This is a genomic window from Streptomyces sp. NPDC051555, from assembly GCF_044454405.1.
Taxonomy (GTDB): domain Bacteria; phylum Actinomycetota; class Actinomycetes; order Streptomycetales; family Streptomycetaceae; genus Streptomyces.
In genome coordinates this window covers 302,176-358,937 of record NZ_JBITDP010000007.1, presented here as the reverse complement: position 1 = coordinate 358,937, position 56,762 = coordinate 302,176, and the positions used below count along the sequence as shown (strand labels likewise).

Genomic DNA, 56,762 nt, shown 5'->3' with positions numbered 1-56,762 from the left:
GCTCACCGTCTTCGGGCTGCTGGTGGTCACCGCCACCCCCGTCAACGCCATCCCGCAGCGGTTGCGCCGACTGGGGATCCGGCTCGGCGTGATCGCGCCCAACGAGTACGACCGGGCGTACGCCGAGCAGGAGGGCGAGCGCCACGACCCCGAGCGCTGGCGGGCCAACGGGCAGGGCGCCGCCGCACCGGACCCGGCCACCCCCGCGGGCTCGGCGGAGGAGGAGGCGCTCGCCGCCCGGCGGCGCCGGCCACGGCGCGCGCCGGGACGCCCCGCCATGGACCGCGAGATGGACGCGGTGGACGTCGCCGCAGCCGCGGCGGCGGCCCTGGACGGGGCGGTGTACGGCGGCATGCCGCCCTCCCCGCTGGTCGCCGACCTGACCCACGGGGTCACGCCCGCGCAGGAGGGCGCCGAGGTCACCGCGCCGGTGCCGACCGCGCGGGAGGAGCGCGGCGAGCGGCGGGCCGCGGCGCCGGCGGCCCCGTCCAGCCCGACCACCTCGTCGCTCCCGCCCGCCCCCGCGGCCCCGCCCGCCCCTGCCGCCCCGCCGGTCCCGGTGGCGGCCGGCCCGGTCGGCGTGCCCGATCTGACCAAGACGCCGCCGCAGACCCAGGCGCTGCCGCCGCGCGCCGAGCAGCTCCAGCTGCGCGGGGACATCACGTACTCGCTGCCCTCGCTCGACCTGCTGGAGCGCGGTGGCCCCGGCAAGACCCGCAGCGCCGCGAACGACGCGGTGGTCGCCTCGCTGAGCAACGTCTTCATGGAGTTCAAGGTCGACGCGAAGGTCACCGGCTTCACCCGGGGGCCGACGGTGACCCGCTACGAGGTGGAGCTGGGCCCGGCGGTCAAGGTCGAGCGGATCACGGCGCTGGCCAAGAACATCGCCTACGCCGTGGCCTCGCCCGACGTGCGGATCATCAGCCCGATCCCGGGCAAGTCGGCGGTCGGCATCGAGATCCCGAACACCGACCGCGAGATGGTCAACCTCGGCGACGTCCTGCGCCTGGCGGACGCGGCGGAGGACGACCACCCGATGCTCGTCGCGCTCGGCAAGGACGTCGAGGGCGGCTACGTCATGGCCAACCTCGCGAAGATGCCGCACGTGCTGGTCGCCGGCGCCACCGGCTCCGGAAAGTCCTCCTGCATCAACTGCCTGATCACCTCGGTGATGGTGCGGGCGACCCCCGAGGACGTCCGGATGGTGCTGGTCGACCCCAAGCGGGTCGAGCTGACGGCCTACGAGGGCATCCCGCACCTGATCACGCCGATCATCACCAACCCGAAGCGGGCCGCCGAGGCCCTCCAGTGGGTCGTGCGCGAGATGGACCTGCGCTACGACGACCTGGCCGCCTTCGGCTACCGGCACATCGACGACTTCAACAAGGCCATTCGCGACGGCAAGATCAAACTGCCGCCGGGCAGCGAGCGGGAGCTGAGCCCCTACCCGTACCTGCTGGTGATCGTCGACGAGCTCGCCGACCTGATGATGGTCGCCCCGCGCGACGTGGAGGACTCGATCGTCCGCATCACCCAGCTGGCCCGCGCGGCCGGTATCCACCTGGTGCTGGCGACCCAGCGCCCGTCGGTGGACGTGGTGACCGGCCTGATCAAGGCGAACGTGCCCTCGCGGCTCGCCTTCGCGACCTCCTCGCTCGCGGACAGCCGGGTCATCCTCGATCAGCCCGGTGCCGAGAAGCTCATCGGAAAGGGTGACGGACTGTTCCTGCCGATGGGGGCGAACAAGCCCACCCGGCTCCAGGGCGCCTTCGTCACCGAGGAGGAGATCCAGGGGATCGTCCAGCACTGCAAGGACCAGATGGCGCCCGTCTTCCGGGAGGACGTCACGGTCGGGCAGAAGCAGAAGAAGGAGATCGACGAGGAGATCGGCGACGACCTCGACCTGCTGTGCCAGGCCGCCGAACTGGTCGTCACCACGCAGTTCGGCTCCACCTCGATGCTCCAGCGCAAGCTCCGGGTCGGCTTCGCCAAGGCCGGGCGGTTGATGGACCTCATGGAATCGCGCGGCATCGTCGGGCCCAGCGAGGGCTCCAAGGCGCGCGACGTGATGCTCAAAGCGGACGAGTTGGACGGGGTCCTCGCGGTCATCCGGGGCGAGACCGGACCGTGACCCGGTCGTAAAGAATCCTGGAGCAACCGTTTCCCTTGGTCGCTCGTCAAGTTGAGGAAAGGGGTGGCGCCGCGCGCCTCCGGGCCGTGGATCCGCACGGACGCGGCACGGGAGCACCGATGCCATTCGGATGGCGTACGGAGGTCACCCTCCGGTTGCTCCACCCTTTCGTCACCCCCCTAGACTGGACATCCAGCAGGTGGCTACACGCTCGAAAGGCGCCCCCGTGTCCATCGGCAACTCCAAGTCCCCCGAAGATGACCGGCCTTCGACCGACGACGTGATCGTCGAGCGGCCCGCCGCCGGTCCGTCCATCGGGACGGCCCTCCAGCAGGCCCGGATCGCCGCCGGGCTCACCGTCGACGAGGTCAGTTCCACCACCCGCGTGCGCATCCCGATCGTGCACGCGATCGAGCAGGACGACTTCACGCGCTGCGGCGGCGACGTCTACGCCCGCGGCCACATCCGTACCCTCGCCCGCGCCGTGCACCTCGATCCCGAACCCTTGGTCGAGAGCTACGACGCCGCCCACGGGGGTCGCCCGGCGCCGACCCCCGCCGCCCCGATGTTCGAGGCCGAACGGATCCGTCCCGAGCGGCAGCGGCCCAACTGGACCGCCGCCATGGTCGCGGCGATCGTCGCCGTGATCGGATTCGTCGGCTTCACCGCCCTCAAGGGCGGCGACGACGACACCAAGCGGCCGGTGGCGGAAGGTTCCGCCTCCCCGCAGCCCGCACCCAAGCAGCCCGGCGCCAAGCCGGCCAAACCGGCCGCGCCCCAGCAGACCCCGCAGGCACCCAAGCCCGAGCCCTCGGACAGCGCCATCGCGGCCGCCCCGAAGGACCTGGTCACGGTCGTCCTGACGGCCAGCACCGGCGAGAGCTGGATCTCCGCGAAGGACCACAGTGGTCGCCTGCTCTTCGACGGAACCCTCCAGCCGGGTGACACCAAGACCTTCACCGACAAGCAGTCCATCGATCTCGTGCTCGGCGACGCCGGGGCCGTCCAGCTGTTCGTGAACGGCAAGGAGATCAAGGGCGCCTTCGAGTCGGGGCAGGTCGAGCGCCTCACCTACACCAAGGACGATCAGCGCCAGGGCCCCGCCCAGGCGGGCTGACCGGCCGTTTCACCCCCTCCCGGCGGACCCCGGGGCGTGTCCTCGCGCCCCGGGGTTCCTGCCGTCCGGGGCGGTGCGGCGGACGGGGGCGGGGGCCGGTGCCGAGACAAAGTAGTCTTGAGTCCATGCCCGAACGCCGTACCGTCGCCCTTGTCACTCTTGGCTGCGCCCGTAACGAGGTGGACTCGGAGGAGCTCGCAGGCCGCTTGGCGGCGGATGGCTGGGAGCTCGTCGAGGACGCCGCCGATGCGGACGTAGCCGTCGTCAACACCTGTGGCTTCGTCGAAGCCGCCAAGAAGGACTCCGTAGACGCCCTGCTGGAAGCCAACGATCTCAAGGATCACGGCAAGACCCAGGCCGTCGTCGCCGTCGGCTGCATGGCCGAGCGCTACGGCAAGGAACTCGCCGAAGCGCTCCCGGAAGCCGACGGAGTCCTCGGTTTCGACGACTACGCCGACATCTCCGACCGCCTCCAGACCATCCTCAACGGTGGCGTCCACGCCTCCCACACCCCGCGCGACCGTCGCAAGCTGCTGCCGATCAGCCCGGCCGCCCGCCAGGAGGCCGAGGTCGCCCTGCCCGGCCACGCGCAGGAGCCGGTCGCCGAGGCGCCCTCGGACCTGCCCGACGGCCTGGCGCCCGCCTCCGGGCCGCGCGCGCCCCTGCGCCGCCGCCTGGGCAACAGCCCCGTCGCCTCCGTCAAGCTCGCGTCCGGCTGCGACCGGCGCTGCTCCTTCTGCGCCATCCCTTCCTTCCGCGGCTCCTTCATCTCGCGCCGTCCCAGCGACGTGCTGGGCGAGACGCGCTGGCTCGCGGAGCAGGGCGTCAAGGAGATCATGCTGGTCTCCGAGAACAACACCTCGTACGGCAAGGACCTGGGCGACATCCGCCTGCTGGAGACCCTGCTGCCCGAGCTGGCCGAGGTGGACGGCATCGAGCGCGTCCGCGTGAGCTACCTCCAGCCCGCCGAGATGCGGCCCGGCCTGATCGACGTACTGACCTCGACCCCCAAGGTCGTGCCGTACTTCGACCTGTCCTTCCAGCACTCCGCCCCGGACGTGCTGCGCTCCATGCGCCGCTTCGGTGACACCGACCGGTTCCTGGAACTGCTCGACACCATCCGCAGCAAGGCCCCGACGGCCGGCGTGCGGTCCAACTTCATCGTCGGCTTCCCCGGCGAGAAGGAATCGGACTTCGCCGAGCTGGAGCGTTTCCTCACCCACGCCCGCCTCGACGCCATCGGTATCTTCGGCTACTCGGACGAGGACGGCACCGAGGCCGTCACCTACGAGAACAAGCTGGACGAGGACACCATCGCCGAGCGGCTCGCGCACATGCAGCGGCTCGCCGAGGAGCTGACCTCGCAGCGCGCGGAGGAGCGGATCGGGGAGACCCTGGAGGTACTCGTCGAGACCGTCGTCGCGGTCGATGGCGGGGACGACGACGAGGACGCCGCGGGCGCTTACGGGCGCGCCGCGCACCAGGCGCCCGAGACCGACGGCCAGGTCGTCTTCACGGACGGCGCGGGCCTGGTCCCCGGGCGCATCGTCACGGCGAAGGTGGTCGGCACGCTGGGTGTGGACCTGGTGGCCGAGGCCCTGGGCGCCGACTTCGGGGATCTTGAGGAGGCGGCCGGATGACCGGTGTCCCCGCACCCGCGGCGGGCGGGACAGGCCGTCGGCCCGCGCCCGGCGCGAAGCTGGGGGCCGCGGCCGTCAACCAGGCCAGCTTGTGGAACATCGCCAACATCCTGACGATGATCCGGCTCGTGCTCGTGCCGGGATTCGTCCTGCTGCTGCTCGCCGACGGGGGCTATGACCCCGTCTGGCGGGCGCTCGCGTGGGCCGCGTTCGCCGTCGCCATGATCACCGACATCTTCGACGGACACCTGGCCCGGACCTACGACCTGGTCACCGACTTCGGGAAGATCGCCGACCCCATCGCCGACAAGGCGATCATGGGGTCGGCTTTGGTGTGTCTGTCCTGGCTCGGTGACCTGCCCTGGTGGGTCACCGGGGTGATCCTGGGCCGGGAGCTGGGGATCACGCTCCTGCGGTTCTGGGTGATCCGCTACGGGGTGATCCCGGCGAGCCGGGGCGGGAAGATGAAGACCCTCGCCCAGGGCACGGCGATCGGCATGTACGTGTTGGCGCTGACCGGACCGCTGGCGACCCTCCGGTTCTGGGTCATGGCGGTCGCCGTACTTCTCACAGTCGTCACGGGTTTGGACTACATCCGTCAGGCCGTCGTGCTGCGCCGGGCGGGCATCGCCGCGGAGCGGGCCGCGAGGTGACGCACGGGACGGCGGAGTCCGAACGGTCACCCGAGGGCCGCGCTGCGGCCACCGGGGCCGCCGAGGCGGCCGCCTACGTCCTGGACGTGCTCGCGGAGAGTGACCAGACGGTCGCCGTCGCGGAGTCCCTCACGGGCGGACTGGTCGCCGCCGAGCTGACGTCGGTTCCCGGGGCCTCACGGTCCTTCCGCGGCTCGGTGACGGCGTACGCGACGGAGGTCAAGCAGCGGGTGCTCGGCGTCGACGCCGAGCTGCTGGAGGCGCACGGAGCGGTGAACGCGGAGGTCGCAGAGGAGATGGCGGCCGGAGTGCGACGCGTGCTGGATGCTTCGTGGGGCGTTTCGACCACCGGGGTGGCCGGTCCGGAGCCGCAGGACGGGCAGCCCGTGGGGACGGTTTTCATCGCCGTCGCGGGACCTGCGGGCAGGAAATCGGTCCGGCTGCGGTTGAACGGCTCGCGCGCGGAAATCCGTAGGGAGAGTGTACGGACAGTGCTCGAACTTCTCTCGAGCGAACTCCGCGAGAATCTGCGAAGGCAGGACACGGAACGGAACGGGGGGATTTGATGTTTGCAGCCCTGAGTGAACACGACATCGCTCCCCGCACGGCCGCCGCGCGAGGCGGTACGGTGGGGCGTGAAGGTTACGGCTACACGGTCAGAGGAGGGAGCCACCGATGATTCTGCTCCGTCGCCTGCTGGGTGACGTGCTGCGTCGGCAGCGCCAGCGCCAGGGCCGTACTCTGCGCGAAGTCTCCTCGTCCGCCCGAGTTTCGCTCGGCTATCTCTCCGAGGTGGAGCGGGGGCAGAAGGAGGCATCCTCCGAGCTGCTCTCCGCGATCTGCGACGCGTTGGACGTACGGATGTCCGAGCTGATGCGCGAAGTGAGCGACGAGCTGTCGCTCGCCGAACTCGCGCAGTCGGCCGCGAGCGAACCGGTCCCGGCACCGGTGCGCCCGATGCTCAATTCGGTCTCCGTGGCCTCGGTCACGGGTGGCCCGCCGGAGCGGGTGACCATCAAGTCGCCCGTGGAAGCGGTGAATGTCGTCGCCGCTTGATCTCAAGAGCGTGAGTGTGACCGGAGCCCCGGTCGGCGTGTGGAGCGCCGGCCGGGGCTCCCGGTCGTTCCGGACCGTCGCGAGGCCGTGCGCGGCCCGCTTCTGGGTGCGCTCTCGCGGGGGGTGCGCGAGGATGGTCGAGTCCATCCCGGCCCTGGGAGGCTGCCGTGCGGCGGTTACGGAACCTGCGCGTACCCATACCCGTAGCCATACCCCTGGCCCTGGCCGTGGGCCTGCTGTGGTGGTGGGCGGTGCTCCGGCTCGCGCTGGCGCCCTCGACCGCCGGGCCGGTCGAGGGAGCGGTGGCCGTGGGCGGCTGGGGGCTCGGGCTGCTGCCGGTGCACTGCACCCGCTACGGGGCCGCTACCAGGGCATCGCGACGCCACCGTTCGGGCGCAGGATCTGACCCGTCATGAACGACGAGGCGTCCGAGGCGAGGAAGAGCACCGTCTGCGCGATGTCCTCGGGCTCGCCGACCCGGCGCAGCGGGGACATCCGGATCATCGCCGCCCGGGTCTGCTCCTGCACCTCGGCGCTGTGGCGGCCGGTCATCGGGGTGCGCACCCACCCGGGCGCGACCGCATTGACCCGGATGCCGTGCGGGCCCGCCTCGGTCGCCAGGGTTTTGGTGAGCTGCACGACGGCGGCCTTGGCCGCGCTGTAGCAGAGCAGGCCGGGCTGGGCGGCGTCCATGGCGCCGGAGGCCATGGTGACGATCGAGCCGGGGCGGCCGGCCGCGATCAGGGCGCGGGCCGATTCCTGGCAGGTGTACAGGATCCCCTTGAAGTTCACGTCCATCACCCGGTCGAGGTCCTCGTCCAGGGTCTCCAGCACGGTGCTCGTGTGCATGATCCCGGCGACCGCGGCCGTGATGTCCGGCGGCCCCCCTGCCTCCGCCACGGCCCGCAGGGCCGCGCGGTCGGTGACGTCGAGGACATGGACGCTGGCGGCCGGGCCCCCGACCCCGGCGACCAGATCGGCCGTCTCGGCGAGGCCCGCCGCGTCGCGGTCCGCGCAGCGTACGGTCGCGCCCGCCCCGGCGAGGAGCACGGCGGTGGCGCGGCCGATACCGCTGGCCGCTCCGGTGATCAGGGCGCTGCGGCCCGTGAGGTCGTAGGCGGCCAGGGAGGCGGGGGCGGGTAGGGCGCGGGGTGAGGGCATGCCGGGACCGTACGACTGTATCTGACGGAGCGTCAACTACCGTACGGGGCCGGATTGGCAGCGCGGGCACCAGTAGGTGGGCCGGTCGTCCTGCGGGGCTTCGCGGACCGGGGTGCCGCAGCGCAGGCAGGGGCGGTGGGCGCGGCCGTACACGAAGAGCTCCTGGCCGCGCCGGGGGCTCCCGGTGGTGTTGCGGGGCCGGTCCTTGTTGGCGTCCAGCAGGCGGTGCGCGGCGCCGGCCAGTCGGGGCAGGGTGCGCTCCGGCTCGGGCAGGTCGCCGACCGGGGTCCAGGGGGTCACCTGGGCCAGGAAGCACAGCTCGGCCTTGTAGATGTTGCCGATCCCGGCGAGGTTGCGCTGGTCGAGCAGGGCCTCGCCCAGCGGCCGGGCCGGGTCGGAGAGCAGGTTGCGGGCGGCGCGCTCCGGGTCCCAGTCCGGGCCCAGCAGGTCGGGCCCGAGGTGGCCGACGACGCGGTGCTCGTCGGCGGTGCGGAGCAGCTCCAGCACCGGGAGGCGGTACCCGACGGCGGTGCGGTCCGCGGTGGCGAGGACGGCCCGGATCTGGTGGTCGGGGCCGCCGCGCCAGGGCTCCGCGGGCCCGAACACCCGCCAGGACCCGTCCATCCGCAGGTGGCTGTGCAGGGTCAGGCCGCCCTCCACGCGGTGCAACAGGTGCTTGCCGCGGGGCGTGACGTCGAGGGTGGTGCGACCGGTGAGGTCGGCGGTGGCCAGCCGCGGGACGCGCAGGTCGCTGCGGACCAGTTCGCGGCCGGCCAGGGCTTCGTGCAGGCGGGTGGCCGCGCGCCGGATGCTGTCGCCTTCGGGCATGGGGCCATTGTGGCCCCGGGCCCGAAGGCGCGCCGGACGGACTACTTCCAGGTGAGGCCCTTGCCCAGGGTGAAGGGGTCGCCCCAGTACTCGGCCGAAGCGACCTTGGTCTCGGCGGAGGGGGCCAGCGCGACGGCGCAGCCCGTGGTGACCTGCCCGTTGGTGAACCCCTTGGGCAGGGAGTCGTTGGGGCACTTCTCGAACTTGCCGATGACCAGCAGGTCCTGGGCCTCGCTGCCGTCCCCGAGGTGGCCCTTGACGTGGCCGACCGAGGCGAAGGACAGGTCCGTGGCGCCCACGTTCTTGACCTGGTAGCGGATGTAGTAGGGAACCTTCCCCTTCGCCTTGTCGCCCAGCTTGAAGGGGGCGAGGTCGTCCGGCTGGCCCTTCTCGATGGCCGTGACGGAGAGGGCGATGGTGCCCTTGGTGCTGCCGGAGGCGAACGGGAACGTCGCCTGCTCGCCGATCTTGAACTGCTGGCCGGCCTTCGCCGCCGGGCCGCCGGCGCCGGCGGCGGGCGCGCCGGTGCTCGCGCCGGCGGAGGAGCTGGGCGCGGCGCTCGTGTCGGGCGCGTACGCCGACTGCGACGGCTGGGCGGAGGGAGAGGCGGTCTTCGCCGCGCCCGTCTCCTCGTTGCCGCTCTTGCAGCCGCTCAGGGCCAGTACGGCGACGACCGCGAGGCCCGTGGCCGCCAGGGTGGTTCTGCGCGTGCGGAACTCGTTCATTGCGTCCCCCAATTGTTTGTGACGGTCCACCGTCAACTCAATGATCAGCGGGCAGCCTAATCGGCCACGGGGGCGCAAGTGCGCCGGGTCTGTCCCAGGAACGTCTCAAGCCGGTACCAGCCTCACGGGCGCAGCCGCAGCCCCCTCGGCGTGGCGTGGAAGCCCGCGGCCTCCAGGCCCGGGCCCCACGGCGAGGTCAGTGCCGGGGAGGCGTTGATGCGCTCCACCGTCAGCGCGGGCAGCGTCCCCGACCGGCAGCCGGCGGCCAAGGCCGCCGTCGCCGCCGTCAGCCGGGGGTCGTCCACCTCGGGCCAGGCCAACAGGGTCTTGCCGCCGCGCTCCAGGTAGAGCGTCAGCTCCCCGTCGACCAGCACCACCAGCGAGCCCGCCTTGCGCCCGGGCTTGTGCGCGGATCCGGCCGGCGGCTCGGGCCATGACAGGGCCGCGCCGTAGGCGGAGGCCGGATCGGCCGCCGCCAGCACCACCGCCGCCAGGGGGGCCGGGTGCCGCTCGGCGGCCCGCAGCCGGTCCACCGCGCCGTCCATCGCGAACTGCGCCGCCCCCAGCCCCTCCACCACGTAGCCGCGGCGGGCCTGCCCGCTGTCCTCGAAGGCCGACAGGATCCGGTAGACCGCGCTGAAGCCGCCCTCCACCCCCTCGGCCGCGACCGCGCCCCGGGTCACCACCCCGTGCCGGTCCAGCAGGGTCCGGGCCAGGGCGTGCGCCCGGTGGGTCGGATCGGCCGCCCGGGCGGGCAGCAGGGACCACCGCCCCGAGACGGTCGGCGGACCGGTCCGCGAGACCTGGGCGCCGAGCGTGCCGTAGCGCCCGCGCGGCACGGTCCGCCGGGCCCGGTGGGCCGTCGCGCCCGCCGTCCGGCCCGAGCCCAGCAGGGCGCGCAGCGGCGCCAGGGTGTCGTTGGTCAGCCGCCCCGACCAGGCCAGGTCCCACAGCGCCTGGGAGAGCTGTACGTCGCTCGCCTCGGGGTGCCGCCCGCGCACCGTCTCGGCGATCTGCCGGAAGAACAGGCCGTACCCGCCGGACAGGGCGTCCAGGACGCCCTGGTGCAGGGGAGAGGGCTCCAGCGGATGCGGTGGCGGGAGCAGCAGCGGGGCCGCGTCCGCGAGGTAGAGGGAGACCCAGCCGTCCTTGCCGGGCAGCGCTCCGGCGCCCGCCCAGACCACCTCGCCGCTGGTGGTCAGCTCGTCCAGCAGCGCCGGGGAGAAGCCGCTGACCCGCGACGGCAGGATCAGCCGCTCCAGCGCCGACGCCGGGACCGGAGCGCCCTGGAGCTGCTCCACCGCCCGGGCCAGCCCGTCGATGCCGCGCAGCGCGCCGCCCAGGTGCTGCCACTGGGGCAGGAAGGTGGCCAAGGAGGTCGGCGGGACCGGCTCCAGCTCCTGGCGCAGCGCCGCCAGGGACCGGCGGCGCAGCCTGCGCAGCACGGTCGCGTCACACCACTCCTGGCCGATGCCCGCCGGATGGAACTCGCCCTGCACCACCCGGCCCGCCGCGGCGAGCCGGTGCAGGGCGCCGTCGGCCGTGGCCGTGCCCAGGCCGAAGCGGGCGGCGACCGCCGCCGTGGTGAACGGGCCGTGCGTACGGGCGTACCGCGCCAGGAGGTCGCCGAGCGGGTCCTTGACCGGCTCGGTGAACGCCTCGGGCACCCCGACCGGCAGGGCGGTCCCCAGGGCGTCGCGCAGCCGCCCGGCGTCCTCGATCGAGGCCCAGTGCTCCGCGCCGCCGATCCGCACCCCGATCACCCGGCGCGCCCGCTCCAGGGACCGCGCCCAGGCCGGGTCGGCGCCCCGCTCGGCGAGCTCCGCCTCCGTCAGCGGGCCCAGCAGCCGCAACAGGTCGGCCACCGACTCCGCGTCCCGGGCCCGCCGGTCCTCGGTCAGCCACTGCAACTCCCGCTCCAGCTCCGCCAGGACCTCCGGGTCCAGCAGCTCGCGCAGCTCCGCCTGGCCGAGCAGCTCGGCCAGCAGCCGGGAGTCCAGGGACAGCGCGGCCGCCCTGCGCTCGGCCAGCGGCGAGTCCCCCTCGTAGAGGAACTGGGCGACGTAACCGAACAGCAGGGACCGGGCGAAGGGCGACGGCTCGGCGGTGGTGACCTCGACCAGCCGGACCCGGCGGGCTTCGACGTCCCCCATCAGCTCGGTCAGGCCGGGCACGTCGAAGACGTCCTGGAGGCACTCGCGCACCGCCTCCAGGACGATCGGGAACGAACCGAACTCGGAGGCGACCTGGAGCAGTTGGGAGGCCCGCTGGCGCTGCTGCCACAGCGGGGTGCGCTTGCCGGGATTGCGTCGCGGCAGCAGCAGCGCGCGCGCCGCGCACTCGCGGAACCGGGAGGCGAACAGCGCCGAACCGCCCACCTGGTCGGTGACGATGCCCTGGACCTCGCCCTGGTCGAAGGTCACGTCGGCCGCGCCCAGCGGGGCCTTCTCGTCGTCGAACTCGAAGGCGGTGGCGGCGCCCGCCGGGGCCGGGTCGTGGTCCAGCAGGTCGAGCGGCTCGCCGCCCAGGCCCAGCAGGTCGGCGTCGGGCAGGCGCAGCACGATCCCGTCGTCGGCGTGCATGACCTGCGCGTCCATGCCGTAGCGCTCGGCGAGGCGGGCGCCGAGTGCCAGCGCCCACGGCGCGTGCACCTGCGCGCCGAAGGGGGAGTGCACCACCACCCGCCAGTCGCCCAGCTCGTCGCGGAACCGCTCGACGACGATGGTCCGGTCGTCGGGCACGTGACCGCACGCCTCGCGCTGCTCGGCCAGGTACGCCAGGACGTTGTCGGCGGCCCAGGCGTCCAGCCCGGCGGCCAGCAGCCGCAGCCGCCCGTCCGCCTCGGACAGGGCGCCGACCTCGCGGACGAACGCGCCCACCGCGCGGCCGAGCTCCAGCGGGCGGCCCAACTGGTCGCCTTTCCAGAACGGCAACCGCCCGGGCACCCCGGGCGCCGGGGTCACCAGCACCCGGTCCCGGGTGATGTCCTCGATCCGCCAGGAGGTGGTGCCCAGGGTGAAGACGTCGCCCACCCGGGACTCGTAGACCATCTCCTCGTCCAGCTCGCCGACCCGGCCGCCGCCCTTCTTCGGGTCGGAGCCCACCAGGAAGACGCCGAAGAGGCCGCGGTCCGGGATCGTGCCGCCCGAGGTGACCGCGAGGCGCTGGGCCCCCGGCCGGCCCGTGACCGTACCGGCCACGCGGTCCCACACCACGCGCGGTCGCAGCTCCGCGAACGCGTCCGACGGATAGCGCCCGGCCAGCATGTCCAGTACCGCGGTGAACGCCGACTCCGGCAGGGCCGCGAAGGACGCCGCCCGGCGCACCAGGGCCAGCAGGTCGTCCACCTGCCAGGTGTCCATGGAGACCATCGCGACCAGCTGCTGCGCCAGTACGTCGAGCGGATTGGCGGGGACGCGCAGGGACTCGATGGCCCCGACGCGCATCCGCTCGGTGACCACGGCCGCCTGCACCAGGTCGCCGCGGTACTTGGGGAACACCACGCCGGTGGAGACCGCGCCCACCTGGTGCCCGGCCCGGCCCACGCGCTGCAGCCCGGAGGCCACCGAGGGCGGCGACTCCACCTGCACCACCAGGTCCACCGCGCCCATGTCGATGCCCAGTTCGAGACTGGAGGTGGCGACGACGGCGGGCAGCCGGCCCGCCTTGAGGTCCTCCTCGACCAGGGCCCGCTGCTCCTTGGACACCGAACCGTGGTGGGCGCGGGCGAGCAGCGGCGGGGCGCCGTGCGCCGCGCCCGACTGGGCCATGACCTCGGCCGGGGGAGCGCCTGCGGGCAGCGGCTCGCCCATCGCACGTTCGTAGGCGATCTCGTTGAGCCGGTTGCACAAGCGCTCCGCGAGGCGGCGGGAGTTGGCGAAGACGATCGTGGACCGGTGGGCCTGCACCAGGTCCGCGATCCGCTCCTCCACATGCGGCCAGATGGAGGGCTTGTCCCCGCCCTCCTTGCCCTCGGTGGCGGGCGAGCCGCCCAACTCGCCCATGTCCTGCACCGGGACGACCACCGACAGGTCGAACTCCTTGGTGGAGGGCGGCTGGACGATCTCCACCTTGCCGCGCGGCGCCAGATAGCGGGCCACCTCGTCCACCGGTCGGACCGTCGCCGACAGTCCGATCCGGCGCGCCGGCCGGGGCAGCAGCTCGTCGAGCCGCTCCAGGGAGAGCGCCAGGTGGGCGCCGCGCTTGGTCGCGGCCACCGCGTGCACCTCGTCGAGGATCACCGTCTCGATCCCGGTCAGGGCCTCGCGGGCGGCCGAGGTCAGCATCAGGAAGAGGGACTCGGGGGTGGTGATGAGGATGTCCGGGGGGCGGGTCGCCAGCGCCCGGCGCTCGGCGGGCGGGGTGTCCCCGGAGCGGATCCCGACCCGGATGTCGGGCTCGGGCAGCCCCAGGCGCAGCGCCTCCTGCCGGATGCCGGTCAGCGGGCTGCGCAGATTGCGCTCCACGTCCACCGCGAGGGCCTTCAGCGGCGATACGTACAACACCCGGCAGCGCTTCTTCGGCTCGGCGGGCGGCGCCACGGCCGCCAACCGGTCCAGCGCCGCGAGGAAGGCGGCCAGCGTCTTGCCGGAGCCGGTGGGCGCCACGACGAGGACGTCCGAGCCCTCCCCGATGGCCCGCCAGGCACCCTCCTGCGCGGCGGTGGGCGTACGGAAGGCCCCCGTGAACCAGGAGCGGGTCGCGGGGGAGAACGTGTCGAGCGCGGAGCCGGCCATGCCCCCATCGTGCACCCCGCCACCGACAACGGCCCGGACCTGCGCGGACGTCCCGCGGGCGGGGGCGCAGAATGGAGGAATGGCAGCGGTGGAGGGTGCGGGGCGCGCGGCGCGCGGGACCGGTGAGTGGGCCCGGCACTGGCAGTACGCCGAGCTGCCCGGCCTGGACCTGCTGCGCGCCCACTACGTGCGCCACACCTTCCCGCGGCACGCCCACGACGGGTACGTCATCGCGGCCGTCACCCACGGCGTCGAGGAGATCGGGCTGCCCGGCGGTGTGGTGCGGGCCGGCCCCGGCAGCGTGGTCCTGATCAACCCCGAGGTTCCGCACTCAGCGCGTGCCGGGGTCCCCGAGGGCTGGGGCTACGCCACCCTCTACCCCTCGCGGCAGCTGATAGCGCAGGTGGCCGAGGAGAGCGGCGTGCTGCGCGGCACCCCCGGCTTCGCCCCGGACATGGTCATGGACGCGCAGGCCGCACGGATGATCGCCGAGGTGCACCGGGGCGCCGAGGAGGGCAACCCGCTCGCCGCCGACACCCTGCTGCGGGGCGTGGTGGCGCGGATGCTGCAACGGCACGCGGGACCCCTGCCGGCCCACCGGATCGTCGCCGCGGGCGCCGCCGACGCCGAGCGGGCCCGCGACGTACTGGAGGCGCGGATGTGCGAACCGCCCTCGCTGGAGCAGCTCGCGGACGAGCTCGGCACCCGTCCCTTCGCCCTGCTGCGCGCCTTCCGCGAGCGGTACGGGATGCCCCCGCACACCTGGCTGACGGACGCCCGGGTGCGGCGGGCCCGGCTGCTGCTGGAGGCGGGCACGCCGCCCGCCGAAGCGGCCCTCGCGGTCGGCTTCAGCGACCAGCCGCACCTGAACCGGCACTTCACCCGGATCGTGGGGGTGCCACCGGGGGCGTACCGGAGGGGCCGAACCGGCCCCGCTTGACCGGGAACTTCGCGGCCTCGGCGCCGAGGTGGTGGCCGAGCGCGCGGTAGGCGTCGAACTGGGTGTGATCGAACCACTGGTCGAAGGTGCTGTCCCGGGGGAACGCCTTCTCCTTGAGGGCGTACGCCAGCAGCTCGTAGGGCATGTCCGGGGTCAGATTGGCCTTGGCGAAGACGATCGTGGCGAACCGCGACGGCTTGCGGCGCCCGGGGAAGTGGACCGGCTCCGGGTACTCGATGACGCCGCGCACGACGCAGTCCGCCGAGAAGCGGGTGTTGAGCCCGGCCATCGGCCCCTCCGGTGCGACCTTCACGGCGCTGCCGGGCACCAGCCGCAGCACCTCCGCCTGGTCGAAGGTGATCCGCACGCCCAGGTCCTCGTAGGCGAGGGTGACCGCCTCGGCGAGGGTGACGGCCAGCGGCGGCGGATCGCCCGAGGAGTCGATCACGTACACGGTCTCGCAGCGCAGCCGCAGCAGCTCCACCAGGCCCAGGTTGTCGAAGTGCCCGCCGTCGGTGCACAGCACCATCGGGCTGGTGTCGGTGTAGCGCCCGGCCAGCTCCTGGAGCTGGTAGCGCAGCCGGCGCACCCACGGCAGCCGGGGCATCGTCCAGTCCAGGTCGTGCCGGGCGACCTCGGCCAGGTACGAGGGGTTGGGCACCCAGGTGCCCAGGCGCAGGTTGGACAGGGCGAGCAGGCGCTGGACGGCACTGCCCTGGGTGCCCATCGCCGAGGCGAACGCGGCGCCCGACACCGCCACCGCGGACTGCACGGTGAGGTCCCGCCGGATCAGCGGGTGCGCCGTCTCCTCCATCGTGGACGTGCGCACCCAGCCGGTGTCCGGGCCGCCCACCCAGTCATGGGAGAAGGTGAAGGGCACCGCGGGCCGCCCCGGCGCGGTCCGGTTGCGCAGCGACATGGCCGCCGAGGCCGCGAAGATCACCTGGGGGAAGCCCTCGACCCGCTTGCCGTGCGTGCTCAGCCGGGTCGACTCGGCGTTGAAGTCGTAGGGCAGGGCGCCGATCGACCCGTCGCGCAGGACCGCCCGGCGCACGGCGAAGGCGCCGGCCAGCCGCTGCCGGTAGAAGGGGTGCAGGCTGAAGGTGGTCTGGTCGATGAGGATCGCGCTCAGGAGCAGGGCGAACGGAAGGCCGAGCCGCCACCCCACGGGCCAGCCGTGCGCGGAGACCGCCGACCAGGACAGCAGCGAGAGGCCGAAGAAGGCGAGCAGGAGCAGCACCAGCCAGACGACGACCGCGGTGATCGGGCCGCCCCCGATCCGGGTCACGATCGAGGAGGCGGACGGGGAGCGCGGCGCGGGCTCGCCGCTCGGCTTCATGTCCTGCACCTTCTTGCTCATGGCGGCGTACAACGCGCCGAGCCCGGTGCTGGCGGCCGTGAGGGCGCCCAGGATCGAGATGCCGCTGCCGCCGGTGGGCACGCCCGCCCGGTGCGCCAGCCACGCGAAGAGCCAGAACACGGCGGGCAGCACCACGGCGAAGACGACGACCATCGCCGCCAGGGCGAGGGGGCCGCGGGTGATGGCGCGGACCCAGGCGGGCCGGGAACTCCCGCGGTGCGCCACGACCAGGGAGGCCACGGCCGAGACGACGGCCGAGAGGCCGACCAGTGCGAGGACGGGGTACAGGACCCGGGGGTGCGGTGCGAAGCCGGGGAAGTCCGCCCCGTCCGCCGGGCGCAGCTTCGTCAGGTCGGTGAAGGGAACCGCGTCGTAGAAGGCTCCCAGGACCACCCCGGCCACCACGAACGCGAGGCCCAGCAGCCCCAGTGACACCCCGAGGCCGCGCAGGATCACCCCCGCGGCCAGCAGCTTCTCGCGGGGGCTGTCCGCGAGGTACTTGGCGTGGCGACGGATGTGGTCCTCTTCGGGGCTGCCCGGCGCGAACACGTCCTGCGCGGTGGCGAGCGGGGCCGACCGGTGCCCCGGCGCCGCGGGCCGGGGCATCAGGGCCAGCTGGAACGCCCCCGCCGTGTACCCGCCGCCGGACACCGAGACCAGGTAGCGGGCCCGACCCAGTACCCCGCCCTCGCGCAGCGCCTGGAGGGCGCCCAGGGTGACCGCCGCGGAACGGATCCCGCCGCCGGACACGCAGATGCCGACGGCCGCCGGCTCCCGGCCGGGCGGCTGGTAGGCGCGGGTGCGCCAGCGGGCGAGCGCGCTGTCCCGCGGGGCGGCGGCCGCTGCGGAGCCGGCCCAGTCGCGCACCGCCGTGGTCGCGTGCGGGGCCACCGGGGCCGCGATGACGTCCGGGTCGGCCCACCGCTCGGAACCGTCGGCGAGCCGGTGGGCCTCCTGGACCCGGGCCGGCTTGTCGCACGGCGGGGCGTTGGCGACCCGGACCCGCATGAGGACGACGCGCGCGAAGAGGGTGAGCCCGATCCACCCGGCGGCGCCGGCGAGGGGGAGGACGAGCGACCACTTCAGCAGGGAGAACATCGCCGCCCCGGCCAGGTCGCCGTCCTGGCCGGCGGCCAGCCCGTCCAGCGCGCGGTACTCGAAGACGTTCTCGCCGAGGTCCGCCGCGGCCATGACGAGGGTGGCGCCCAGGCCCCGGACCGCGAACCGGCGGGACACCTGACGGTGGAGGAAGCAACTGCCGAGGCCGAAGAGGGCGAGCAGGGCCAAGGTGTACGCGGGAACGAAGAGGAGCGTGTCGAGGCGCAGGGCCTCGTACTGCGCCTGCAGCCGCTCCTTGTACGGCGGGCACCACAGCTGCGGATCACAGACGAGGGGGTAGGCCTTGTTCCAGCGGCCCGCGAGCTGGAGCGCGATCTCGCCGGGCACGTTCCGGGGATGTCGTGCGTGGTACAGCGCGAAGAGGGAACCGGCGGCGATCAGCGCGGCGAAGCTCAGGAGCGGGGCCCAACGGGCGTGCGAAGGACGTTCAACCGGCACGGTGCGAACACGCTTCATATACTCACCGTAGCGAAATGATCACTAGGAGTGGTGGCGTGTCGCCGTGTCGGAGGCGGCCGCCGCAAGAACGTACAAGACCGGGCCGTGGGCGCCCGCATAGCTTCGCCGGGTGAGAGAGCAACAGGCAGTGGACGTGGAACCGGCCGGGACGACGGCCGACGGGGCCGGTGGGGCCCATGGGGTGGAGGGGGCCGAGGGGAGCGGCCGGGCCGGTCGCCGGGCCGTCGTACGGGACGCGCTCGGTGTCGGCGTGGCCGTCGGGCTGTCCGGCTTCGCCTTCGGGGTGACCGCCGCCGGAGCCGGGATCAGCACCGCGCAGGCCTGCGTGCTGAGCCTGCTCGTCTTCACCGGGGCCTCGCAGTTCGCCCTGGTCGGAGCCCTGGCCGCGGGCGGCAATCCGTTCACGGCCGCGGCCGGCGCCTTCTTCCTCGGGACCCGCAACGCCTTCTACGGGCTGCGGCTGTCCCCGATCCTGGAGCTGCCCCGCGCGGTGCGGCCGCTGGCCGCCCACTGGGTCATCGACGAGACCACCGCCGTCACCCTGGCGCAGCGGGGCCGGGCCCACGCCCGCCTCGGCTTCACCGTCACCGGGCTCACCCTCTACGTGCTGTGGAACCTCACCACCCTGCTGGGGGCGCTGGGCGCGGAGGCCATCGGGGACACCGCCGCCTGGGGCCTGGACGCGGCCGGCCCCGCCGTCTTCCTCGCCCTGCTCGCCCCGATGCTGCGCAGCGCCACCGAGCGGGCCGTCGCCCTGCTCGCCCTGGTGCTCGGGCTCGGCTTCCTGCCGGTGCTGCCGGCCGGGGTGCCGGTGCTGCTGGCCGCGCTCGCCGCGCCGGCCGTGCTCTTCCTCAGCGGCCGCCGTACGAAGGGACCCCGCTCGTGAACGTCTGGATCGCCATCGGGCTCACCGTGCTCGGGTGCTACGCCGTCAAGCTCGTCGGGCTGCTGGTGCCGGCCGGGGCGCTGGAGCGGCCCCTGGTGCGGCGGCTGTCGGCCCTGGTTCCCGTCGCGCTGCTGGCCGCGCTCACCGCGCAGCAGACCTTCAGCACCGGCTCCGCGCTGGTCGTCGACGCCCGGGCCGCCGGGCTGGTGGCGGCGGGGGCCGCGCTGCTGCTGCGGGCGCCGTTCCTGGTGGTGGTCGCGGTCGCCGTCCTCGTCACGGCGGGGGTGCGGGCGCTGGGCGGCTGATGCCGAGGCGCGGCCGGGGAGGTTCACCGACCCAGCGGGCGGCCGTGGGCCCGGAGCGTCAGCAGTGCCTCCAGCGTCGCGATCGGGCGCCGCTCCAGGGTGCTCCCCGGGGCCCAGGCCCGCCGACGGACCGGCCAGCCGCCGTCCTCCTGCTGCTCGGCGGCGAGGAAGTCCAGCGAGCGCGCGGTCTCCTCGTCGGTGAACCAGCCGCGCGCCAGCGATTCGGGGCGGCGGGCGTAGTCGTGCGGGAAGAGGTGCTCGCCGGGTGCGTAGCCGGGGCCGACCGGGAACTCGGCGCGCCGCCCGGGGTCGAGGACGGCCAGGCCCTGCTCGCGCACCAGCCGGCCCAGCCGGTCGGCGGCCGCCGCGGCCCGGGGCCGGTCCGGGGTGCCGTCCAGGAAGGCGACGGCGCCCTGGATCTCGTACGGATGGGACCGGCGCAGGGTCTCGATCCGGTCCCAGCAGAAGTCCGTGGCGCGGAACAGCCAGGCGTGCCAGATCCGGTTGCGGTGGAGCAGGCCCACCACCGGGCCGGTGACCTGCAGCTCGCCCGGCGGGTCGTCCTGTACGGGGTGGTAGGGCGCCGACGGGTAGTCGCGCGGGGCGGGAAAGACCACCGGGAGGGCGCCCTCCGCCGTGGAGACCCCGCTCAGGTGGCGGCACAGCTGCTCGATCCGCCGCCCCGAGCAGCGGCCGAGGCCGTCCAGGACGCGCAGGGCGTGCACGGTGTGCAGCGGCTGGCTGTGCGGGCCGCGCAGGTCCGGGTCGAGGGCGTGCCCGTAGCCGCCGTCGCCGTTGAGGTAGGAACCGAGGGCGGTGTCCACCGGGTCGGCGTCGCCGCCGAGGAAGTGGAACGCGAACCGCCGCTGCTCCAGCACCCGCGCCGTGAGCCAGATGAACTGCTCGGCGCGGGCGAGCGGTGCTGTGTCGTCTCCAGCCATGGCCATGGAGGAACCGTAGGACCGGGCGGGGGGTGCGGGCGGCGGGAACGGCCCGGGTGCACCCTCCGGGGCGGGATACTGGACCCATGCGGTTGACGATTTTCTGGGAACGGATGGCGGAGCACTTCGGGGCGGGCTACGCGGAGTCCTTCGCGCGCGATCACGTGATGGCCGAGCTGGGCGGGCGCACGGTGATCCAGGCGCTGGACGCGGGCTGGGAGACCAAGGACGTGTGGCGGGCGGTCTGTTCGGCGATGGACGTGCCCGCGACGCTGCGCTGACGGGGGGCGGTGGCCGAGCGATTGCTGCTGGTACGGGAGACTTGTCCGCGTGGCAGTCACCGACCAGGACCCGTCCGGCACCGATCCGATCGCTGCGCCCTCCCCGGCCGCGGCGCCCGAGGGGCGTCCGCCGGCCGGCGGGCCGCCGGACGCCGGGGGCGGCGCGGCGCGCGAGCGGATGCCGCGCTGGCTGCCGCGCGCGGTGGTGCTCGTCCTGGCGCTCGTCGCCTGCTTCCAACTCGGCAGCTGGGCGTTCCACCAGCTCATCGGGTTCCTCGTCAACATCCTGATCGCGTTCTTCCTCGCCCTCGCGATCGAACCGGCCGTGGCCCGGATGGCGGCCCGCGGGATGCGCCGCGGGCTGGCGACCTTCCTGGTGTTCCTCGGCGTCTTCGCCGCGAGCGCCGGCTTCGTCGTCCTGCTCGGCTCGATGCTCGCCGGACAGATCGTCGACATGGTGGAGGGGTTCCCCCGCTACCTCGACTCGGTGATCGGATCGATCAACAGCACCTTCCACACCGACCTGTCCCGGCTGGAGATCCAGGACAGCGTGCTGCACTCGGACTGGCTGCAGAAGTACGTGCAGAACAGCGCGTCCGGCGTGCTGGACGTGTCGGCGACGGTGCTCGGCGGGCTCTTCCGGCTGCTGACGGTCGGGCTCTTCGCCTTCTACTTCGCCGCCGACGGGCCGCGGCTGCGGCGCGCGCTGTGCTCCGTGCTGCCGCCCGCCAAGCAGTCGGAGGTGCTGCGCGCCTGGGAGATCGCCGTCGCCAAGACGGGCGGCTACCTGTACTCGCGGGGGCTGATGGCGCTGGTCTCCGGGATCGCGCACTACATCTGCTTCGTGGTGCTCGACGTGCCGTACGCGCCCGCGCTCGCGGTGTGGGTGGGGCTGGTCTCCCAGTTCATCCCCACCATCGGCACCTACCTGGCGGGCGCGCTGCCGATGCTGATCGCCTTCACGGTCAATCCCTGGTACGCGCTGTACGTCCTCGGGTTCGTGGTGGTCTACCAGCAGTTCGAGAACTACGTGCTCCAGCCGAAGCTGACCGCGAAGACGGTCGACATCCACCCCGCGGTGGCCTTCGGTTCGGTCGTCGCGGGGACGGCCCTGCTCGGCGCGGTGGGCGCGCTGATCGCGATTCCGGCGGTCGCGACCCTGCAGTCCTTCTTCGGTGCGTACGTACGCCGCTACGCGGTGGTGGAGGACGGCGACGGCGCTGCGGGCGGCCCGGGTGACGGCGCGGTCGTCGACCCGGGCGCGGTGGTCACGGGGACGGCGTCCCGGGCTGCTGCTGCCTGGTCGCGGCGAGTACGGCGTCCACGGCCTCGGTGACGTACGCCTCGGCGGCGGCCTTGCTGACGCCGAGCCCGCTGAGCACGCCCTCGCCGTCCTCCAGTTCGAGGAGGGCGAGCAGGATGTGCTCGGTACCGACGTAGTTGTGGCCCAGGCGCAGGGCCTCGCGGAAGGTGAGCTCCAGGGACTTCTTGGCGTTCGCGTCGAAGGGGATGAGGTCGGGGATCTCCGCCACGGCGGGCGGCAGGACGGCGGTGGCGGCGGCGCGGACGGCGTCCGGGGTGATGCCCTGGGCGCCCAGCGCGAGGGCGGCCAGGCCCTCGGGTTCGGCGAGCAGGCCGAGGACGAGGTGCGCGGGGCCGATCTCGGCGCCGCCCGCCTTGCGGGCCTCGCTCTGGGAGCCGACCACGACGCCCCGGGCGCGCGGGGTGAAGCGGGAGAAGCCCTGGCTGGCGTCGAGGTCCCCGTCGCCCTTGGGGACGAAGCGCTTCTGGGCGGCCTGTCGGGTGACGCCCATGCTGCGGCCGATGTCGGTCCAGGAGGCGCCCGAGCGGCGGGCCTGGTCGACGAAGTGGCCGATGAGGTGGTCGGCGACGTCACCGAGGTGCTCGGCGACGACGACCGCTCCGCTGAGCTGGTCCAGGGCGTCGGGGTGGGACTGCTTGATGCCCGCGATGAGGTCGTCGAGGCGGACCGGGTTGGTCATGCGCGCGGGGGCCGCAGGGTCTGCGGAGCCCGCCGGAGGGTTCGTCGGGTTCGTCATAAGTGCAACCGTAGGTTGACAGTCGGCGGGGTGTCAACCCTGGGTTGTCAGTCGTGTCGAACGTTGCTCGAACCGTCGCGGTGGCCGCACACTCCAACCCAAGGGGCCTGATTCGGGGGGTAGTTGTGTGGATCTTCTTCTTCGCCGCCGCGGCCGTGCCGCTGCTGGGGGCGGTCCTGTGGCGGGTCCGTGCGTCCCGGGAGCTCTATCCGCCCGTCGACCATGAGGCGCTCACCGTGTACGAGGCCGCGTACCTGCGCGGCGGCGCGCCGGCCGTGGCCGACGTGGCGCTGGTCTCCCTCTACGTGACGGGGCGGCTGGAGGTGCGCGAGCGGCGACTGGTCCCGGTGGGCGGGCCGCCGGTGCGGGACCCGGTGCAGGTGGCGGCGTACGGGAGCGCGGGCGCCGAGGGGCGGGGCGAGCCGGCCCTGGAGGTCCGGCGGAAGGTCTCCTTCTGTCCGCCCGTGCGCCGGGTCGAGGAGGTGCTGGCCGGGCGCGGCCTGGTGCCCGACGGGAAGCGACTGGCCTCGCTCGGGCGGGTGAACGACGCCGTCGGCGCCTTCGCCGTGCTCGCCGCCCTGCTCTGCATCGCGGCGCTGGTCGCCGACTCGATCACGGGGGAGGGCAGCGGGATCGCGCCCCTGGTCGCCTTCGGGGTGCTGGGCGTGGCGGCCGGCGTCCTCTGGTTCGTCCCGCGGCGGTTCGGGCGCATGCCCTCCGGTCACGCGACGCGGGCCGGGCTGCGCCGGCTGCGGGAGGTCAAGGAGGACCGGACCTGGCAGCCGCGGTTGGTGGCGGGGGTGCCGATCGTCGGCGCGGAGGCGGACGTACTGGCCGACGTCGCCCGGTACGGCGCCGAGCGGGCGCCGGCGGCCCTGGCGCCGCTGCTGATCGCGCCGTGGCCGCAGGTGCCCGTGGTCGCGGCCGCCTCCTCGTCCTCCGGTTCGTCGGGGTCCTCGGATTCCGGTGGGAGCAAGGGCTCCGGGGGCTGTGGCGGCGGGTGCGGGAGCGGGTGCGGGAGCGGTTGTGGCGGGGGCTGCGGGGGGTGCGGGTGCGGATAGGGGGCACCGTTTGAACGATCAAAAAGCAGGGGGGATAGCATATGAGCGCCCCCTAGCTCGAAAGATAAACTTGTGACTGTCAAAGACGACGCGTTCACCAACTGGAAGAACCGCGAGGAGATCGCGGAGTCGATGATCCCGATCATCGGGAAGCTGCACCGCGAGCGGGACGTCACCGTCCTGCTGCACAGCCGCTCCCTGGTGAACAAGTCGGTGGTCAGCATTCTCAAGATCCACCGGTTCGCGCGGCAGATAGCCGGTGAGGAGCTCTCGGTCACCGAGACGCTGCCCTTCCTGCACGCCCTCACCGCTCTCGACCTCGGTCCGTCGCAGATCGACCTCGGCATGCTCGCCGCGACCTACAAGGCCGACAGCCGCGGTCTCTCGGTCGCGGAGTTCACCGCCGAGGCCGTCGCCGGCGCCACCGGCGAGAACAAGATCGAGCGCCGCGAGGCGCGCGACGTGGTCCTCTACGGCTTCGGCCGCATCGGCCGCCTCGTGGCCCGCCTGCTGATCGAGAAGGCCGGGTCCGGCAACGGCCTGCGGCTGCGCGCGATCGTCGTCCGTCAGGGCGGTGACCAGGACATCGTCAAGCGCGCCTCGCTGCTGCGCCGCGACTCCATCCACGGTCAGTTCCAGGGCACGATCACCGTTGACGAGGCGAACAACACGATCGTCGCCAACGGCAACGAGATCAAGGTGATCTACGCCAACGACCCGTCGGAGATCGACTACACGGCGTACGGCATCAACGACGCCATCCTCATCGACAACACGGGCAAGTGGCGCGACCGCGAGGGCCTGTCGAAGCACCTGCGCCCCGGCATCGACAAGGTCGTGCTGACGGCTCCGGGCAAGGGCGACGTCCCCAACATCGTCCACGGCGTCAACCACGACACGATCAAGCCGGACGAGCAGATCCTGTCCTGCGCCTCCTGCACCACCAACGCGATCGTCCCGCCGCTGAAGGCGATGGCGGACGAGTACGGCGTCCTGCGCGGCCACGTGGAGACCGTCCACTCGTTCACCAACGACCAGAACCTGCTGGACAACTACCACAGCGCCGACCGCCGTGGCCGTTCCGCACCGCTCAACATGGTCATGACCGAGACCGGCGCCGCCTCGGCCGTCGCGAAGGCGCTGCCCGACCTCAAGGCGCCGATCAGCGGCAGCTCGATCCGCGTCCCGGTGCCGGACGTCTCGATCGCCATCCTCAGCCTGCGGCTCGGCCGCGAGACCACCCGCGAGGAGGTCCTCGACTACCTGCGGGGCGTCTCGCTGACCTCGCCGCTGAAGCGCCAGATCGACTTCACCACGGCCCCCGACGCGGTCTCCAGCGACTTCATCGGCTCGCGGCACGCCTCGATCGTCGACGCGGGCGCCACCAAGGTCGACGGCGACAACGCGATCCTCTACCTCTGGTACGACAACGAGTTCGGCTACTCGTGCCAGGTCATCCGGGTCGTCCAGTACGTCTCCGGCGTGGAGTACCCGACCTACCCGGCTCCGGCGATCTGATCCGTCGGCCTGCGGTTCGCATCGTCGACGCCGCCCGGTTGCGGGGCGGGGCCATCCGTCGCCGGAAGGCCCCGCCCCGCGCCCGGTGGGTGCTCAGCAGGTCAGGTCCTTCGCCGGGAGCCTGCCCGTGGTCAGGTACAGCGCGGCGCTCTCGTCCGCGCAGGAGTTGGTGCCGTTGACGATGTGCCCCTCTCCGCCCGCGACGGTGACCATCCGGGATCCGCGCAGGGCCCGGTGCATGGCCCGGCCGCCGGCCAGGGGCGTCGCGGGGTCCCACTCGTTCTGCAGGATGAGAGCGGGGACCTCGCCCGCCACCGTCGTCCGGGGCTCGCTGCCGGGTTCCCAGAAGGCGCACGGCTTGATGTTGGACTCGAAGTCGCCGGAGAGCGGATGGCGGGCCCTGTCGCGGACCGCGTCGCGGCGGTAGCGCTCGGGGTCGCGCGGCCACGACGCGGGGGTGTCGGCGCAGAGCACGGCCCAGGCGCTGGCGGCTTCGTTGTCCGGGGGGACGTCACGGGCGGACGTCGGCGGCAGGGGGCTCGGGAGCCGCTCCGGCCCGCCGGACGGATCTGGCCCGCCGGACGGATCCGGCCCCTCGCCCTCGGCCGCCCTCTTCAACTCGGCGACCCATGCGGCCGCCTGCCGCACGCGGGAGAACTCGGCGCGCCGGGCGCGGATGGTGTCACCGGTGAAGCGCGTCCCGCCGTGGTCGACGGGTGCGCGGTCGGCCCGGGCGACGAGCTCCCAGAACGTCGCGCGGACCTCGGCCGGGGTACGGCCCAGTCCGTACGTCGCGTGGCGCAGGGCGCTCCACTCGGTCCACCGGGTGAAGGCGGGCCCGGCCCTCTGCGCCATGTCCTGGAACATGCCCCGCCCGTACCGCGCGGGGTCGACCGCACTGTCCAGCACGAACCGGTCGGTTCGCCGGGGGAACATCTGCGCGTAGACGGCGCCGAGGTAGGTGCCGTAGGAGAACCCCAGGTAGGAGATCTTCTCCTCGCCCAGCACGGCACGGATGAGGTCCATGTCGCGAGCGGTGTTGCGGGTGGTGAGGTGGCGCAGCCTGTCGCCTTCCGCGGCCCGACACTTGGCGGCCACGGTACGGGCCCACTCCACGTCCTTCGCGAAGGTCCCGGGCGCGTACGGGCGTTCCAGGTCCTGCTCTTCGGCGGTGAGACCGCAGCCGACGGGCGAGCTGCGCCCGACGCCCCTCGGGTCGAAGCCGATGAGGTCGTACCGTCCCTTCACCTCCGCGGGGAGGTCCACTTCCACGCTGACGGGCAGGTCCAGGCCCGGCCCGCCGGGGCCACCGGGGTTGAGCAGCAGGACGCCGCGGCGCCCCTCCACGCTGCTCGCCTTCAGCCGGGACACCGCGATCTGCGTCGTCCTGCCGCCGGGATCGCCGTAGTCCAGCGGCACCTTGAGCGTCGCGCAGGTGTAGGTGGCGGGGTGCTCCGCGTCGCAGCGCTGCCACCGCGGAGCCTGTTGCGCGTACGGGCGCAGGGGGTCCGTGGTCGCGGAGGCCGTGGATCCGGACGCGGTCGTCGCGGGTGCGAGTGCCGAAAGGAGGGCCGTCATGACGCCGACGATCATGCGGGGGGCCGTTCTCGTGTGGTGCACGGTGATGCTCGTCCTTGTCGGGGAGGGCTGTTGGGCGCCGGTCACTGGCCGTTGAGCTGCTGGTGGACGCATTGCACGTACTGCTGGAAACCGTCGGGCCGGTAGCACTCCCGCGTCGTGTCGGCGTACCAGACGAAGAAGACGGCGACCAGGACGGACACCGCGATCGCCAGGGCCGAGGTCACCAGGCCGGTGAGCGCCTTGCCGCGGCCGACGGCGGTCCGCTCGGCCCTCGTCAGGGCGACGACGCCCAGGACCAGGCCGACGCAGCCGAAGAGGCCGCCGATGAAGAGGACCGACGTGCTCAAGCCGATGACGCCGACCACCAGGGCGGCCCCGGCCGGGCCGTTGGTCGACGGCGTGCGGTGCGGCGGCCCCTGCGTGCCCGCGGTGGCGGCCTGTGTGAGTTGCTGGGTGTTCATCGAGCGCCCTCCGGTCGGCTGTTCAGGGCTCGATCCTGGCTCCCGGCGGCGCGCAGGCGCATCGCGGGAAGGCGGGAGAAGGTGCTCCCCCGATCGGGGGAGGGCATTGCCGAGCTGCCCGGTCATACTGGGGCGATCATGATCAGGGGACTCCGGCCGCTGCTGCGCGGCTCCACGTACGCAGGCATGCTGCTCGCCTATTGCGGGGCGTTGGCGAGCCTTCCGCTGCTGCCCTTCGCCTTGCTGGCGACACAGGCGTGGCCGGCCGCTCCCTACGGCGCCCAGGTCGCGCTGGTCCTCCTGGTCTGGGCCGTACTGATCGGCTCGGTCGGCCTGGCCCGCACCGTGCGGCGGGCGTTGATCGCCTTCGCCCGCCCACTCCTGCGGGTGCCGTTGCCGGCCCCCGCGGCCGTGGCGGCCGGCGCCGACCGTTGGCGCACCCCCCTCTGGCTGCTGCTGCACGTGGCGCTGGGGTGGACGGGGGCGCTGACGAGCGGCGTGCTGGTCCTCATGGGGATCGCCCTCCCCGGGGGCTGGCTGGACGCCGAAGCCGGGCTGAGCCTCTTCGGCCGGTCGCTGCGGTCCGACGGGGGATGGCGGAGCTGGCTGTTGGCGTTCTGCTGCCTGCTGCTCGCGGCGCTCGTGTGCGCGGTGGTGACGGGCGTGCTGCGGTGGCTGGCGCCCCGGCTCCTGGGGCCTTCGTCGGCCGAGCGGCTCGCGCTGATGGCCGAGCGGGAGCAGCTTCTCGCCGAACGCAACAGGCTGGCGCACGAGTTGCACGACTCGATCGGGCACACGCTGACCGCGACCACGATCCAGGCGGCGGTCGCGGGCGAGGTGCTCCACGCCGACCCGGAGGCGGCGCGGGCCGCCCTGCGCAGCATCGAGGAGTCGGCCAGGGCCGCGCTGGAGGACCTGGACTACGTACTGGGCGTACTGCGCGAGGAGAGGGCGCAGACCGCGCCGACCCGGACGCTGGCCGATCTGCCCGACCTGCTCGACCGGTTGCGACTCGCGGGCGCGGTCCTCGACGTGGAACTGTCCGGCGAGCCGGCCCAGGTGCAGGGGACGCTCTCCCGGGCCGCGTACCGGATCCTGCAGGAGGGCCTGACGAACGCCTTGCGGCACGGGACCGGCGACCCGATCGAGGTCCGGGTGGCGGCGGCCCCGGACGGGCTGGAGCTCAGCGTGGTCAACGGGGCGGGCGCGGGCGCGCGTACGGGCACGGACGCGGGTGTGGGCGGGGGCACGGGTGGCTTCCGGACGTCCGGGCACGGCCTGCCCGGCCTCGCCGAGCGCGTGCGGCTGCTGCAGGGTGAGATCGAGGTCGGCCCGGACGGGCCGCGGCACTGGCGGCTGGCGGTCCGGCTGCCGGCTCGGTGCGCGGCATGACCGGCGCCGAGGCGGGTCCGGTCGCGATGACGGGCGCCGAGGCGGGTCCGGCCGCCACCGGACCGGCCCGTTCCGCCGTCACCCTCTTGATCGCGGACGACGACGAGGTGACGCGCAGCGGTCTGCGCACCCTGCTCGCGGCGCAGCCGGGCATCTCGGTGGTCGGTGAGGCCGCCGACGGCGTCGAGGCCGTCGAGCGGGCGCGGCGGCTGCGGCCGGACGTGGTCCTGATGGACGTGCGGATGCCGCGCCGCAACGGGATCGAGGCCACCCGACAGCTCCTCGCCGAGTCGGCCCGGTCTGCCGGGTCGATCGGCCCGCCGAAGGTCGTGGTGATCACCACCTTCGAGAACGACGGCTACGTCACCGCGGCGCTCGGCGCGGGGGCCAGCGGCTTCGTGCTCAAGCGGCTGCCGGTCCGGCAGATCGCCGAGGCGGTGCGCGTGGTGGCGGCGGGCGAGGCGATCCTCTTCCCGGCGGCCCTGCGCCGGATGGTCGCCGCCCGCCCGCTGGGCTCCGCCGAGGCATTGCCGAAGGCGGCGCTGACGGAGCGGGAGGAGGAGGTGCTGCGGTCGATGGCCACCGGCCTGACCAACCCGGAGATCGCGCAGGCGCTGAGGGTGCGTGTGGAGACGGTGAAGACGCACGTCGGGAACGTGTTGACCAAGCTCGGTGCGCAGAACCGGACCCACGCCGTGGTGATCGCGTACGAATCGGGTCTGGTGGTGCCGGGGTTCACCGGCTGAGGTGCGAAGCGGGCCGTGCGAGCGCCACGGCCCCGGGCGGGACCGTGGGATTTTCGGGAGCCTTCCCCGGCTCCGGGGTGCGCGGAATCAGGCCGAGAGGTGACTTGCGCGCGGATGCCGGGTCCTGGGCCCGCCCCTGATCGCGATCGATGTCGGCCCACGGTCGCCCGCGCGGCGACCGTCGATCATGGCCGGAACAGGCGTGTCTTCAACTCACCTGGCCCTCTTGCCAGTTGGAGCGGCGATCCCAACAATGCGCATGACAACCGGAGGATCTTCGGTTGCATCGTCATTTCAGAGGGGAACCCCCACATGAACAAGCCTCTCGCCGGCGCGCTGCTCTCCCTGGTCCTGATGGGTGCGGCGGCGGCCCCGGCCGTGGCCTCCGCACCCCAGGAGAAGGCCGCGCAGGCCGTCACGGTCAACTACGCGGGAACGGTCGCGCTCAGCAACTGTTCCGGCTCGGTCGTCCGGACGCCCAACTCCCTCGCGAGCGACCCCGCGCTCGTGCTCTCCAACGGCCACTGCCTGGAAACCGGCTTCCCGGCCGCCGGCGAGGTCATCAAGGACCAGCCGTCCAGCCGGTCGTTCTCGCTGCTGAACGGCTCCGGCACGAAGGTCGCGACGCTGCGGGCCAGCAAGGTCTCGTACGCGACGATGACGGACACGGACATCTCCATCTACCAACTGACCAAGACCTACGCGCAGATACAGAGCCAGTACGGCATCGGCGCGCTCACCCTCAACGACGCGCACCCGACGCAGGGCGCCTCGATCAAGGTCGTGTCGGGCTACTGGAAGCGGATCTACACCTGCAACGCCGACGGGTTCGTCTACCGGCTCAAGGAGGGCGACTGGACCTGGAAGGACTCGATCCGCTACACCTCGGCCTGCAACACGATCGGCGGCACCTCCGGCTCGCCGGTGATCGACACCGCGACCGGCCGGGTCGTCGCCGTCAACAACACGGGCAACGAGGACGGCCAGCGCTGCACGGAGAACAACCCCTGCGAGGTCGACCAGAACGGCAACGTGACCGTCCGCCAGGGCATCAACTACGCGCAGGAGACCTACATCATCGTCCCCTGCATCGGCGCGGGCAGCAAGATCGACCTGACCCGTCCCGGCTGCGTCCTGCCGCGGCCGTGACACCGCACCGCATCCCGTAGCACCGCCGTGCCCGTGCCCCCGCCCCCGCGTCGCGCGGGGCGGGGGCACGGTGGCCGTCAGGTGCGCCGTCAGGAGCCGGCGAGGAGTTCGAGCGTGTCGATGACGCGGTGCGAGAAGCCCCACTCGTTGTCGTACCAGGCGACCACCTTGATGTGGCGGCCTTCGACCCGGGTGAGCTCCGAGTCGAAGATCGACGAGGCCGGGTTGCCGGTGATGTCGGAAGAGACCAGCGGGTCGTCCGAGTACTCCAGCACGCCCGCGAGAGGTCCGTCCGCCGCGGCGCGGTAGGCCGCCAGCACGTCCTCGCGGGTCACGTCGCGGGCGACCGTCGTGTTGAGCTCGACGATCGATCCGACCGGGACCGGGACCCGGATGGAGTCGCCCGACAGCTTGCCCGCGAGGTTCGGCAGCACCAGCCCGATCGCCTTCGCGGCGCCCGTCGTGGTCGGCACGATGTTGACCGCGGCGGCGCGGGCGCGGCGCGGGTCCCGGTGCGGACCGTCCTGCAGGTTCTGCTCCTGCGTGTAGGCGTGCACCGTCGTCATGAAACCGTGCTCGATGCCCGCGAGGTCGTCGAGCACCGAGGCCAGCGGCGCGAGCGCGTTGGTCGTGCACGAGGCGTTCGAGACGATGGTGTGCGCGGCCGGGTCGTAGGCGCCGGTGTTGACCCCGAAGGCGAGCGTGACGTCGGCGCCGTCCGCCGGAGCGCTGACCAGTACCTTCCGCGCACCCGCGGTGACGTGGGCGCGGGCGGCGGTCGCCGAGGTGAAGCGGCCGGTCGCCTCCAGCACGATGTCGACGCCGAGCTTGTCCCAGGGCAGCCGCTCCGGCTCGCGCTCGGCGAGCACGGTGATCCGGCGGCCGTCGACGACGAGGTCGTCCCCGTCGACCCGCACCGGGCGGCCGAGCCGGCCCGAGGTCGTGTCGAAGGCGAGCAGGCGCGCGAGGGCGGCGGGCTCCGTGAGGTCGTTGACGGCGACGACCTCCAGGTCGCTGTCGCGTTCGAGCAGGGCGCGCAGCACGTTGCGTCCGATGCGGCCGAATCCGTTGATGGCGATGCGAGTCATGAGTATCCGTGTCCCTTCGGTTCCCCTCCAGGTTCGCGCCCCGCGCCCGCGCGTGACAGCGGCGAGATCGCCACGGTCCGCAAGGATCGCGCCACGCGCCACGCGCCACACGCCACACGCCACGAGTCGAGGGTCGAGCGCAGCTCGCCCGTCGCGCCCGGCTACTCGCCCCGGGCGAAGGTGCGCCGGTACTCGCTCGGCGTGGTGCGCAGGATGCGCTGGAAGTGCAGCCGGAGGTTCGCGCCGGTGCCGAGGCCGACGTCCGCGGCGATCTGCTCGACGGCCCGCTCCGAGCGTTCCAACAGCTCGCGCGCCATGTCGATGCGGGCCCGCATCACCCACTGCATCGGGGTGTACCCGGTGTCCTGCGCGAAGCGCCGCGAGAAGGTGCGCGGCGACACGGCCGCGTGCTGGGCCAGCACCTCCAGGGTGAGCGGTTCGCCGAGCCGGTGCAGCGCCCACTCGCGGGTGGCGGCGAACCGCTCGCCGAGCGACTCGGGCACGCTGCGCGGGACGTACTGCGCCTGACCGCCGCTGCGGTAGGGGGCCGCGACCAGGCGCCGGGCCGTGTGGTTCGACGCGGCCACTCCGAGGTCGCCGCGCAGGATGTGCAGGCACAGGTCGATGCCCGAGGCCGCTCCGGCCGAGGTCAGCACGCTGCCCTCGTCGACGAACAGGACGTTCTCGTCGACCCGCACCAAGGGCCACTTCGCCGCGAGCGCCCGCGCGTAGTGCCAGTGCGTGGTGGCGCGCTTCCCGTCGAGCAGCCCGGTGGCGGCGAGGGCGAAGGCACCGGTCGAGATGGCCGCGAGGCGGGCGCCCCGCTCGTGGGCGGCGACCAGCGCGTCCACGACGGCCCGCGGCGGGTCGTCGCGGTCGGGGAACCGGTAGCCGGGGACGAAGACGATGTCGGCCCACGCGAGCGCGTCGAGGCCGTGGGCGACGGCGTACGACAGCCCGTCGCCTCCCGCCACGAGACCGGGCGCCGCTCCGCAGACCCGCACTTCGTAGGGCATGCTCGCGCGGGTCGTGAACACCTGCGCGGGAATGCCGACGTCGAGGGGCTTGGCCCCTTCCAGCACCAGGACGGCGACGCGGTGCGGGTGGTGATCGGCGGGTACGGACACGGGCGCGGGCACGGCACGAGCGTACGCGGGGGAGCGCGGCGCCCCGGTCGGCCGGGGGCGCGGCGAATATTCGGTGCCGTGCCGGCCTGCCCGGGCGCAGAATCGCTGCATGACGGACATGCGCGCGTTCCGGGAAGCGGTCGGCCACTGGGCGGCGGGGGGCTCCGGCGATCCGGCGGGCGAACTGGCCGCGGAGCTGGGGCTGCGCACGGCCGTGCTGCTGGAGGGGCCGAGCGACCTGGAGGCCGTCGAGGTACTGGCCGCCCGGCGCGGCCGGGACCTGGCCGCCGAGGGTGTGTGCGTCGTGGCGATGGGCGGGGCGATGAGCATCGCCCGCTACGCGGGCCTGCTCGGACCGCCCGGGCTCGGGCTGCGCCTGCGGGGCCTGTGCGACGAGGGCGAGCAGGGGTTCTACGACCGCGGTCTGGAGCGGGCCGGGGCGCCGCGCCGGGGCTTCTTCGTGTGCGTGGCGGACCTGGAGGACGAACTCATCCGCGCGCTGGGCGCGCCGCGGGTCGAGGAGATCATCCGGGAGGAGGGGGAGCTGCGGCCCTGGCAGACCTTCCTGCGCCAGCCCGCGCAGCTCGGGCGCTCCCGCGAGCGGCAGCTGCGGCGCTTCCTCGGCACGAAGCAGGGCCGCAAGATCCGCTACGGCCGCCTGCTGGCCGAGACCCTGGACCCCGCACGGGTCCCGGTCCCGCTCGACGATCTCGTCAGGAGCCTGTGAGGCTGCGAGCCCGTGACGCTGTGAGCCTTTGACGCTGCGAGCCTTTGACGCGAACGGGCCGGGACTGCGGGGGCGCTCCTACTGGGCGGCCGCGCGGCAGGCGGTCACCGCGGTCGCGTGGGTCACGTTGCTCTCGGCGAGGCCCGCCACGCACTCGTCGCCGGCACCGCTCAGACCGACGTAACACGCGGCGCGGACGGCTTCCGGAGCCTCACCGCCCCGCAGCTCCCGCTCCACTTGGTTGATGCAGGCGTTGACGTCCGCGTGGGCGGCGGGGGCCGTGAGGGCCGCACCGCCGAAGGCGAGGGTCAGGCCGGTGAGAACGCTCGCGATACGGGTCGACGTGCGCATGGGACGCACCTGCTCTCCGGGATCGGTCGGCGCGCGACCCGGGAATTCGGGATCGATCCGGGATCCGGGATCCGGACGTGCCGGGGCCGCGTGGAACGGGCGCCGAGCGCATGCGGCCGACACGTCGCCACACGGCTCCGGTCCCCGCACCGGACGGCTCGGCAGGGCATTTCCTCCCTCCTCCGACGCTAGAGCAGCCACCCGGGGCCCGCACCCGGTGGGGTCGGCGTGGGGTCGGCGTGGGGGTTGGCGTGGCGCGCTTGACAGGGAATTCGAACATCCATTCTGATTGGTTATCCACAGGTGCGGCGGGCGTGGAGGCGCGTTGTCAGTGGCAGGCGTTAGCGTCAATGGCGTGAAGCGATCGACTCAAGCAAATCGGGTGGAACCCATGGCAGGCACCGACCGCGAGAAGGCGCTCGACGCAGCGCTCGCGCAGATTGAACGGCAGTTCGGCAAGGGCGCGGTCATGCGTCTTGGCGACAAGCCGAATGACCCCATCGACGTCATCCCCACCGGGTCGACCGCGCTGGACATCGCCCTCGGTGTCGGCGGGCTGCCGCGCGGCCGCGTGGTGGAGGTGTACGGGCCGGAGTCCTCCGGTAAGACGACCCTGACCCTGCACGCCGTGGCCAACGCGCAGAAGGCCGGCGGTACCGTCGCCTTCGTCGACGCCGAGCACGCGCTCGACCCCGAGTACGCGAAGGCCCTGGGCGTCGACACCGACAACCTCATCCTGTCCCAGCCGGACACCGGTGAGCAGGCGCTGGAGATCGTGGACATGCTGGTCCGCTCCGGCGCCCTCGACCTCATCGTCATCGACTCCGTCGCGGCGCTCGTGCCGCGGGCGGAGATCGAGGGCGAGATGGGCGACTCGCACGTGGGTCTGCAGGCCCGCCTGATGAGCCAGGCCCTCCGCAAGATCACCGGTGCGCTCAGCCAGTCCAAGACCACCGCGATCTTCATCAACCAGCTCCGCGAGAAGATCGGTGTGATGTTCGGCTCGCCGGAGACCACCACCGGTGGTCGCGCGCTGAAGTTCTACGCCTCGGTGCGTCTGGACATCCGCCGGATCGAGACCCTCAAGGACGGCACGGACGCGGTCGGCAACCGCACCCGCGTCAAGGTCGTCAAGAACAAGGTCGCGCCGCCCTTCAAGCAGGCCGAGTTCGACATCCTCTACGGCCACGGGATCAGCCGCGAGGGCGGTCTGATCGACATGGGCGTGGAGCACGGCTTCGTCCGCAAGGCCGGTGCCTGGTACACGTACGAGGGCGACCAGCTCGGCCAGGGCAAGGAGAACGCGCGCAAGTTCCTGTGCGACAACCCCGACCTCTCCGACGAGATCGAGAAGAAGATCAAGGAGAAGCTGGGCGTGGGCATCCGCAAGGCGCCCGGAGCCGAACCCGGTCCGGACGCGGCGGGCGGCGCTGCTGCGGCCGATGACGCGGCCAAGTCCGTCCCGGCCCCGGCGACGAAGGCCAAGACGGCCAAGGCCGCCGTAGCCAAGAGCTGACCGTGCGGGAGCAGAGCGGGGCGGGCGGTTCCGGCACGCCGCGAGCCGAGCGGGGACTGCCGCCCCAGAGCCCCGAAGAGCAGGCGCGGGCGATCTGCCTGCGCCTGCTCACCGGGTCCCCGCGCACGCGGCAACAGCTCGCGGACGCACTGGCCAAGCGGGACATCCCCGAGGAGGTGTCGCAGGAGGTCCTCTCCCGGTTCGAGGAGGTGGGCCTGATCGACGACGCCGCCTTCGCCGGGGCGTGGGTCGAGTCCCGGCACCACAGCCGCGGCCTCGCCCGCCGGGCGCTCGCCCGCGAGCTGCGCACCAAGGGCGTCCACGCGACCCTGGTGGACGAGGCCCTGGAGCAGCTCGACCCCGAGCAGGAGGAGCGGACCGCCCGGGAGCTGGTGGACCGCAAGCTGCGCGTGACCCGGGGCCTGGAGCGGGACAAGCGGATCCGCCGTCTCGCCGGGATGTTGACCCGCAAGGGCTACGGGGAGGGCCTCGCCCTCCGGGTGGTGCGGCGCGCCCTCGAAGAGGAGGGCGAGGACACGGAAGACCTCGGCGGCCCGGAGTACCGGGCGTTCTGAACCCGGCGCGGCGGCCCCCGGGGCGGGGTGGGGGTAGCCCCCGGGGCGGTACGCCGGGGTGCTCCACTGCTCAACAGGGGGCCTGAGCAGCAGAGTTGCCTGCATGATGCTGCGTTACGCCCTTCAGAGCGTCCGGGACCGCAAAGCCGGTTTCCTCGGAGCCTTCGTCGCCCTCCTGTGCGCGGCGGCCCTCGTCACCGCCTGCGGCACCCTCCTCGAAACGGGCCTGCGAGGAGTGGTCGCCACCGAGCGCTACGCCGGGGCTCCGGTGGTCGTCTCCGCGGACCAGGACGTGCACGAGAGGACGGTCACGGAGAAGAAGGGCAGGACCAAGGTCAAGGAGAAGGCCAAGCCCGTCGCCGAACGGGCGTGGCTGCCCGCCGCCACCCTGGACACCGTCCGCGCCGTGCCCGGAGCCGCGCAAGCGGTGCCGGAGCTGACCTTCCAGGCCGTCCCCCTGGTGGCGCACGGCACCGGCAAGCGGTCCTACGGGCACGCCTGGGAATCCGCCGCCCTGACCCCCTTCACCCTGGCCGAAGGGCAGGCCCCGCGGAACGCCGGTGAGGTGGTCGTCGACCGCGAGCTGGCCACCCTGGCCGGCCTGCGCCCCGGCTCCCGGCTCACCGTCCAGGCCACCGCGGAGCCCCGTACGTACACGGTCAGCGGCGTCGCGCGGGCGGCGGACCGGACCCCGGGCGGCGCCCTGGACCACCAGACCTCGCTCTTCTTCGACTCCGGCGAGGCCCACCGGCTCGCCGCCCGCGACGGGCGGATCACCGCGATCGGCGTCCTGCCCCGCCCCGGAGTGAGCGCCGCCGCACTGGCCGCGCAGGTCCGCGCGGCCCTGGCCGGGACCACCGCGCAGGTGTCCCGGGGCGACGACCGCGGCCCCGTCGAGTTCCTCGACGCGGCGGGCGCCCGGACCAAGCTCGTCTCCATGGGCGCAGCGATGGGCGGCACCTCGCTCCTGGTCGCGGTCCTCGTCGTCGTCGGCACCTTCGCCCTCTCCGTGCAGCAGCGCCACCGCGAACTCGCCCTGCTGCGGGCCGTCGCCGCGACCCCGCGCCAGCTGCGCCGGATGCTCGGCCGCGAGGCCCTGCTCGTGGGCCTGGCCGCCGGTGTGCCCGGAGCCCTCGCCGGTCTGCCGCTCGCCGCCTGGCTGCACGGCCGGTTCATCGGGACCGGCGCGATACCGGCCACCCTGGAGCGCACCGCCGGGACCCTCCCCATGGCCGCCGCCGTCCTGGCCACCCTGTGCGGCGCGTGGGCCGCCGCCCGGATCACCGGCCGCCGGATCGCCCGGATCCGCCCGTCCGAAGCCCTCGCCGAAGCCGCCGTCGAGCGCGGCCGGCCCGCCTGGACCCGGATCGTCATCGGCACGCTGCTGCTGGCGGGAGGCGCGGTCCTGATCGCGGTCCTCGCCACGCTGCGCACCGAACCCGCCTCCACCCCGGTCACCTTCCTCGCGGTGGTGGTCCTCGCCGGGGCGCTCTCGCTGCTCGGTCCGCTGCTGGTGCGCGCCGCCACCGCGCTGCTCTGCGGCCCGCTGAAGCTGATCGGTGCGAACGGCCACCTGGCCACCGCCAACCTGCGCGGCAACGCCACCCGCATGGCCTCCGCCGTCACCCCGCTCGCCCTGCTCGTCGGGATGACCTGCACGGTGCTGTTCGTCACGCCGACCCTCGGCGACGCGGCCCGCACCCAGGCCCGTGCCGGGGTACGGGCCCCCTGGGTGGTCGCCGGGCAGGGGCCGGGCGTCACCGCCGGGGCCGCGGCGAAGATCCGCAGCACGCCCGGGGTCACCGCCGCCACCGAGCTGGTGGGCACGACCGTCCGGGTGGGCCTGACGAAGTACGCGGCCCAGGGCGTCACCCCGCAGGGGCTCACCCGGACCTGGGACCCCCGTGTCACCGCGGGCAGCCTCGACGCCTTCGGCCCGCGCGGCGCGGCCGTCAGCGAACTGGCCGCCGACCAGCTGGGCCTGCGGCCCGGCAGCCCGCTCTCCCTGACCCTGGGCGACGGCACCCCCGTCACCGTGACCGTCTCCGCCGTCTACGCCCGGGGCCTCGGCTTCGGCGACCTGACCCTGGCCCACGACCTGGTGGCCGCGCACCTGGACGATCCGCTGGCCACCGCCGTCCTGGTGGCCACCGAACCGGGCACCGGCCGGGACCGGCTGGCCGCCGCGCTGGCGGAGTTCCCCGGCACGGTGGTGCTGAGCGCCGCCGACGCGGACGCGGCGCGGGCCGAGCGGCAGGACGCACAGGCGGAGGTGAACCTCCTCGCGATGGGCCTGGTCCTCGCCTTCACCGCGATCGCGGTGGTCAACACGCTGGCGATGTCGACCGCGGAACGCTTCCGCGAGTTCGCCATGCTGCGCCTGGCCGGGGCCACGCGGCGCCAGGTCCTGCGGATGCTGCGCACCGAAGCGCTCGCGGTCCTGCTGATCGGGGTGGCCCTGGGCTCCGCGATCGCGCTCGCGGTCCTCACCGCCTTCAGCCTCGGGATGACGGGCAGCGCCTCCCCGGCGGTGCTGCCCGCGGCCTACGGGGTGGTGGTCGGCGCGGCCGGGTTCCCGGCCCTGCTCGCCACCGCCCTGCCCGGTCGGGCGGCCCTGCGGGTGCGCCCGGTGGACGCGGCCGCGGCCAAGGGGTAGCGACCTCCCGGCAGCGGGGCGCCCGGAACCCTCAGGGGTTCCGGGCGCCCCGTGCCGGGTACGGGGCCGCTCAGCCCGGGGCGGTCACCGGTAGCCCCGCGGCCTTCCAGGCCTGGAAGCCGCCGGTCAGGTCCGTGGCCCCGGTCAGGCCCAGGGCGTGCAGGGAGGCCGCCGCCAGCGTGGAGGCGTACCCCTCGTTGCAGATCACGACGATCCGCAGGTCGTGCGAGGTGGCCTCGGGGACGCGGTGGCTGCCCTGCGGGTCCAGGCGCCACTCCAGTTCGTTGCGCTCGATCACCAGCGCGCCCGGGATCAGGCCGTCGCGCTCGCGCAGCGCCTGGTAGCGGATGTCCACGAGCAGGGCGCCGTCCCGGGCGGCGGCGTGGGCGTCGGCCGCCCCGATCCGCTCGTAGGTGGCGCGGACCCGCTCCAGCAGTTCGTCGATGCCGACGGGGGCGGCGCTCACTGCCAGTCCGCCGGACGCTCGACCTGCTCCAGGGTCAGCACGGCCCCGCTGCGGCTGAAGCGCCGGATCAGCGGCAGCGGCGGGTAGTAGGCGTGGACCGAAACGGCGTGCTCGGTCGGGGAGGTGTTCAGCACCTCGTGCACGTGCTGCTCGCCGAAGGCGCGCCCCTCGCCCGCGCCCAGGGTCCGCGTGCGGTCCAGACCGGAGGCCAGGTGCAGGGACCGCCAGCCCTCCGCCGGCAGCCGGACGGACAGGGAGTGCTCGGTGAGGCGCCCGCGCGCGGTGGCGAAGGCGCCGCGCGACTCGGCGTGGTCGTGCCAGCCGGTGCCGGTGCCCGGCGGCCAGCCGATCAGCCAGGCCTCGCTGCCCCCGGGGCCGTCGAGGCGCACCCAGGTGCGGCCCTCGGGGTCCAGGGGGAGGGAGGCGACCAGCTCGGAGTCGGCGGCGGTGCGCCGGGCGAAGTCGAGGAGTTCGGCGGCGCCCGGGCCGGTGGCCACCGGGGCAGGGCTGAGCAGGGGTGCAGACATCGGGAATGACCGTCCTGGGAGTTCGCGAGAGCGCGCGTCGGCGCGCGGGAGGAAGGCGAATCAGCAGGAAGGGCGACAGACGCAGCCCGCATAGCGGAGGAGGTCCATGTGGACCCTCCGCCACAGGCGTACGTCGTGACCGGTCATGTTCGCGAGTGAACCACGGGCGGACTTGAGGGTCAATCGATCACGGGTGGGGTGTGGCGGACGCCTCGGGCAGGGCCCGCGGCGCGGGGGCCGGCAGCGCGGGCAGTCCCGTCTCGGGGGCGCCCGCCCGTACCGCGTCCGCCGCCTCGTACAGCTCGGTCGGACGCACCCCCGCGAAGGTCGCCGCGAGGTGGCCGTCCGGGCGCAGCAGCAGCACCGTGTGCGCGGCGGCCCCCGGGTAGCCGTCGGCGACCAGCAGCTCGGCGCGGACCGGCAGAGCGCCGACCGCGGCCTCCAGCCGCGGCATCAGCCCGGCGCCGACCCAGTGCCGCCGGTCCCACACGCCGGTTCCCGGGGCGACGAGGAGCACCAGGAGGCGCCCCCGGCCGAGCAGGTCGCGCAGCGGTACGGTCGTCCCGTCCGGCGCGGTCACCGGTACGTTCGCCGCCTGGCCCCCCGGTTCCGTGTCGGTCGGGACCTCGCGCACCGCGACAGGAGGGGCGTACGCCGGGGGCGCACCCAGCGGTCCGCGCCCCAAGTGGCCGTCCGTGAGCAGCGTTTCGTGGCTGCGCGCGGCGCCCGGTACGTAGGTGCGCAGCCCGCCCCCGCCGCGCAGCACGGGCATGGCCTGGTCCGCGGCGCGCAGCCGGGACGCCACCGCGGTGCGCCGCTCGGCCTCGTACCCGTCGAGCAGGGCTTCGGAGGCGCCCTGGTGCCAGGCCAGGGAGAGCCGCCAGGCCAGGTTCTCGGCGTCCCGCAGCCCCTCTTCGACCCCCTGCGTGCCCAGGGCGCCCAGCAGGTGGGCGGCGTCCCCGGCGAGGAAGGCGCGGCCGTCGCGCCAGCGCCGGGCGAGCCGGTGGTGCAGCGTGTGGACGCCCGTGTCGATCAGGTCGTACGGGGGAGTGCTGCCCCCGCACCAGGTGGCGAGGGTGTCGCGGATCATCCCGATCAGCGCGTCGGGCGTGACCAGCTCCCCGCGCGGCGGCAGCAGCCAGTCGAGCCGCCAGACCCCGTCGGGCAGCGGCCGCGCCGTGACCTCGGCGGTCTTCGCGGAGCGGCTGCGGTGCAGCAGGGCCTCGCCGGGCCAGGGGAGTTCGGTGCGCAGCGCCGCCACGGCGTACCGCTCCACGCCGGTGCGCCCGGGGAAGCGGATGCCCAGCAGCTTGCGGACGGTCGAGCGGGCGCCGTCGCAGCCGACGAGGTGGCTGCCGCGCCACCAGGTGGCCGCGGGCCCGCGGGTGTGCGCCGTGACCCCGAGCGCGTCCTGCTCCAGGGCGTCGAGGCGGCTGTCGGTGACCAGTTGAACCAGCGGATGGGCCGCGGCGGCGTCGCGCAGGCCGCGGGTGAGGGCGTGCTGCGGCAGGTGCAGCGGGGCGGTGGCGTCCTCGAAGGTGGTCCGGTGGGTGTCCCGGCCGCGGCGCATCGTGCGCCAGGCGGCGAAGGGCACGCCCTCGTCGCGCAGGGTCGTGCAGCCCAGGCGGTGCGCCATCGCGGCCGTGTCGGCGTGCAGCACGACGGTGCGGGCGGGGCGGGGTTCCTCCTTGCCCGGACCCTCGTCGAGGACGACGGAGGGAACGCCCGCGCCGGCCAGGGCGAGCGAGAGGGTCAGTCCGACCGGTCCCGCGCCCACGACGATCACCGGGTCCACGGCACGGCTCCCGATGTCCGGTATGTGATCACAGAACGTATGCAACCGACTGGAAGGGCATGCGTCAAGTGACACTGGTAGGTGTGACGCCTTGTGGTGCGACGGAAGACTCCGCCGCACCACAAGGATCACGCCATCATACTGACCGGGTGTCAGGCGAGCGTCAGGACGGGCCCGCGCCGCCGCCCATTCCCGCGTCCATGACGTCGGTGATGTTGACCGTGGCGCCGGTGCTCTTCTTCGACTTGCGCAGTCGTGCCTCCAGCGCCGAAGCGGCCGTGGTCAGCGCGAAGTTGATGGCGACGAAGAGCAGGCCGATCACGGCGAGGCTCGCGATGGTGTTGCTGTAGTTCGCCGAGATCTGCCGGGCCATCGACAGCAGCTCGGGCAGGGCGAGCAGCGTGCCGCCGAGCGCGGTGTCCTTGAGGATCACCACGAGCTGGCTGACCAGCGCCGGGAGCATCACCGTCACGGCCTGCGGGACCAGCACGTAGAGCATGGTCTGACCCTTGCGCATGCCGATCGCCTTGGCCGCGTCGCTCTGGCCGGAAGGCAGCGACAGCACGCCCGCCCGGACGATCTCCGCGATGACTGCCGCGTTGTAGAGGACCAGGCCGGTCACCACCGCGTACAGCGGTCGCAGTTCCGAGCTGACGTCGCTGAACCGCACGTACAGCGCGGAGCCGAAGAGCATCAGCATCAGCACCGGGATGGCGCGGAAGAACTCGACGAACGCGCCGACCGGGATCCGGACCCACGCGTGGTCGGAGAGTCGGCCGATGCCCAGGAGCGCGCCCAGCGGCAGCGCGATGACCATGGCGATCAGGCCGGCCTTCAGCGTCTCCAGCACGCCCGGGATCAGCCAGGTCGTCCAGATCTGGCCGTCGGTGACGAACGGCGTCCACTTGTCGGCGTCCAACTGGTTCTTGTCCGCCATGGTGGAGAGGATCCACCACAGGGCGAGGCCGATCACCACGAGGAAGATCGCGGAGTACAGCCAGTTGCGCGCCTTGGCCTTGGGGCCCGGCGTGTCGTACAGCACGGAGGTCATCGCTTCACCGCCACTCGCTTGGCCACCCAGCCCAGCAGCAGACCCGTGGGCAGGGTCAGCAGGACGAAGCCGAGGGCGAAGATGCCGAAGACCGCGAAGAGCGCCTGCGCCTCGTTCTCGATCATTTCCTTCATCAGCAGGGCCGCTTCGGCCACGCCGATGGCCGCCGCCACCGTGGTGTTCTTGGTGAGGGCGATCAGTACGTTCGTGAGCGGTCCGATGACCGCCCGGAAGGCCTGGGGGAGCACGATCAGGGTCAGCACCTGGAAGAAGCTCAGGCCCAGCGCGCGGGCCGCCTCGGCCTGGCCGACCGGCACGGTGTTGATGCCCGAGCGCAGCGCCTCGCAGACGAAGGTGCCGGTGTAGGCGGTCAGCGCGAGGACGGCCAGCCGGAAGCCGATGTCCTTGAAGTTGCCGCCGCCGAGGGTGATGCCGAGCGTCTGGTTCAGGCCCAGGGAGCACCCGATGATCAACACGGTCAGCGGGGTGTTGCGCACCACGTTGACGTAGAAGGTGCCGAAGCCCCGCATGAGGGGGACGGGACTGACCCGCATACCGGCCAGGACGGTGCCCCAGACCAGGGATCCGGCCGCCGAGTAGAGGGTGAGCTGAACCGTCACCCAGAAGGCTCCGAGCAGGTCGTACTGCCCGGAATCAAGAAAATCGAACACGATGCCCTGCGCTCTCCCCAGGATGGCCGGTGAGGTGCGGCGCCGCCCGTGACAGGCGGGCGGCGACACACCTCACCGATGAATCAGCTGCCTTCGGTGATCTTCGGGGCCGGCTCGTTCTTGTAGTTGGCCGGACCGAAGTTCTTCTTCACGGCCGCTTCCCAGGAACCGTCCGCTTCCATCTTCGTGATGGCGGCGTTGATCTTGGTCTGGAGCTCCTTGTCGCCCTTCTTCAGACCGATGCCGTAGTTCTCGTTGCTCAGGCTCAGCCCGACCAGCTTGAACTTGCCCTTGTTCTTGTCCTGCGCCGCGTAGCCGGCCAGGATCGAGTTGTCCGTGGTCAGGGCGTCGACGGCCTTGCTCTCCAGGCCGGTGAGGCACTCGGAGTAGCCCGGGAACTCCTGGAGGTCGGCCTTGGGGGCCAGCTTCGTCTTGACGTTCTGCGCCGAGGTGGAGCCGGTGACCGAGCACAGCTTCTTGCTGTTGAGGTCCTCGGGCTTGGTGATCGAGGTGTCGTCGGCGCGGACCAGCAGGTCCTGGTGCGCGAGGAAGTACGGGCCGGCGAAGTCGACCTTCTCCTTGCGCTTGTCGTTGATCGAGTAGCTCGCGACGATGAACTTGACGTCGCCGTTCGCGATCAGGTTCTCGCGCTCGGCGCTGACGGCCTGCTTGAACTGGATCTGGTCGGGCGCGTAGCCGAGCTCCTTGGCCACATAGGTGGCCACGTCGACGTCGAAGCCGGCGTACTTGCCGTCGGGGGTCTTCAGGCCGACACCGGGCTGGTCGAACTTGATGCCGATGACGATCTTGTCCTTCTTGGCACCCGCCGTGCTGCCCGCGTCGCCCGCGGGTTCGTCCTTCTTGCTGCTGCCGCAGGCGGTCGCGGTCAGCGCCAGGGCGACGGCGACGGCGACGGACGCGCCGACCTTCAGAACCTTCATGGTGAACTTCCCTCGGATGAGACGTTGTTGTACGACGGGCGACGATGTTCCCCGTCGACCGGATCACTACCAGACGAAGTCGTCAGTGGTGCAGGATCTTCGACAGGAAGTCCTTGGCGCGGTCGCTGCGCGGATTGCTGAAGAACTGGTCGGGCGTGGCCTCTTCGACGATTTTTCCGTCCGCCATGAAGACCACCCGGTTGGCCGCAGAACGGGCGAAGCCCATCTCGTGCGTGACGACGACCATCGTCATGCCCTCGCTGGCGAGCTGCTGCATGACCTCCAGCACCTCGTTGATCATCTCCGGGTCGAGCGCGGAGGTCGGCTCGTCGAAGAGCATCACCTTCGGGCCCATGGCCAGCGCGCGGGCGATCGCCACGCGCTGCTGCTGGCCACCGGACAGCTGCGCCGGGTACTTGTCGGCCTGCGTGCCGACGCCCACCCGGTCCAGCAGGGCGCGCGCCTGCTTCTCGGCCGCCGCCCGCTCCGTCTTGCGGACCTTGAGCTGGCCCAGCATCACGTTCTCCAGCACCGTCTTGTGCGCGAAGAGATTGAACGACTGGAACACCATGCCGACGTCGGCGCGCAGCCGGGCCAGCTCCTTGCCCTCGGCGGGCAGCGGGCGGCCGTCGAGCGTGATGGTGCCCGAATCGATGGTCTCCAGCCGGTTGATCGTCCGGCACAGCGTGGACTTGCCCGACCCCGAGGGGCCGATCACCACGACGACTTCGCCCCGGGCAATGCTCAGATCGATGTCTTGAAGCACGTGCAACGCGCCGAAGTGCTTGTTGACGTTGCTCAGTACGACCAGGCCGTCCGCGGTGGGCGCCGCGTCCTGCGTGCCTTCGGTCACTGATACTCCGCTCATCGGCTTCTTGCTCCGTCCACCTCGGTTGGGGAGGACAGTAATGAGGCAATGAGCACACCGTCATCACATCTGAGCGAGAATTGAGGATAACGATACGGCCTCGCCCCGCCACGCTCCGTGTACGGTCGGCGCGTGCCCGTACCGGGTGCATAACGGAAGGCGCGCCGGACCGGAACACCCTTGACGTGGGCTCCCGCATCGGCGTGGATGCATGGTGGCCATGTTTGCCCACATGGCGAGATGAGGAAAGGGGGACGCATGAGACTGCTGCTCGTCGAGGACGACGACCACGTCGCCGCCGCCCTGTCCGCGATCCTCGCCCGCCACGGTTTCAAGGTCACCCACGCCCGCAGCGGCGAAGAGGCCCTGCAGGCCCTGCTGCCCGCGGGTCCCGCCGCCGGGGTCACTCCCTACGGGGTGATCCTGCTCGACCTCGGACTGCCCGACCAGGACGGCTACGAGGTCTGCGGCAAGATCCGCAAGCGCACCACCACCCCCGTGATCATGGTGACCGCGCGGGCCGACGTCCGCTCGCGCATCCACGGCCTCAACATGGGCGCCGACGACTACGTCACCAAGCCCTACGACACCGGCGAGCTGCTCGCCCGGATCCACGCCGTGGCCCGCCGCACCGGCGCCTCCGAGGACGGCTCGGCGGCCCCCGCCGGCACCCCCGCCGTCGTCCGCTTCGGCCGCGTCAGCATCGAGCTGCCCACCCGGCGCGTCTGTGTGGACGACGCCGACGTACCGCTGACCCGCAAGGAGTTCGACCTGCTCGCGCTCCTCGCGCAGCGCCCCGGCGTGGTCTTCCGGCGCGAACAGATCATCAGCGAGGTCTGGCGCACCAGCTGGGAAGGCACCGGGCGCACCCTCGAAGTGCACGTCGCCTCGCTCCGCTCCAAGCTCGCGATGCCCGCGCTCATCGAAACCGTCCGCGGAGTGGGCTACCGGCTCGTCGCCCCGCCCGCCCCGTCCGCCCCGCCCGCTCCCTAGCGGGGGCCGACCGTGCGCACCCGGCTGCTGCCCCTGCTCGTCGTCCTGATGGCGGGCACCCTGCTCGCCCTCGGCTTTCCGCTCGCGGTGAGCCTGGCCGCCGCGCAGCAGCAGCGGGTGGTCGTCGACCGGATCGACGACAGCGCCCGCTTCGCCGCCCTCGCCCAGTTCGTCATCGACTCCGAGGGGTCCGGGGACACGGGCGCCGACGACCGCCGCGAAACCCTCCAGCTCGAACTCGCCCGCTACCAGGGGCTGTACGGGATCCGCGTCGGCATCTTCTACCGCGACGACAACGCCATGGCCCGCGCCCCCGGCTGGTGGCAGCTCCCCGAGACCGGCGAGGGCAGGCGCGCCTTCGAGGAGGCCCTCGCCGGCCGGCGCAGCCACGACCCCGCCCAGGTCTGGCCCTGGCAGCGCGGCGGGAAGCTGCTCGTGGCCTCCCCGGTGGTGCTCGACGGCGACGTCGTCGCAGTCGTCGTCACCGAATCACCCACCGATCAGATGCGCGCCAGCACCCTGCGCGGCTGGCTCTTCATCATCGGAGGACTGGCCGCCGCGATGCTCGTCGCCTTCGGGGCGGCGCTGCGGCTCACCAGCTGGGTGCTCAAGCCCGTACAGACCCTGGACGCGGCCGCCCACGGGATCGCCACCGGGCGGATGAACTCGCGCGTCGCCGCCGGCGGCGGTCCGCCGGAACTCCGCCGCCTCGCCCGATCGTTCAACGAGATGGCCGACAACGTCGAAGAGGTACTGGAGCAGCAGCGGGCGTTCGTCGCGGACGCTTCCCACCAGCTGCGCAATCCGCTCGCCGCGCTGCTCCTGCGCATCGAGCTGCTCGCCCTCGAACTTCCGGAGGGCAATGCGGAGATCGCCTCGGTGCGCACCGAGGGCAAGCGCCTGACCCAGGTCCTGGACGACCTGCTGGACCTGGCGCTGGCCGAGCACACCTCCGCCGAGATCAGCCTCACCGACATCGGCGAGCTGACCGGCGAGCGCGTCGCCGCCTGGCGCCCGCTCGCCGAGGAGAAGGGGGTCCGGCTGACGGAGGAGGGCCGCACCGCGGTCACCGGCTGGGCCGACCCCATCGCCCTGTCCAGCGCCCTCGACGCCGTCATCGACAACGCCCTCAAGTTCACGCCCTCCGGCGAGGAGGTGCGGGTGTCGGTGACCGCCGAGGGGCGCTCGGTCCTCGTGAGCGTCGCCGACCGGGGGCCCGGCCTCACCGAGGAGGAGCTGGCCCGCGTCGGCGACCGGTTCTGGCGCAGCGGCCGCCACCAGAACATCAAGGGCTCGGGGCTGGGCCTGTCGATCTCCCGGGCCCTGCTGGCCGCGGGCGGCGGGTCCCTCTCGTACGAGACGAACCCGCCGCACGGGCTGCGCGTCACCGTCACGGTGCCCCGCACCGGACCGCACGCGGGCTGACGGGCACTGTTCGCACTGCGCGGCCCGGTGGTGGTGTCACCAGGCGTAGCCGGTAGCGGCCGGTTCCGAGGCCGTGAACAGCTCGCCCACCGCCCGCACCTCGAAGGCGGCGCGCGCCTCCTGGCCGGATCGCTCCAGCCCCGGCACGTACAGGGCCGTACCGCAGGTGCCGCCCAGGAAGCGCCGGGTCCCGTCCGCGAGCACCCGGTACAGCTCGTAATGGCGCACCGCGCCGGGCGCCCGCTGCCAGGACAGCCGCAGCGAGACCTTCGCGCCCTCCCGGGCCGCCGCGTCCACCCGTGCTCCGCCCGGCGCCGCCGGCCGCTCGGGCCCGTCGGCCACCGCGAGGGACCCGAGCCGCCAGCGCACCGCGCCACCGCCGATCCGGGTCAGTCGGACCGCCAGCCCGTACGCCGTCCTGCCGGCCAGCGCGGACAGCGACACCCGGGCGGTCCGCCAGCCCTGCCCGCTGCCGGGTGCCTGCGCCTTCAGCCAGGTGTACGGCACGGCCGCGCCCGGCTTCGACGGTTCGCGGACGGCCACCCCGACCTCCACCTCCACCGCGCCCGACTCGTTCCGGTACACCAGCTCCAGCACGCTCGCGCCGGTCAGCGGCAGCCGCGTCGCGTGCAGGCCGACGGTGGCCGGAGCGCCCAGTGCCCCCGCGACCAGCAGGCTGGAGCCGCCCCGCCAGGCGTCCGCGAAGTCCAGGGTCACGGTGGGCCGCGCCCCGCTGCTCTGCACGACCCAGCGGCGGCCCGGCAGCCGGTCCTGGAGCCCGAGATGGTTCCAGGGGGTCGGTGAGGTGACCGCGCCGTTCTCGTACCAGCGCACTCCGTGACCCGTGTTGAAGGTGGTCGCGAAGGGCAGGGCGGTGACCGTGGAGCGATCGGCGACCACGGTGGCCGGAGCCCGCCAGGCGCTGCCCGTCGCCGGCCGGGAGGGGTCGAGGGACTCGCCGGTCCAGAACCGGTCGTCGGCCGCGTGGAAGGCGCCGGGGGAGCGGTCGGTGAGGTGGTTGCGGGTCCACTCGGGCCGGTAGAAGCCGTAGCTGACGACGTGGTCGCGCCCGCGCGGCACGATCGCGTCCCACCCGGGATCCGTGGTCCAGCCCCCCGATTCGACGTCGACGCCCGCCCACAGCTCGTAACGCCCGCGACCGAGCTGCCCGGCGAGGGTGCCGGAGGAGGCCAACGAGCCGGCGCTCCAGCGGAAGTCGACGAACATGGTGTCGGAGACCTTGCCCTGGCGGTCCTCGAAGAACTCCTGGTTGAGCTGGTCGAGGGCGCCCCGCCAGCCGACCCGGCCGGTGCTGTTCATCGCGTCGTACCAGGTGATCCGCAGCCCCTTGGGCTCCCCGGCCGCGCGCAGCGCGCGCAGGAACCCCCGCATCCGCGTGGCCAGTTCGCTGTCGCCGCCGTCGGTCTCGGCATTCACGAACCAACCGTCGAAGCCGTACGTCGCCGCCACCTCCGCCAGCTTCTCCGCGATCGGGTAGCGGCCGAGGGAGTCCTGCTGCACCAGGTCGCGGGTCCAGCGCAGGTCTCCGCCGTAGGCGACCGGCGGCAGGAAGACGTTGCCCAGCACGCGGACGCCGTTGCGGTGCGCGGCGTCGATGACCGGTGCGTTGGGGGCCAGCACGATGCCCTCGCCGGAGGAGCCGCCCCAGAAGACCAGCTCGTCGAGGTACGCCCAGTGCGTGAGCGCGTAGTAGTCGGCGCCGGCACTGCCCTGCGAGGGGTTCCCGGCCGTCGGCCCGAAGGAGACCAGCGAGGAGATACGGGCCTGCCCGGCCCGCGCCGTCGTATTGGCCGCCACCGGCGTGAACCGCGCGGCCAGCGGCACGGTCGCGGTGTTGTGGGCGAGGTCGGGGTCGGTCTCGGGCCGCCACTGCTTCAGCGAGCGCCACACGATCCCGGCCCCGGGACTGCCCGCCGGGAGCGAGTCCGGGAACCAGTACGAGGCGTACGGGGCCTGGTCCCCCGCGGCGGCGAGCGGCGCCCGGGTGGCCGCGGAGGCGACCGCCCCCGGGCCGGACACGCCCAGCAGCGCACCGGCCCCGGCCCCGGCGCCCGCGAGCAGCAGCCCGCGCCGGGTGGGACGTATGGAACCGGGAGCGGAGCCGGGGGTGGAGGGGGCGGTGGAGGTGGCGGTGGGGCCGGGGACGGGGTCGGGGGCACCGGAACGAGCGTCGACGGCGTTGTCGGTCTCGGACATGAGGTCTCCTCAAGAGGGGGAGGGGGAGGGGCGGTGCTGTGCTGTGCGGGTGGTCCCATGCCGTGCGGGTGGTGCTGTGCGGGTGGTGCGGCTCAGGTGGTGCCGTGCGGGTGGTGCGGTCAGTGGACGTCGGCGACGTGCAGCACCTCGGTGATCCCGCGCGCGGCCAGGTGGGCCCGGTCCTCGGCGTGGTCGGCCAGGACCACGGCGGGGCGCACGCCCCGGGCGGCCAGCACGGCCCAGGCTTCGAAGAACGCGCCGCCGGGTGCGCACACCGAGCGCCGGGGTGCGGCCAGCGCCCCGCCGACATCGGCCACCAGCGCGGTGGACCGCACCGGCGGGCGGTGCTCGCGGCCCCGCCACTCCTTGGCGATCCGCGCGACGGACTCGCCCGCGGGCTTGGTGGTGCGGTCGTTGGTGAGCAGGCCGAGGCCGTACTCCAGCTCCGGGAAGTCGGCGAGCTCGCGGCCCACGTCGTGCGAGCACCACCAGGTCACGCCCCAGAGGTCCGGGCAGTCCAGGGCGTTGGCCACGGTGGCCTCGGTGAAGGCCGCGGCCTGCGCGGGCAGGATCAGCGGGGCGGGGGCGCCCACCTCCTGGAGCCAGACCGGGCGGTGCGGATCCGTCGCCCAGGCCTTCGACATCTCGATCATGTAGGCCGCGTGGTGTTCGGTCGCCGTTCCGGTGGGGCCGTGGCGCTGGGCGGTGCCGTTGAACACCCAGGAGTGGACGGCGGTGGCCGCGCCGAGCCGGGCGGCCTGCGCCACGGTGAAGGGGTGCTCGTCCTGGTACCAGGCCGCGTCGTATTCGGCGTGCAGGTGGAACTTCCCCGGCGCCCCGCGCTCGCAGGCCGCCAGCATCCGCTCCAGCCAACGGTCCGCCTGCTCGCGGGTGATGCGGTCCGGGTCGGGGTGCGGGTCGCCGGAGAACTGGTTGATCTCGTTGCCGACCGTCATGCCGAGGAAGTGCGGCCGGTCGGCGAGGGCGGCGGCGAGTGTGCGCAGGTACTCCTCCTGCCCGGCGACGACCTCCGGGTCGTCGAAGATGTTGCGCCGGTGCCAGGTCCGCGTCCACGCCGGTAGGAAGTCGAAGCTCGACAGGTGGCCCTGGAGGCCGTCCACCGCGACGTCGAGGCCGCGCTCGCCCGCCGCGTCCGCCAGCTCGACGAGCTGCTCCACCGCGCGCGGCCGGATCAGGGTCCGGTTCGGCTGGAAGAGCGGCCACAGCGGGAAGACCCGTACGTGGTCCAGGCCGAGGGCCGCGATGGAGTCGAGGTCGGCCTTCACCTCGTCGAGGTCGAAGTCCAGCCAGTGGTGGAACCACCCCCGGGTCGGGGTGTAGTTCGCGCCGAACCGGAGGCCGCGCGGGCGGTGGCCGGGGGCCGGTGCGGCGGGGGCGGCGGCGACGGGGGCGGGGACGGGGACGACGGGGACGGCAGCGCGGTGCATGAGTGTCCTGGAGTCGGAGGAACCGGGGCGTCGCGGGGTTCGGGAATTCCCCCCGGTGCCCCACGCTGCCGTCCTCCGCAGGGGAAAGTCAACAGGGCCCATAACCGTGAACGTCCCGTCATCGGGGGCGCAAAGTCCCTGACCTTTGGGAATCGGGTACTTATGCGCTTCAGTCCCGTTGACAGGCGGGTCGTCAGGAGTGAAGCTGATGCGACTAATGCGCTTTAGTTCGAGCTTGTCAATGGTCCCACAAGGAAGTGTGCGGAATATGGACAGCGGTAGGGACAGCGGTAGGGACAGCCGTAAGGGCAGCGGTATCACGGTCACGTCCGTCACCACCCCGGCCCTCTTCACCGGAGCGCCTGCCGACCCGTGCCAGGTGATCCGGGTCAGGATCCGTCGGGCCCGGCCGGCCGGGCCGCTGTACGTCGGGGTGCACGGCCCCGGCGTCACCACCCCGCACCCGCGGATCGTGCGCGCCCACACCGAGGGGCCGGCGGAATCCACCGTCGAGGTGGCCGTCCGCACGCCCGGGGCCGCACCCGGCCAGCGGCTGCCCGCGACGGTCAGGGTGACCACCGCCGACGGCCGCCCGCTCGCCGAGCACCCCTTCCGTCTGGCCGTCGCCGAACCCGGCTGGACCGTGCGCCTGGTCCCGCACTTCCACTACGACCCCATGTGGTGGAACACCCAGGCCGCCTACACCGCCCTGTGGGACGCGCCGACGGCGCCCGGCGCCCCCGCGCCCGGCTGGGAGTACATCGGGGTCCCGGCCTTCACCCTCGTCCCGCTGCACCTCCAACAGGCCCGCGAGGACCCGGCGTACACCTTCGTGCTCTCCGAGGTGGACTACCTCAAGCCCTGGTGGGACAGTCACCCGCAGGACCGCGCCGAGCTGCTCGGGCTGATCGCCGCGGGGCGCGTGGAGATCGTCGGCGGCACCTACAACGAGCCCAGCACCAACCTCACCTCGGCCGAATCCACCGTCCGCAGCGCCGTCCACGGGTTGGCCCTGCACCGCGACATCCTCGGCGCCGACCCGCGCACCGCCTGGCAGCTCGACGTCTTCGGCCACGACCCGTCCTTCCCCGCCCTGATGGCGGGCGCGGGTCTGGACTCGGCCGTCCTCGCCCGCGGTCCCCACCATCAGTGGGGGCCGATGATGGACACCTGGGGCGCGCCGCTGCGGCCGCCCACCGCCATGCAACTGCCCGCCGAGTACGAGTGGATCGCGCCCAGCGGTGAAGGGCTGCTGCTGCACTACCTGCCCGCGCACTACTCGGCGGGCTGGTCCTCGCAGGGCGCGCCCGACGCGGAGAGCGCCGCCGAGCAGCTGCTGGACCTCTACGAGCTGCTGCGCCAGAGCGCCGCGACCCGCAACGTCCTCATCCCCATGGGCACCGACTTCTCCTGGCCGCACCGCTGGGGCCTGGACGTCCAGCACGCCTGGAACCGCCGCTACTGCTGGCCACGCATGGAACACTCCGGCCCGCGCGCTCACTTCGAGGCCGTGCGTGCCGAACTCGCCGCGCGCGGCGAGGAACCGCTCCCCGTCACCCGTGAGATGGGACCCGTCTACACCGGCAAGGACGTCACCTACGCCGATGTGAAACAGGCTCACAGGGCTGCCGAGAACCTCGTCGAGGAAGCCGAGACCTTTGCCGCTCTGGCCTGCGCCGAAGGCCTCGCCGACTACCCGCGCCAGACCCTCGACAAGGCCTGGCGTCACATCCTCCATGCCGCGCATCACGACGCCGTCACCGGAACCTTCTCGGACCAGGTCTACCTGGACCTGCTGCCCACCTGGCGCGAGGCCCACGACCTCGCCGAGAAGGTGCGGGCGCAGGCCCTGCGGGTCCTGACCGACGCCGCCGACACCCGCGCCCCCGTCTCCCACCACGCCCGGGACCTGCCGCGGGCTCCCCTCGCCGTCACCGTGCACAACCCGCTGTCCTGGACCCGTACCGACCTCGTCCGCGCCACGGTGGACCTCGCCGCCCTCGGCCCCACCGGCCCCGGATCCGAGGGGGCCGGACCCTCAGGCCCCGGACCCTCAGGCCCCGGATCCGCGGGGGCCGGCGTCGACCCGTGCCGGATCGCCGTGTGCGACGACGAGGGCCGCAGCGCCCCCGTGCACCTGGAGGCCGTCGCCGACGGGACCGCCGAGCTGGTCTTCCTCGCCGCGGACGTGCCACCGCTCGGCCACCGCACCTGGTGGCTCGTCGTCGTCCCCGCCGCGCCCGCCCCCGGCGGCCCGGCCCGTTCCGGCGGCTGGGCACCCGCAGCCGGACACGTCATCGAGAACGAGGCCTTCCGCGCCGAGGCCGACCCCGGGCGCGGCGGCGGTCTGGCCCGCCTGCTCGACCGGCGCACGGGACGCGAACTGCTGGCCGAGGGCCAGGTCGACGAGCTGGTCGTGCAGGACGAGTACGCCCAGCACCCCCATTTCGAGGAGGGCCCCTGGCACCTGCTGCCCCGCGGCCCCGGCACCGGTTCGGGCGCCGAACCCGCCCTCACCTGCCATGCCGAGCGGGGTCCGCTCGGCGCGCGGATCGTGGCCACCGGCCGTACCGGACCTCTGCGATGGACCCGCACCACCACCCTCTGGGACGGCCTCGACCGGGTGGAACTCACGACCCGGGTCGACGCGTTCGAGGGGAGTGACCAGTTGGTGCGGCTGCGCGTCCCCGCCGATGTGCCCGGCGCCCTCCCGGTCGCGGAGACCGCGGCTTCGGCCGTCGGCCGCGGCTTCGCCTTCCCCGGGGCCGACACCGGCGCCGACCACACCCGGGCACCCTGGACCCTGGACAGCCCCTGCCTGAACTGGTTCGCGCTGTCCTGCACCCTCCGCGCGGCGCTGACCGGCCCCGACGGGGACGCGGTCGGACGGCGGGCGCTCGGCGCGGCCGAGATCGTGCTGCCCGACGCGGGCGCTCCCGCGCGGCTGCGCGAGCTGGTCACCGCCCTCGGGCGCCGTGGGGTCACGACCACCCCGACCCGGCCGCGCGGGCCGCGGTGGGGGGACCTGGCCGTCGACAGCAGCCTCCCCGACGTCCGGATCGCCCTCGGCGGGCCCGCGGAGAACGCCTTCACCGCTCAGGTCCTGGCCGCCTGCGACGGTGCGTACGCCGAGGCCGTCCGCGACCATCCCGTCGTGTGGGTCCCGGCCCGGGCGGCGCTGCGCGAGGTGTGGCGGCCCGGCTGCGACCTGACCGGCCTGCGCGACCTGCCCGTCCTGGTGGTCACGGGGGGCGCCGGTGACCTCGCGCACGCCCTCGCCGAGGCCGGCCGGATCGACGCCCACCACCCGCTCCCGGCCGAGGGGGCCGCCGAACACACCGCCTTCGAGGACCGCACGGTCGCGCTGCTCGGCCGGGGCACTCCCGGCTTCGCCGTCGACACCGAGGGCCGCCTGCACGGCTCCCTCATGCGCTCCTGCACCGGCCGCCCCAGCGGCGCCTGGATGGACCCGCCCCGGCGCACCGCCCCCGACGGCAGCTCCTTCCAGCTCCAGCACTGGACCCACGTCTTCGAACACGCCCTGGTCGCAGCCGAAGGCGACTGGCGGGCGGCCGATCTGGTGCGCAGGGGACGCGCGTTCAACAAACCGCTCACCGCCGTCGTCACCGGGCCCGGCGCGGGCCCGAACCCGCCCGCCCGCTCCCTCCTCGCCGTGGAACCCGCCGACCGCGTCCTGGTCGAAACCGTCCAACGGGCGCCCGGCCGGGGAGACCTCGCCGTGCGGCTGCGCGAGATCCACGGCCGCCCGACCCCCGTGCACCTCCTCGCCGATCGCCCCGCCGACCACCTCGCCGATGGCCCCGTCGAGGCCGACCTCCTCGGCCGTCCCCTCGGCCCCTTCCCCGACCGGATCCGCGGCGGCGCGACCACCACCGTCCTGCTCCCGGCCCGCTCCCCGAGCCCGGAGCAGACCGGGGAGGAGGAGCCCCATCAGCCGGTGTTCAGCCGCTACTGGCTGCACAACACGGGCACGGCCCCGCTCGGCAACGCCCCCTACACCGTCACCGTCGACGGCGCCCTGCGCGAAGCCCGGGTCACGCTCGCCGCCCACGGCGCGGGCGGCCGGGTGCGCCTGGAGGTCCACCCGCCCGAAGGGTGGTGGACGGCCTGGCGGGTCCACGACGCCGAGCTGCCCGACGGCGGGCACGTGCGGCGGACGCTGGCCGTCGCACCCGGTCCGGCGGCAGCGCCCGGTGACCACCTGGTCCGGGTCGTCGCCCACACCCCGGCGGGCCGCTTCGAGGACGTGCTGACCGTGACCGTGCCCGGCGGCGAGATCCCGGCCGGGCTGTGGGTGGCCGCCCCCGACGCCGAGGTGGCGGTCACCGCGGGCGCGCGGGCCGTCGTACGGGCCACGATCGGCAGCACCGGTACGCGGTCCCCGCTGACGGGACGGGCGTATCTGGCGTCGCCGCACGGCACCCGGCGGCTGATCGGCCCCGCCTCGCTGCCCCTGCACGTGCCCGACGGGGCGCCGGCCGAGCTGGAATTCGAGGTTCACCCGCCGCCGGGCACCGCGCCGGGGACGTACTGGGCCGCGGTCAAGGCGGTGTGCCAGGGCAGGATCGCGTACGGTCCGGCCATCGCCCTGCACGTGGCGGCCGCCTCCCCGGCGCCGCCCGCACCACTCGAACTACTCGCACCGCACGCACCACTCGCACCGCACGCACCCGAAGGATGACGAGGCAGGCCATGGCCCGCAGACCCACCATCAAGGACATCGCCCGCCAGGCCGGAGTCTCCGAAAGCGCCGTGTCCTTCGCGCTCAACGACCGTCCGGGGGTCTCCCAGGACACCCGCGCCAGGATCCGGCGCGTTGCCGAGGAGCTGGGCTGGCAGCCCAACATCGCGGCCCGCGCCCTGTCCGGCGAGCGTTCCGGCGCCGTCGGCCTGGTCCTCGCCCGCCCCGCGCACACCCTCGGCGTCGAATCGTTCTTCCTCCAGCTGGTGGCCGGGATACAGGAGGTCCTGGCGGCCCAGCGCACCGCCCTGCTCTTCCAGGTGGTCGACGACCTCGACGCCGAATGCGCCCTCTACCGCCGTTGGTGGGCCGAGCGGCGCGTGGACGGAGTGCTCGTCGTCGACCCGCGGACGGACGACCCGCGCCCCCGGCTCCTCGACGGGCTGGGCCTGCCCGCGGTCACGGTCGGCGCGCCGGGCGGCCCGGGGCCCGCGGTGCTCTCCTCGGTGTGGGCCGACGACGCGGGGGCCATGGCCCGGATCCTCGACCACCTGCACGCCCTCGGCCACCGCCGGATCACGCACGTCGCCGGACTGCCCGGTCTCGCCCACACCGCCCGGCGGATCGCCTCGCTGCGGGCCGAGGCCGACCGGCGCGGGCTCACCGCGGCCGAGGTCTCCTCGATCACCACCGACTACTCCGACGCGCAGGGCGCCGAGGCCACCCGGCGGGTGCTGCGCGGACCGCTCCCGCCGACCGCCCTCGTCTACGACAACGACGTGATGGCGGTCGCCGGGCTCGCCGTCGCGGCCGAGGCCGGGATCGCCGTCCCCGGGCGGCTCTCGGTGGTCGCCTGGGACGACTCGGCGCTGTGCCGGGTCACCCACCCCCGGCTGACCGCCCTGGTGCGGGACACCGCGGGATTCGGCCGGCTCGCCGCCGAGGAACTCCTCGCCGTCCTCGCGGGCGGGCCGCCGCGCGCCCGCCAGGGGGAACAGCCCAGGTTGGAGCCCCGCGAGAGTACGGCCCCGCCGACGGCGCCATACTGACGTACGAACCCCAGGAGCCTCCCGTGACCACTCCCACGTCCGCCTTCCCCGCGCCCCGCCTCGCGGCCGCCCAGGCCGCCGGGCCGACCGTCGCCATCGATATCGGCGGGACGAAGATCGCCGGCGCGCTGGTGCACGCCGACGGCACGATGACCGCGACCACCCGGCGGCCCACCCCGGGCGCGGCCGATGGCGAGGCCGTGATGGCGGCGGTGGCCGAGGTGGTCGCCGAGCTCGCCGCCTCCCCGCTGTGGTCCTCGGCG

General features: G+C 73.5%; 47 protein-coding genes and 1 pseudogene (2 of these 48 only partly in view). 26 read left to right on the top strand and 22 right to left on the bottom strand.

Translation table 11 applies throughout. The annotated features are described in order from the left end of the window. The 7 genes from ACIBEA_RS18065 to ACIBEA_RS18035 form a co-directional block, all read left to right on the top strand. Positions 1–2,131, top strand: the 3' portion of a protein-coding gene (locus ACIBEA_RS18065) for a DNA translocase FtsK (protein WP_399261925.1). It extends 692 nt beyond the left edge of the window; only the last 2,131 of its 2,823 coding nucleotides appear in the window; its start codon lies off the left edge, out of view; its stop codon occupies positions 2,129–2,131. Positions 2,132–2,357: 226 nt separating this feature from the next. Continuing rightward, entirely contained in the window at positions 2,358–3,248 is an 891-nt protein-coding gene (locus ACIBEA_RS18060) for a RodZ domain-containing protein (RefSeq protein ID WP_399261923.1), read from the top strand. 125 nt (positions 3,249–3,373) lie between these two features. Beyond that, complete coding sequence (gene rimO / locus ACIBEA_RS18055) at positions 3,374–4,888, top strand: 30S ribosomal protein S12 methylthiotransferase RimO (protein ID WP_399261921.1); 1,515 nt, start codon at positions 3,374–3,376, stop codon at positions 4,886–4,888. Continuing rightward, the gene (pgsA, locus tag ACIBEA_RS18050) at positions 4,885–5,541 is read left to right on the top strand and encodes a CDP-diacylglycerol--glycerol-3-phosphate 3-phosphatidyltransferase (protein WP_399261919.1); all 657 of its coding nucleotides are present in this window, start codon (positions 4,885–4,887) and stop codon (positions 5,539–5,541) included. The genes rimO and pgsA overlap by 4 nt, the downstream gene beginning before the upstream one ends. A gap of 80 nt (positions 5,542–5,621) precedes the next feature. Beyond that, positions 5,622–6,107, top strand: coding sequence for a CinA family protein (locus tag ACIBEA_RS18045; RefSeq protein WP_399261971.1), 486 nt, complete (start codon positions 5,622–5,624; stop codon positions 6,105–6,107). A gap of 109 nt (positions 6,108–6,216) precedes the next feature. Next, positions 6,217–6,597: a helix-turn-helix domain-containing protein gene (locus tag ACIBEA_RS18040; protein ID WP_399261917.1), complete on the top strand. Its 381-nt coding sequence runs from the start codon at positions 6,217–6,219 to the stop codon at positions 6,595–6,597. Positions 6,598–6,764: 167 nt separating this feature from the next. Next, positions 6,765–7,013, top strand: a complete 249-nt coding sequence (locus ACIBEA_RS18035; RefSeq protein WP_399261915.1) for a hypothetical protein — start codon at positions 6,765–6,767, stop codon at positions 7,011–7,013. Here ACIBEA_RS18035 and ACIBEA_RS18030 read toward each other — a convergent pair. The 4 genes from ACIBEA_RS18030 to ACIBEA_RS18015 form a co-directional block, all read right to left on the bottom strand. Then, complete coding sequence (locus ACIBEA_RS18030) at positions 6,961–7,758, bottom strand: SDR family NAD(P)-dependent oxidoreductase (RefSeq protein ID WP_399261913.1); 798 nt, start codon at positions 7,756–7,758, stop codon at positions 6,961–6,963. The genes ACIBEA_RS18035 and ACIBEA_RS18030 overlap by 53 nt on opposite strands. Before the next feature lie 36 nt (positions 7,759–7,794). After that, a complete protein-coding gene (locus ACIBEA_RS18025; RefSeq protein WP_399261911.1) occupies positions 7,795–8,586 on the bottom strand; it encodes an Fpg/Nei family DNA glycosylase in 792 nt (263 codons plus the stop codon). Positions 8,587–8,627: 41 nt separating this feature from the next. Continuing rightward, positions 8,628–9,311: a hypothetical protein gene (locus tag ACIBEA_RS18020; protein ID WP_399261909.1), complete on the bottom strand. Its 684-nt coding sequence runs from the start codon at positions 9,309–9,311 to the stop codon at positions 8,628–8,630. A 122-nt stretch (positions 9,312–9,433) separates the two neighbouring features. Beyond that, entirely contained in the window at positions 9,434–14,047 is a 4,614-nt protein-coding gene (locus ACIBEA_RS18015; RefSeq protein WP_399261907.1) for a DEAD/DEAH box helicase, read from the bottom strand. Between the two features lie 79 nt (positions 14,048–14,126). Here ACIBEA_RS18015 and ACIBEA_RS18010 point away from each other — a divergent pair, with 79 nt between their 5' ends. Continuing rightward, the gene (locus ACIBEA_RS18010; protein ID WP_399261905.1) at positions 14,127–14,987 is read left to right on the top strand and encodes an AraC family transcriptional regulator; all 861 of its coding nucleotides are present in this window, start codon (positions 14,127–14,129) and stop codon (positions 14,985–14,987) included. Here the strand turns inward: ACIBEA_RS18010 and ACIBEA_RS18005 are convergent. Further along, the gene (locus ACIBEA_RS18005) at positions 14,926–17,922 is read right to left on the bottom strand and encodes a hypothetical protein (protein WP_399261903.1); all 2,997 of its coding nucleotides are present in this window, start codon (positions 17,920–17,922) and stop codon (positions 14,926–14,928) included. The genes ACIBEA_RS18010 and ACIBEA_RS18005 overlap by 62 nt on opposite strands. Positions 17,923–18,034: 112 nt before the next feature. Between ACIBEA_RS18005 and ACIBEA_RS18000 the strand changes: the two genes are divergently transcribed. Both ACIBEA_RS18000 and ACIBEA_RS17995 read left to right on the top strand, forming a co-directional pair. Next, positions 18,035–18,811 (top strand): AzlC family ABC transporter permease, encoded by a 777-nt coding sequence (locus tag ACIBEA_RS18000; protein WP_399261901.1) that lies wholly within the window; start codon positions 18,035–18,037, stop codon positions 18,809–18,811. Then, positions 18,808–19,116, top strand: a complete 309-nt coding sequence (locus tag ACIBEA_RS17995) for an AzlD domain-containing protein (protein ID WP_399261899.1) — start codon at positions 18,808–18,810, stop codon at positions 19,114–19,116. Before ACIBEA_RS18000 ends, ACIBEA_RS17995 begins: the two co-directional genes overlap by 4 nt. Positions 19,117–19,139: 23 nt before the next feature. On the opposite strand, the gene ACIBEA_RS17990 is transcribed toward ACIBEA_RS17995, so the two are convergent. Further along, positions 19,140–20,057 carry a hypothetical protein gene (locus ACIBEA_RS17990; RefSeq protein WP_399261969.1) on the bottom strand — a complete coding sequence of 306 codons (918 nt, stop codon included), beginning with the start codon at positions 20,055–20,057 and terminating at the stop codon, positions 19,140–19,142. Positions 20,058–20,143: 86 nt separating this feature from the next. Here ACIBEA_RS17990 and ACIBEA_RS17985 point away from each other — a divergent pair, with 86 nt between their 5' ends. Together ACIBEA_RS17985 and ACIBEA_RS17980 are read left to right on the top strand one after the other, a co-directional pair. After that, positions 20,144–20,338 carry a DUF3046 domain-containing protein gene (locus tag ACIBEA_RS17985; protein ID WP_399261897.1) on the top strand — a complete coding sequence of 65 codons (195 nt, stop codon included), beginning with the start codon at positions 20,144–20,146 and terminating at the stop codon, positions 20,336–20,338. Between the two features lie 178 nt (positions 20,339–20,516). Further along, a complete protein-coding gene (locus ACIBEA_RS17980; protein ID WP_399261967.1) occupies positions 20,517–21,674 on the top strand; it encodes an AI-2E family transporter in 1,158 nt (385 codons plus the stop codon). Here ACIBEA_RS17980 and ACIBEA_RS17975 read toward each other — a convergent pair. Continuing rightward, a complete protein-coding gene (locus ACIBEA_RS17975; protein ID WP_399261895.1) occupies positions 21,607–22,398 on the bottom strand; it encodes a Clp protease N-terminal domain-containing protein in 792 nt (263 codons plus the stop codon). The two genes, ACIBEA_RS17980 and ACIBEA_RS17975, sit on opposite strands and share 68 nt — an antisense overlap. A 125-nt stretch (positions 22,399–22,523) precedes the next feature. On the opposite strand from ACIBEA_RS17975, the gene ACIBEA_RS17970 reads away from it, so the two are divergent. Then, complete coding sequence (locus tag ACIBEA_RS17970; RefSeq protein ID WP_399261893.1) at positions 22,524–23,459, top strand: TIGR04222 domain-containing membrane protein; 936 nt, start codon at positions 22,524–22,526, stop codon at positions 23,457–23,459. A 72-nt stretch (positions 23,460–23,531) separates the two neighbouring features. After that, positions 23,532–24,977 (top strand): glyceraldehyde-3-phosphate dehydrogenase, encoded by a 1,446-nt coding sequence (locus ACIBEA_RS17965; protein ID WP_399261891.1) that lies wholly within the window; start codon positions 23,532–23,534, stop codon positions 24,975–24,977. 93 nt (positions 24,978–25,070) lie between these two features. On the opposite strand, the gene ACIBEA_RS17960 is transcribed toward ACIBEA_RS17965, so the two are convergent. Continuing rightward, positions 25,071–26,570 (bottom strand): alpha/beta hydrolase, encoded by a 1,500-nt coding sequence (locus tag ACIBEA_RS17960; protein ID WP_399261965.1) that lies wholly within the window; start codon positions 26,568–26,570, stop codon positions 25,071–25,073. Positions 26,571–26,638: 68 nt separating this feature from the next. Further along, the gene (locus tag ACIBEA_RS17955) at positions 26,639–27,019 is read right to left on the bottom strand and encodes a DUF4190 domain-containing protein (RefSeq protein ID WP_399261889.1); all 381 of its coding nucleotides are present in this window, start codon (positions 27,017–27,019) and stop codon (positions 26,639–26,641) included. 138 nt (positions 27,020–27,157) lie between these two features. Between ACIBEA_RS17955 and ACIBEA_RS17950 the strand changes: the two genes are divergently transcribed. The 3 genes from ACIBEA_RS17950 (at position 27,158) to ACIBEA_RS17940 (ending at position 30,306) form a co-directional block, all read left to right on the top strand. Beyond that, entirely contained in the window at positions 27,158–28,411 is a 1,254-nt protein-coding gene (locus ACIBEA_RS17950; RefSeq protein ID WP_399261887.1) for a sensor histidine kinase, read from the top strand. A gap of 26 nt (positions 28,412–28,437) precedes the next feature. Further along, positions 28,438–29,157 (top strand): response regulator, encoded by a 720-nt coding sequence (locus ACIBEA_RS17945; RefSeq protein WP_399261963.1) that lies wholly within the window; start codon positions 28,438–28,440, stop codon positions 29,155–29,157. 312 nt (positions 29,158–29,469) lie between these two features. Beyond that, positions 29,470–30,306, top strand: coding sequence for a serine protease (locus ACIBEA_RS17940; protein WP_399261885.1), 837 nt, complete (start codon positions 29,470–29,472; stop codon positions 30,304–30,306). Positions 30,307–30,395: 89 nt separating this feature from the next. Here ACIBEA_RS17940 and gap read toward each other — a convergent pair whose 3' ends face one another. Continuing rightward, a complete protein-coding gene (gene gap / locus ACIBEA_RS17935) occupies positions 30,396–31,394 on the bottom strand; it encodes a type I glyceraldehyde-3-phosphate dehydrogenase (RefSeq protein WP_399261883.1) in 999 nt (332 codons plus the stop codon). Between the two features lie 161 nt (positions 31,395–31,555). Continuing rightward, complete coding sequence (locus ACIBEA_RS17930) at positions 31,556–32,533, bottom strand: GlxA family transcriptional regulator (protein WP_399261881.1); 978 nt, start codon at positions 32,531–32,533, stop codon at positions 31,556–31,558. Between the two features lie 97 nt (positions 32,534–32,630). On the opposite strand from ACIBEA_RS17930, the gene ACIBEA_RS17925 reads away from it, so the two are divergent. Beyond that, a complete protein-coding gene (locus ACIBEA_RS17925) occupies positions 32,631–33,248 on the top strand; it encodes a TOPRIM nucleotidyl transferase/hydrolase domain-containing protein (protein ID WP_399261879.1) in 618 nt (205 codons plus the stop codon). Between the two features lie 78 nt (positions 33,249–33,326). Here the strand turns inward: ACIBEA_RS17925 and ACIBEA_RS17920 are convergent, their stop codons facing one another. Further along, positions 33,327–33,599: a hypothetical protein gene (locus ACIBEA_RS17920; protein WP_399261877.1), complete on the bottom strand. Its 273-nt coding sequence runs from the start codon at positions 33,597–33,599 to the stop codon at positions 33,327–33,329. A 382-nt stretch (positions 33,600–33,981) separates the two neighbouring features. On the opposite strand from ACIBEA_RS17920, the gene recA reads away from it, so the two are divergent. From recA to ACIBEA_RS17905, 3 genes and pseudogenes are all read left to right on the top strand, one after another. Further along, positions 33,982–35,115, top strand: a complete 1,134-nt coding sequence (gene recA, locus ACIBEA_RS17915; protein WP_399261875.1) for a recombinase RecA — start codon at positions 33,982–33,984, stop codon at positions 35,113–35,115. After that, positions 35,064–35,690, top strand: a pseudogene (gene recX, locus ACIBEA_RS17910) (recombination regulator RecX); the annotation flags it as partial. The gene recA and the pseudogene recX, both read left to right, overlap by 52 nt. Before the next feature lie 103 nt (positions 35,691–35,793). Then, positions 35,794–38,346, top strand: coding sequence for an FtsX-like permease family protein (locus tag ACIBEA_RS17905; RefSeq protein ID WP_399261873.1), 2,553 nt, complete (start codon positions 35,794–35,796; stop codon positions 38,344–38,346). A gap of 70 nt (positions 38,347–38,416) precedes the next feature. Here ACIBEA_RS17905 and ACIBEA_RS17900 read toward each other — a convergent pair whose 3' ends face one another. The 8 genes from ACIBEA_RS17900 to ACIBEA_RS17865 form a co-directional block, all read right to left on the bottom strand. Further along, positions 38,417–38,812 carry a rhodanese-like domain-containing protein gene (locus ACIBEA_RS17900; RefSeq protein ID WP_399261871.1) on the bottom strand — a complete coding sequence of 132 codons (396 nt, stop codon included), beginning with the start codon at positions 38,810–38,812 and terminating at the stop codon, positions 38,417–38,419. Beyond that, positions 38,809–39,339 (bottom strand): cysteine dioxygenase, encoded by a 531-nt coding sequence (locus ACIBEA_RS17895; RefSeq protein ID WP_399261869.1) that lies wholly within the window; start codon positions 39,337–39,339, stop codon positions 38,809–38,811. The genes ACIBEA_RS17900 and ACIBEA_RS17895 overlap by 4 nt, the downstream gene beginning before the upstream one ends. Before the next feature lie 60 nt (positions 39,340–39,399). Next, a complete protein-coding gene (locus ACIBEA_RS17890; protein ID WP_311314449.1) occupies positions 39,400–39,447 on the bottom strand; it encodes a hypothetical protein in 48 nt (15 codons plus the stop codon). Positions 39,448–39,526: 79 nt separating this feature from the next. Beyond that, complete coding sequence (locus ACIBEA_RS17885; protein ID WP_399261867.1) at positions 39,527–41,134, bottom strand: FAD-dependent monooxygenase; 1,608 nt, start codon at positions 41,132–41,134, stop codon at positions 39,527–39,529. Between the two features lie 163 nt (positions 41,135–41,297). Continuing rightward, a complete protein-coding gene (locus tag ACIBEA_RS17880; protein WP_399261865.1) occupies positions 41,298–42,185 on the bottom strand; it encodes an amino acid ABC transporter permease in 888 nt (295 codons plus the stop codon). Continuing rightward, a complete protein-coding gene (locus tag ACIBEA_RS17875) occupies positions 42,182–42,856 on the bottom strand; it encodes an amino acid ABC transporter permease (protein WP_399261862.1) in 675 nt (224 codons plus the stop codon). Before ACIBEA_RS17875 ends, ACIBEA_RS17880 begins: the two co-directional genes overlap by 4 nt. A gap of 83 nt (positions 42,857–42,939) precedes the next feature. Then, the gene (locus ACIBEA_RS17870; protein ID WP_399261860.1) at positions 42,940–43,797 is read right to left on the bottom strand and encodes a glutamate ABC transporter substrate-binding protein; all 858 of its coding nucleotides are present in this window, start codon (positions 43,795–43,797) and stop codon (positions 42,940–42,942) included. Positions 43,798–43,879: 82 nt separating this feature from the next. Further along, positions 43,880–44,665 (bottom strand): amino acid ABC transporter ATP-binding protein, encoded by a 786-nt coding sequence (locus tag ACIBEA_RS17865; protein WP_399261858.1) that lies wholly within the window; start codon positions 44,663–44,665, stop codon positions 43,880–43,882. A gap of 258 nt (positions 44,666–44,923) precedes the next feature. On the opposite strand from ACIBEA_RS17865, the gene ACIBEA_RS17860 reads away from it, so the two are divergent. Further along, positions 44,924–45,658 (top strand): response regulator transcription factor, encoded by a 735-nt coding sequence (locus ACIBEA_RS17860; RefSeq protein WP_399261856.1) that lies wholly within the window; start codon positions 44,924–44,926, stop codon positions 45,656–45,658. Positions 45,659–45,670: 12 nt separating this feature from the next. Next, positions 45,671–47,083 (top strand): ATP-binding protein, encoded by a 1,413-nt coding sequence (locus ACIBEA_RS17855; RefSeq protein WP_399261854.1) that lies wholly within the window; start codon positions 45,671–45,673, stop codon positions 47,081–47,083. Positions 47,084–47,119: 36 nt separating this feature from the next. On the opposite strand, the gene ACIBEA_RS17850 is transcribed toward ACIBEA_RS17855, so the two are convergent. Further along, on the bottom strand, positions 47,120–49,189 hold the full coding sequence (locus ACIBEA_RS17850) for an endo-beta-N-acetylglucosaminidase (RefSeq protein ID WP_399261960.1): 2,070 nt from the start codon (positions 49,187–49,189) through the stop codon (positions 47,120–47,122). A gap of 230 nt (positions 49,190–49,419) precedes the next feature. Beyond that, entirely contained in the window at positions 49,420–50,748 is a 1,329-nt protein-coding gene (locus tag ACIBEA_RS17845; RefSeq protein ID WP_399261852.1) for a glycosyl hydrolase, read from the bottom strand. A 268-nt stretch (positions 50,749–51,016) separates the two neighbouring features. Between ACIBEA_RS17845 and ACIBEA_RS17840 the strand changes: the two genes are divergently transcribed. From ACIBEA_RS17840 to ACIBEA_RS17830, 3 genes are all read left to right on the top strand, one after another. Beyond that, positions 51,017–55,450 (top strand): NEW3 domain-containing protein, encoded by a 4,434-nt coding sequence (locus tag ACIBEA_RS17840; RefSeq protein WP_399261850.1) that lies wholly within the window; start codon positions 51,017–51,019, stop codon positions 55,448–55,450. Between the two features lie 11 nt (positions 55,451–55,461). Next, positions 55,462–56,499 (top strand): LacI family DNA-binding transcriptional regulator, encoded by a 1,038-nt coding sequence (locus tag ACIBEA_RS17835; protein ID WP_399261848.1) that lies wholly within the window; start codon positions 55,462–55,464, stop codon positions 56,497–56,499. 95 nt (positions 56,500–56,594) lie between these two features. Continuing rightward, positions 56,595–56,762: the 5' portion of an ROK family protein gene (locus tag ACIBEA_RS17830; RefSeq protein ID WP_399261958.1), read on the top strand. Its footprint extends 765 nt past the window's final position; only the first 168 of its 933 coding nucleotides appear in the window; its start codon is at positions 56,595–56,597; the stop codon falls past the right edge of the window.

Excerpts from the sequence above, each read along its gene's own strand:
- ACIBEA_RS17955 (WP_399261889.1), bottom strand. The coding sequence starts at position 27,019 with ATGAACACCCAGCAACTCACACAGGCCGCCACCGCGGGCACGCAGGGG.
- ACIBEA_RS17980 (WP_399261967.1), top strand. The coding sequence starts at position 20,517 with ATGCCGCGCTGGCTGCCGCGCGCGGTGGTGCTCGTCCTGGCGCTCGTC.
- ACIBEA_RS18025 (WP_399261911.1), bottom strand. The coding sequence starts at position 8,586 with ATGCCCGAAGGCGACAGCATCCGGCGCGCGGCCACCCGCCTGCACGAA.
- ACIBEA_RS17945 (WP_399261963.1), top strand. The coding sequence starts at position 28,438 with ATGACGGGCGCCGAGGCGGGTCCGGCCGCCACCGGACCGGCCCGTTCC.
- ACIBEA_RS17990 (WP_399261969.1), bottom strand. The coding sequence starts at position 20,057 with ATGGCTGGAGACGACACAGCACCGCTCGCCCGCGCCGAGCAGTTCATC.
- ACIBEA_RS17925 (WP_399261879.1), top strand. The coding sequence starts at position 32,631 with ATGACGGACATGCGCGCGTTCCGGGAAGCGGTCGGCCACTGGGCGGCG.
- ACIBEA_RS17835 (WP_399261848.1), top strand. The coding sequence starts at position 55,462 with ATGGCCCGCAGACCCACCATCAAGGACATCGCCCGCCAGGCCGGAGTC.
- ACIBEA_RS18010 (WP_399261905.1), top strand. The coding sequence starts at position 14,127 with ATGGCAGCGGTGGAGGGTGCGGGGCGCGCGGCGCGCGGGACCGGTGAG.
- ACIBEA_RS17880 (WP_399261865.1), bottom strand. The coding sequence starts at position 42,185 with ATGACCTCCGTGCTGTACGACACGCCGGGCCCCAAGGCCAAGGCGCGC.
- ACIBEA_RS17905 (WP_399261873.1), top strand. The coding sequence starts at position 35,794 with ATGATGCTGCGTTACGCCCTTCAGAGCGTCCGGGACCGCAAAGCCGGT.
- ACIBEA_RS18030 (WP_399261913.1), bottom strand. The coding sequence starts at position 7,758 with ATGCCCTCACCCCGCGCCCTACCCGCCCCCGCCTCCCTGGCCGCCTAC.
- ACIBEA_RS17870 (WP_399261860.1), bottom strand. The coding sequence starts at position 43,797 with ATGAAGGTTCTGAAGGTCGGCGCGTCCGTCGCCGTCGCCGTCGCCCTG.
- ACIBEA_RS18015 (WP_399261907.1), bottom strand. The coding sequence starts at position 14,047 with ATGGCCGGCTCCGCGCTCGACACGTTCTCCCCCGCGACCCGCTCCTGG.
- ACIBEA_RS18020 (WP_399261909.1), bottom strand. The coding sequence starts at position 9,311 with ATGAACGAGTTCCGCACGCGCAGAACCACCCTGGCGGCCACGGGCCTC.
- ACIBEA_RS17920 (WP_399261877.1), bottom strand. The coding sequence starts at position 33,599 with ATGCGCACGTCGACCCGTATCGCGAGCGTTCTCACCGGCCTGACCCTC.
- ACIBEA_RS17950 (WP_399261887.1), top strand. The coding sequence starts at position 27,158 with ATGATCAGGGGACTCCGGCCGCTGCTGCGCGGCTCCACGTACGCAGGC.
- ACIBEA_RS17895 (WP_399261869.1), bottom strand. The coding sequence starts at position 39,339 with ATGTCTGCACCCCTGCTCAGCCCTGCCCCGGTGGCCACCGGCCCGGGC.
- gap (WP_399261883.1), bottom strand. The coding sequence starts at position 31,394 with ATGACTCGCATCGCCATCAACGGATTCGGCCGCATCGGACGCAACGTG.
- ACIBEA_RS17940 (WP_399261885.1), top strand. The coding sequence starts at position 29,470 with ATGAACAAGCCTCTCGCCGGCGCGCTGCTCTCCCTGGTCCTGATGGGT.
- ACIBEA_RS18040 (WP_399261917.1), top strand. The coding sequence starts at position 6,217 with ATGATTCTGCTCCGTCGCCTGCTGGGTGACGTGCTGCGTCGGCAGCGC.
- pgsA (WP_399261919.1), top strand. The coding sequence starts at position 4,885 with ATGACCGGTGTCCCCGCACCCGCGGCGGGCGGGACAGGCCGTCGGCCC.
- ACIBEA_RS17860 (WP_399261856.1), top strand. The coding sequence starts at position 44,924 with ATGAGACTGCTGCTCGTCGAGGACGACGACCACGTCGCCGCCGCCCTG.
- ACIBEA_RS17960 (WP_399261965.1), bottom strand. The coding sequence starts at position 26,570 with ATGATCGTCGGCGTCATGACGGCCCTCCTTTCGGCACTCGCACCCGCG.
- ACIBEA_RS17845 (WP_399261852.1), bottom strand. The coding sequence starts at position 50,748 with ATGCACCGCGCTGCCGTCCCCGTCGTCCCCGTCCCCGCCCCCGTCGCC.
- ACIBEA_RS17865 (WP_399261858.1), bottom strand. The coding sequence starts at position 44,665 with ATGAGCGGAGTATCAGTGACCGAAGGCACGCAGGACGCGGCGCCCACC.
- rimO (WP_399261921.1), top strand. The coding sequence starts at position 3,374 with ATGCCCGAACGCCGTACCGTCGCCCTTGTCACTCTTGGCTGCGCCCGT.
- ACIBEA_RS17840 (WP_399261850.1), top strand. The coding sequence starts at position 51,017 with ATGGACAGCGGTAGGGACAGCGGTAGGGACAGCCGTAAGGGCAGCGGT.
- ACIBEA_RS17975 (WP_399261895.1), bottom strand. The coding sequence starts at position 22,398 with ATGACGAACCCGACGAACCCTCCGGCGGGCTCCGCAGACCCTGCGGCC.
- ACIBEA_RS17985 (WP_399261897.1), top strand. The coding sequence starts at position 20,144 with ATGCGGTTGACGATTTTCTGGGAACGGATGGCGGAGCACTTCGGGGCG.
- ACIBEA_RS18005 (WP_399261903.1), bottom strand. The coding sequence starts at position 17,922 with ATGAAGCGTGTTCGCACCGTGCCGGTTGAACGTCCTTCGCACGCCCGT.